47 protein-coding genes are annotated in these 55,015 nt (G+C 58.6%); 40 read left to right on the top strand and 7 right to left on the bottom strand.

Annotation, left to right across the window (positions count from 1 at the left end):
* Positions 1–244 precede the first annotated feature (244 nt).
* Both EQV93_RS22085 and EQV93_RS22080 read left to right on the top strand, forming a co-directional pair.
* Positions 245–889 (top strand): PglD-related sugar-binding protein, encoded by a 645-nt coding sequence (locus EQV93_RS22085; protein WP_240892461.1) that lies wholly within the window; start codon positions 245–247, stop codon positions 887–889.
* Positions 889–4,404: a glycosyltransferase gene (locus tag EQV93_RS22080; protein WP_240892460.1), complete on the top strand. Its 3,516-nt coding sequence runs from the start codon at positions 889–891 to the stop codon at positions 4,402–4,404. Before EQV93_RS22085 ends, EQV93_RS22080 begins: the two co-directional genes overlap by 1 nt.
* A 2,115-nt stretch (positions 4,405–6,519) precedes the next feature.
* On the opposite strand, the gene flgA is transcribed toward EQV93_RS22080, so the two are convergent.
* On the bottom strand, positions 6,520–7,185 hold the full coding sequence (gene flgA, locus EQV93_RS22075) for a flagellar basal body P-ring formation chaperone FlgA (protein WP_240892459.1): 666 nt from the start codon (positions 7,183–7,185) through the stop codon (positions 6,520–6,522).
* A gap of 230 nt (positions 7,186–7,415) precedes the next feature.
* Between flgA and flgB the strand changes: the two genes are divergently transcribed.
* The 30 genes from flgB (at position 7,416) to EQV93_RS21925 (ending at position 40,690) form a co-directional block, all read left to right on the top strand.
* On the top strand, positions 7,416–7,772 hold the full coding sequence (flgB, locus tag EQV93_RS22070) for a flagellar basal body rod protein FlgB (RefSeq protein WP_122785906.1): 357 nt from the start codon (positions 7,416–7,418) through the stop codon (positions 7,770–7,772).
* A 5-nt stretch (positions 7,773–7,777) separates the two neighbouring features.
* Entirely contained in the window at positions 7,778–8,206 is a 429-nt protein-coding gene (flgC, locus tag EQV93_RS22065) for a flagellar basal body rod protein FlgC (protein WP_240892458.1), read from the top strand.
* Positions 8,206–8,937 carry a flagellar hook capping FlgD N-terminal domain-containing protein gene (locus EQV93_RS22060; protein WP_122785904.1) on the top strand — a complete coding sequence of 244 codons (732 nt, stop codon included), beginning with the start codon at positions 8,206–8,208 and terminating at the stop codon, positions 8,935–8,937. The genes flgC and EQV93_RS22060 overlap by 1 nt, the downstream gene beginning before the upstream one ends.
* Positions 8,927–10,114 carry a flagellar hook protein FlgE gene (gene flgE / locus EQV93_RS22055; RefSeq protein ID WP_122785903.1) on the top strand — a complete coding sequence of 396 codons (1,188 nt, stop codon included), beginning with the start codon at positions 8,927–8,929 and terminating at the stop codon, positions 10,112–10,114. Before EQV93_RS22060 ends, flgE begins: the two co-directional genes overlap by 11 nt.
* Positions 10,115–10,123: 9 nt before the next feature.
* Positions 10,124–10,849 carry a flagellar basal body rod protein FlgF gene (locus tag EQV93_RS22050; RefSeq protein WP_240892457.1) on the top strand — a complete coding sequence of 242 codons (726 nt, stop codon included), beginning with the start codon at positions 10,124–10,126 and terminating at the stop codon, positions 10,847–10,849.
* Between the two features lie 19 nt (positions 10,850–10,868).
* On the top strand, positions 10,869–11,654 hold the full coding sequence (gene flgG, locus EQV93_RS22045) for a flagellar basal-body rod protein FlgG (RefSeq protein ID WP_122785901.1): 786 nt from the start codon (positions 10,869–10,871) through the stop codon (positions 11,652–11,654).
* An 8-nt stretch (positions 11,655–11,662) separates the two neighbouring features.
* Positions 11,663–12,325, top strand: coding sequence for a flagellar basal body L-ring protein FlgH (gene flgH, locus EQV93_RS22040; RefSeq protein WP_122785900.1), 663 nt, complete (start codon positions 11,663–11,665; stop codon positions 12,323–12,325).
* Positions 12,326–12,391: 66 nt separating this feature from the next.
* Entirely contained in the window at positions 12,392–13,444 is a 1,053-nt protein-coding gene (locus EQV93_RS22035) for a flagellar basal body P-ring protein FlgI (protein WP_240892462.1), read from the top strand.
* Between the two features lie 12 nt (positions 13,445–13,456).
* The gene (locus EQV93_RS22030; protein ID WP_240892456.1) at positions 13,457–14,503 is read left to right on the top strand and encodes a lytic transglycosylase domain-containing protein; all 1,047 of its coding nucleotides are present in this window, start codon (positions 13,457–13,459) and stop codon (positions 14,501–14,503) included.
* Positions 14,500–15,864 carry a flagellar hook-associated protein FlgK gene (gene flgK, locus EQV93_RS22025; protein WP_240892455.1) on the top strand — a complete coding sequence of 455 codons (1,365 nt, stop codon included), beginning with the start codon at positions 14,500–14,502 and terminating at the stop codon, positions 15,862–15,864. The genes EQV93_RS22030 and flgK overlap by 4 nt, the downstream gene beginning before the upstream one ends.
* Positions 15,865–15,887: 23 nt before the next feature.
* Positions 15,888–16,793, top strand: coding sequence for a flagellar hook-associated protein FlgL (flgL, locus tag EQV93_RS22020; protein ID WP_240892454.1), 906 nt, complete (start codon positions 15,888–15,890; stop codon positions 16,791–16,793).
* 15 nt (positions 16,794–16,808) lie between these two features.
* On the top strand, positions 16,809–17,855 hold the full coding sequence (locus EQV93_RS22015) for a hypothetical protein (protein ID WP_240892453.1): 1,047 nt from the start codon (positions 16,809–16,811) through the stop codon (positions 17,853–17,855).
* Between the two features lie 249 nt (positions 17,856–18,104).
* On the top strand, positions 18,105–18,839 hold the full coding sequence (locus EQV93_RS22010) for an SDR family NAD(P)-dependent oxidoreductase (RefSeq protein ID WP_240892452.1): 735 nt from the start codon (positions 18,105–18,107) through the stop codon (positions 18,837–18,839).
* Positions 18,840–18,866: 27 nt separating this feature from the next.
* On the top strand, positions 18,867–19,640 hold the full coding sequence (locus EQV93_RS22005; RefSeq protein WP_146387218.1) for an SDR family NAD(P)-dependent oxidoreductase: 774 nt from the start codon (positions 18,867–18,869) through the stop codon (positions 19,638–19,640).
* Between the two features lie 40 nt (positions 19,641–19,680).
* Positions 19,681–20,310: a nuclear transport factor 2 family protein gene (locus EQV93_RS22000; RefSeq protein WP_146387216.1), complete on the top strand. Its 630-nt coding sequence runs from the start codon at positions 19,681–19,683 to the stop codon at positions 20,308–20,310.
* A gap of 9 nt (positions 20,311–20,319) precedes the next feature.
* Positions 20,320–21,393 carry an alkene reductase gene (locus EQV93_RS21995; RefSeq protein WP_240892451.1) on the top strand — a complete coding sequence of 358 codons (1,074 nt, stop codon included), beginning with the start codon at positions 20,320–20,322 and terminating at the stop codon, positions 21,391–21,393.
* Positions 21,390–23,252, top strand: a complete 1,863-nt coding sequence (locus EQV93_RS21990) for a long-chain-acyl-CoA synthetase (protein ID WP_240892450.1) — start codon at positions 21,390–21,392, stop codon at positions 23,250–23,252. Before EQV93_RS21995 ends, EQV93_RS21990 begins: the two co-directional genes overlap by 4 nt.
* Positions 23,245–24,330, top strand: coding sequence for an MBL fold metallo-hydrolase (locus EQV93_RS21985; RefSeq protein ID WP_240892449.1), 1,086 nt, complete (start codon positions 23,245–23,247; stop codon positions 24,328–24,330). Before EQV93_RS21990 ends, EQV93_RS21985 begins: the two co-directional genes overlap by 8 nt.
* An 80-nt stretch (positions 24,331–24,410) precedes the next feature.
* Positions 24,411–26,060 (top strand): DUF1302 domain-containing protein, encoded by a 1,650-nt coding sequence (locus EQV93_RS21980; protein WP_122785888.1) that lies wholly within the window; start codon positions 24,411–24,413, stop codon positions 26,058–26,060.
* A gap of 195 nt (positions 26,061–26,255) precedes the next feature.
* On the top strand, positions 26,256–27,467 hold the full coding sequence (locus EQV93_RS21975) for a thiolase family protein (protein WP_240892448.1): 1,212 nt from the start codon (positions 26,256–26,258) through the stop codon (positions 27,465–27,467).
* A gap of 5 nt (positions 27,468–27,472) precedes the next feature.
* Positions 27,473–28,411, top strand: coding sequence for a bifunctional OB-fold nucleic acid binding domain-containing protein/MaoC family dehydratase (locus EQV93_RS21970; protein WP_240892447.1), 939 nt, complete (start codon positions 27,473–27,475; stop codon positions 28,409–28,411).
* Positions 28,412–29,312: 901 nt separating this feature from the next.
* Positions 29,313–30,206, top strand: coding sequence for a VOC family protein (locus EQV93_RS21965; RefSeq protein WP_240892446.1), 894 nt, complete (start codon positions 29,313–29,315; stop codon positions 30,204–30,206).
* A 9-nt stretch (positions 30,207–30,215) separates the two neighbouring features.
* Positions 30,216–31,091 (top strand): CoA transferase subunit A, encoded by an 876-nt coding sequence (locus EQV93_RS21960; protein ID WP_122786533.1) that lies wholly within the window; start codon positions 30,216–30,218, stop codon positions 31,089–31,091.
* A gap of 11 nt (positions 31,092–31,102) precedes the next feature.
* Positions 31,103–31,900 carry a CoA-transferase subunit beta gene (locus tag EQV93_RS21955; RefSeq protein ID WP_122786534.1) on the top strand — a complete coding sequence of 266 codons (798 nt, stop codon included), beginning with the start codon at positions 31,103–31,105 and terminating at the stop codon, positions 31,898–31,900.
* 18 nt (positions 31,901–31,918) lie between these two features.
* Complete coding sequence (locus tag EQV93_RS21950) at positions 31,919–32,824, top strand: enoyl-CoA hydratase (RefSeq protein ID WP_122786535.1); 906 nt, start codon at positions 31,919–31,921, stop codon at positions 32,822–32,824.
* Positions 32,821–33,927 (top strand): NAD(P)H-dependent flavin oxidoreductase, encoded by a 1,107-nt coding sequence (locus EQV93_RS21945; RefSeq protein WP_146387989.1) that lies wholly within the window; start codon positions 32,821–32,823, stop codon positions 33,925–33,927. Before EQV93_RS21950 ends, EQV93_RS21945 begins: the two co-directional genes overlap by 4 nt.
* Before the next feature lie 120 nt (positions 33,928–34,047).
* On the top strand, positions 34,048–37,011 hold the full coding sequence (locus EQV93_RS21940; RefSeq protein WP_240892445.1) for an RHS repeat domain-containing protein: 2,964 nt from the start codon (positions 34,048–34,050) through the stop codon (positions 37,009–37,011).
* A gap of 116 nt (positions 37,012–37,127) precedes the next feature.
* Positions 37,128–37,808: an MgtC/SapB family protein gene (locus EQV93_RS21935; RefSeq protein ID WP_240892444.1), complete on the top strand. Its 681-nt coding sequence runs from the start codon at positions 37,128–37,130 to the stop codon at positions 37,806–37,808.
* 129 nt (positions 37,809–37,937) lie between these two features.
* Positions 37,938–39,149, top strand: a complete 1,212-nt coding sequence (locus tag EQV93_RS21930; RefSeq protein WP_146427306.1) for a M24 family metallopeptidase — start codon at positions 37,938–37,940, stop codon at positions 39,147–39,149.
* A 200-nt stretch (positions 39,150–39,349) separates the two neighbouring features.
* The gene (locus EQV93_RS21925) at positions 39,350–40,690 is read left to right on the top strand and encodes an MFS transporter (protein ID WP_146427308.1); all 1,341 of its coding nucleotides are present in this window, start codon (positions 39,350–39,352) and stop codon (positions 40,688–40,690) included.
* Positions 40,691–40,844: 154 nt separating this feature from the next.
* On the opposite strand, the gene EQV93_RS21920 is transcribed toward EQV93_RS21925, so the two are convergent.
* Together EQV93_RS21920 and tauA are read right to left on the bottom strand one after the other, a co-directional pair.
* Positions 40,845–41,840: a GlxA family transcriptional regulator gene (locus EQV93_RS21920; RefSeq protein WP_240892443.1), complete on the bottom strand. Its 996-nt coding sequence runs from the start codon at positions 41,838–41,840 to the stop codon at positions 40,845–40,847.
* A 122-nt stretch (positions 41,841–41,962) separates the two neighbouring features.
* Complete coding sequence (tauA, locus tag EQV93_RS21915; RefSeq protein ID WP_240892442.1) at positions 41,963–42,937, bottom strand: taurine ABC transporter substrate-binding protein; 975 nt, start codon at positions 42,935–42,937, stop codon at positions 41,963–41,965.
* 212 nt (positions 42,938–43,149) lie between these two features.
* On the opposite strand from tauA, the gene EQV93_RS21910 reads away from it, so the two are divergent.
* The 8 genes from EQV93_RS21910 to catA all read left to right on the top strand — a co-directional run bounded on the left by EQV93_RS21910 (position 43,150) and on the right by catA (position 50,996).
* Positions 43,150–44,589: an FAD/NAD(P)-binding protein gene (locus EQV93_RS21910; RefSeq protein ID WP_240892441.1), complete on the top strand. Its 1,440-nt coding sequence runs from the start codon at positions 43,150–43,152 to the stop codon at positions 44,587–44,589.
* Between the two features lie 258 nt (positions 44,590–44,847).
* Positions 44,848–46,203 carry a benzoate 1,2-dioxygenase large subunit gene (gene benA / locus EQV93_RS21905; RefSeq protein WP_122786542.1) on the top strand — a complete coding sequence of 452 codons (1,356 nt, stop codon included), beginning with the start codon at positions 44,848–44,850 and terminating at the stop codon, positions 46,201–46,203.
* Entirely contained in the window at positions 46,203–46,691 is a 489-nt protein-coding gene (gene benB / locus EQV93_RS21900; protein WP_122786543.1) for a benzoate 1,2-dioxygenase small subunit, read from the top strand. Before benA ends, benB begins: the two co-directional genes overlap by 1 nt.
* Before the next feature lie 69 nt (positions 46,692–46,760).
* Positions 46,761–47,774 (top strand): benzoate 1,2-dioxygenase electron transfer component BenC, encoded by a 1,014-nt coding sequence (gene benC / locus EQV93_RS21895; protein ID WP_240892440.1) that lies wholly within the window; start codon positions 46,761–46,763, stop codon positions 47,772–47,774.
* Positions 47,775–47,796: 22 nt separating this feature from the next.
* Positions 47,797–48,555 carry a 1,6-dihydroxycyclohexa-2,4-diene-1-carboxylate dehydrogenase gene (locus EQV93_RS21890; RefSeq protein WP_240892439.1) on the top strand — a complete coding sequence of 253 codons (759 nt, stop codon included), beginning with the start codon at positions 47,797–47,799 and terminating at the stop codon, positions 48,553–48,555.
* A gap of 29 nt (positions 48,556–48,584) precedes the next feature.
* Complete coding sequence (locus tag EQV93_RS21885; RefSeq protein WP_240892438.1) at positions 48,585–49,706, top strand: muconate cycloisomerase family protein; 1,122 nt, start codon at positions 48,585–48,587, stop codon at positions 49,704–49,706.
* A 33-nt stretch (positions 49,707–49,739) separates the two neighbouring features.
* On the top strand, positions 49,740–50,030 hold the full coding sequence (catC, locus tag EQV93_RS21880) for a muconolactone Delta-isomerase (RefSeq protein ID WP_122786547.1): 291 nt from the start codon (positions 49,740–49,742) through the stop codon (positions 50,028–50,030).
* 42 nt (positions 50,031–50,072) lie between these two features.
* Positions 50,073–50,996 carry a catechol 1,2-dioxygenase gene (gene catA / locus EQV93_RS21875; protein ID WP_122786548.1) on the top strand — a complete coding sequence of 308 codons (924 nt, stop codon included), beginning with the start codon at positions 50,073–50,075 and terminating at the stop codon, positions 50,994–50,996.
* A gap of 1,160 nt (positions 50,997–52,156) precedes the next feature.
* Here the strand turns inward: catA and EQV93_RS21870 are convergent.
* The 4 genes from EQV93_RS21870 to EQV93_RS21855 all read right to left on the bottom strand — a co-directional run.
* Positions 52,157–52,387, bottom strand: coding sequence for a hypothetical protein (locus EQV93_RS21870; RefSeq protein ID WP_240892437.1), 231 nt, complete (start codon positions 52,385–52,387; stop codon positions 52,157–52,159).
* A 221-nt stretch (positions 52,388–52,608) separates the two neighbouring features.
* Complete coding sequence (locus EQV93_RS21865) at positions 52,609–52,878, bottom strand: hypothetical protein (protein WP_240892436.1); 270 nt, start codon at positions 52,876–52,878, stop codon at positions 52,609–52,611.
* A gap of 46 nt (positions 52,879–52,924) precedes the next feature.
* Positions 52,925–53,173, bottom strand: a complete 249-nt coding sequence (locus EQV93_RS21860) for a hypothetical protein (protein WP_240892435.1) — start codon at positions 53,171–53,173, stop codon at positions 52,925–52,927.
* A gap of 10 nt (positions 53,174–53,183) precedes the next feature.
* Positions 53,184–55,015 (bottom strand): RHS repeat domain-containing protein (locus tag EQV93_RS21855; protein WP_240892434.1); only part of this gene is annotated, 1,832 nt, incomplete at its 5' end.

Here is a 55,015-nt window from a genome sequence, read left to right as displayed (position 1 = left end):
ACGCCGCGACGGGCCATCCTTGGCCCGATCGCGGCTGGCTCGGCGTCCTGCCTCGCCACCCCCATAACAGCACCTGCGTTCAGCCTCCTGTGATGGGCCCCAGTGTCGTTCCCACTGTTTCGGTGGCGGCAGTGAGATCGTTTTAAAAGCGAAAAGCGAAAAGCGAAAAGCGAAAAGAAGAATTAACGAAACATCCAACATCGTATCGACGGCTCGGTACTCGGGGGCCCTTTCAGGAGTGAACATGAAGCAACTGATCATCGTGGGCGGCGGCGGGTTAGGGCGTCAGGCCCTGACCCAACTGGTCGCCGACTCCGCCCATGGAACGCAATGGCTCATTGCAGGCTATCTGGACGAACGAGGCCCAGACGCAATAGCCACCAACAGCGATTACCCCTGGCTGGGCTACCCAAACACATTCTGTCCTCAACCACAGCATGTGTTCATCAGCGCGGTAGGCAACCCTGCCAGCCGCCGCATGCAAGTCGAGCCCCTGTTAGCCAAAGGGGCACAGTTCATCTCCATACGCACGCGCTGCCAGCTGGATTTAGGCACCAGCCACGGCGCGACCTTCTTTGGTTATGACGTCAGCTTCGGGGTGGATTGCCGTGTGGGTGAGCATGGCTTTATTGAGCAGCAAACCCTGGTCGGCCACGACGTGACGATCGGCGATTACGTCCACATCAGCCCTCGCTGTGTGATTGCCGGCTACGTCACCATCGGGCATGGCGTGGTGATCCATTCCGGCGCACTGCTGGCACGAAACATCAGCGTCGGCGATGGCGCTGTGATTGGCATGGGCGCCGTAGTACTGCGCGATGTGCCAGCAGGCGCAACCATGGTTGGCAATCCAGCCAACGTTGTGTTTATCAAAAAAGGAACGAACTGATGCCTTGCCGTCCACTCGTCAGTGTTGTGATTCCCGCCTATAAACCGACCTGGTTTGAAACCGCATTGCTCAGTGCCTGCCAGCAAACGTATGAACCCCTGGAAATAATCGTTTGCGACGACAGCGCAAGCCCGTTGATAGCCAGTGTCGTGGAGCGGGTAGCGAAAACAACGGCTATTCCTATTCGCTACCAACGTAACCAGAACGCTTTGTTTGAATTGCATAACACTGTCGAATGCATTCGGTTGGCACGCGGTCATTACGTCAAGTTTCTTCACGACGATGATGTGTTGCATCCCGATTGCGTTGAGCAGTTGGTCGCGGTCATGGGGGCCAACCCAGGCATTTCAATGGCCTCGTCGCGGCGTACCCGTATCGACAGTGACGGGCAGCCCATCCCCGACATTCTGGCCACGACACCGCTGTTCCCGATGGATGTGCAGCTTGACGGTAAAGAGCTGGTCTCATGGTTGGTCGATCACACCCTGAACTTTATTGGCGAACCCAGCTGTGTGTTATGCCGTCGGGAAGATCTGGTGGCGTTCGGTGATCAGTTGATGTCGCTCAATGGTCACGGGATTGAGTGGGTGGGGGACTTGAGTCTTTACGTCAAGCTTTTGCAAATGGGCAATCTTGCCTTGTTGGCCAAACCGCTGTGCATGTTTCGGGTTTCAAGCGAACAATTCAGTCAGCAAGGCCGCGACTTGCCGGGCATTGGTAATCAGGGGCATGACACCTTCCGCGAGCAGATTCGGGCGTTAGGCTGGTACCAGGAAGCCGCCGGTACACGGCGGGTGCGGGTGGCCGAGCTGGGGTGCGCTGACAACGTGGAATCGGTGGACATTTATCAACGACTGATGGAGGTCCGTGGGGGCGTGATCAGTCAGGCGCAGCAGCGTGACTGGAGAGCCGCACGGGTGCCAAGCCCTTTGCAGGCGCGGCTTATCGAAGAGCGATTGGCGCATTACAAGGGCGGGCCGGGCATTGCCGTAGTTGTGTTTGATCGCGCAGGCGATGCGCAAGCGGTAGAGGCGACGCTCAACAGTCTGGCATGCCTGCGTACCCGCTATGGGGCGGCTCAGGGGTATGTGATAAGCCCGCGGATGTGCCGGGAGCCGGTGCACGCGGACGTTGAGTATTTCGAGCGTCAGTTGCCTGATTTTATTGCCCAAATCAATGCGCTCGTCGAGCAGACTCAATGCGCTTGGCTGATGCTGGTGGACGCAGGTGACCTCCTGACACCCTGCGGCCTGCTGATATGCGGTCTGGAACTGCTGGAGGATCCGGATTGCCGGGCCATTTATGGTGATGCGTGGGTGCAGGAAGCTGAAGGTGCGTTGAGTGCAGCATTGCGCCCTGACTTCAATCTGGACTACCTGCTCAGTCTCCCGGGCATTCTGGCGCGTAATTGGCTATTGCGTTGTGAGGCGGTGCGGATTGCGGGTGGCTTTAATCCGGAGTACGCAGGCGCACTCGAGTTTGAACTGATTCTGCGCATGATTGATCAGCGTGGTTTGGTCGGGTTCGGTCATGTAAGCGAGCCATTGGTCATCAACCAGAGCCCTTGTCTGTCCGATGGTCCGCATCTGGCTGCAGCATTGATGACCCACTTGCATGCACGCGGTTATGAGCAGGCAGAGTTGACCACCCCTCGGCAAGGGCATTTCAAAATCAACTATGGTCACCCGCAACAACCCCGGGTATCGATCGTGCTGGTGCTGGCAACGGATCTGCAGGCCATTCAGCGATGCTTGATCAGCCTGCTGGAGTACACCCGATACCCGAATTACGACGTGGTGCTGGTCGACAATGCCTGCGCTCACCCGGATGCAACGCAATGGATGCCGGGCATCAAAGCGTTGATGGGCGATCGTTTGCAGGTGATTGCTGCGCCACGGCCACTGACACATGCAGCGGCCATCAACCTGGCCGCCGGGCACGCCCGGGGCGAATACTTGCTGTTGCTACGGGCAGATACAGTGCTGATGCAAAGGCAATGGCTTGATGAACTGCTCAATCATGGACAACGCCCTGAGGTAGGTATTGTCGGTGCCAAGGCGATATCGACGTCACGCCAAATCACTCACGGCGGGATTATTCTTGGCCTTGAAGGTCACGCCGGCCATGCCTTTGTCGGGCAACCCATGAACTCGCCGGGATACATGAACCGTTTGTGGGTGGACCAAAACTACAGCGCGGTCTCGGATGTCTGCTTATTGATTCGCAAGGCGGTGTTTGACGGCGTAGGCGGGCTGGACGTGCTGGCCTTTGCACAGGGTGGCGCCGATGTGGATCTGTGCTTGCGGGTAGGGCAGTCGGGTTACTTGACCGTATGGACACCACATGCGGCGGTCATCAACGATTTTGCCCAGCCTGCAATCCCGGAGTCTGTGCGCGAAGTCTTTCAACAGCGCTGGGCCGTATTGTTGGCCAGCGATCCTGCCTATAACCAGAACTTGTCATTGAACGATGCCGGCGGTTTCAAGCTGGCCGATGCCCAGTTGTCGTGGCGACCTTTGGCCTGGAGGCCGATGCCGGTGATTCTCGCGCAGCCGTGTGATGTGCACGGGTGCGGTCACTATCGGGTCATTCAGCCCTTGAATGCCCTCAAGCGTGAAGGGGTGGTTGAGGGTGCCTTGACGTATGGCGTGCCGAGTGTGTTGCACCTTGAACGTTATGCGCCGGACACGCTAGTCATGCAGCGTCCTCTCAGGGAGGCCGATCTGGCAGCCGCACGGCAGATCAGTGCATTCAGCCGAGCTTTCAAGGTGTATGAACTGGACGACTATTTACCCAATCTGCCTGTCAAAAGTGTGCACAAGGCGCAAATGCCCAAGGACGTGATGCGTTCACTGCGGCGTGGGTTGTCTTATGTGGATCGTTTCGTCGTATCCACTGAGGCGCTGGCTGAAGCGTTGAGCGGTTTTCATCACGATATTGTGGTGGTTAACAATCGCCTGGACATGGGCTGGTGGGGTGAGTTGCCTGTCAGTGCGCGAAGAACCTCAAACAAGCCGAGGGTCGGCTGGGCAGGCGGTGCGGGGCATACCGGCGACCTGGAAATGATCGTCGACGTGATCAAGGCACTGGCAGATGAGGTGGACTGGGTGTTTATGGGGATGTGTCCTGACAAGCTGCGCCCTTATGTGAGGGAGTTTCACCCTGGCGTACGGATTGACCTGTACCCGGCGGCGCTGGCCCGGCTTAATCTGGACTTGGCCGTGGCCCCGCTGGAAGATAATCTGTTCAACACCTGTAAAAGCAATCTGCGGCTGTTGGAATACGGGATGTGCGGCTATGCGGTGGTGTGCAGTGACAGTGTGACGTATCGCGGGGATTTGCCGGTAACGCGGGTCAGAAACCGCTTTCGCGACTGGGTGGACGCCATTCGCATGCATGTACACGACCTTGATGCGACTGAGCGGGCAGGGGATGCCTTGCGCGACCGGGTGCGCATGGATTGGATGCTTGATGAAATCGGCCGAGAGCAATGGCGCAGAGCCTGGCGGGTATAGCCCTTGTAGCCGCTGACGAGGAAAGAAGGCTGCGTTCGGCGGCGTAGCCGTCGTAAAACCTGACACACCGCGGTGTCCCATTTTGCGCCCGCTGCGCGCTCGATCGCAGCCTTCGGCAGCGGCTACAGGTTAGCGTGTGGCTGCGGGCATGGCGCGTAGCCGTCGTAAAACCTGACACACCGAAGCGTGCCATTTTGCGACCGCTTCGCGCCCGATCGCAGCCTTCGGCAGCGGCTACAGGTTAACGTGTGGCTGCGGGCATGGCGCGTACCCGTCGTAAAACCTGACACACCGCGGTGTCCCATTTTGCGACCGCTGCGCGCTCGATCGCAGCCTTCGGCAGCGGCTACAGGTTTACGTGTGGCTGCGGGCAGGAGCGTAGCCGCTGACGAGGAACGAAGGCTGCGATCGGCGGCGAAGCCGTCGTAAACCCTGACACACCGAGGCGTCCCATCTTGCGACCGCTTCGCGCTCGATCGCAGCCTTCGGCAGCTGCTACAGGTAAACGTGTCGCTGCGAGCATGGCGCGTAGCAGCTGACGAGGAACGAAGGCTGCGATCGGCGGCGCAGCCGTCGTAAAACCTGACACCCCGAGTCGTCCCATCTTGCGACCGCTTCGCGCCCGATCGCAGCCTTCGGCAGCTGCTACAGATCAACGTGTGGCTGCGAGCATGGCGCGTAGCCGCTGACGAGGAACGAAGGCTGCGATCGGCGGCGCAGCCGTCGTAAAACCTGACACACCGCGGTGTCCCATCTTGCGACCGCTGCGCGCTCGATCGCAGCCTTCGGCAGCGGCTACAGGTTAACGTGTGGCTGTGAGCAAGGCGTGTAGCCGTCGTAAAACCTGACACACCGCGGTGTCCCATCTTGCGACCGCTGCGCGCTCGATCGCAGCCTTCGGCAGCGGCTACAGATCAACGTGTCGCTGCGAGCATGGCGCGTAGCCGCTGACGAGGAACGAAGGCTGCGATCGGCGGCGAAGCCGTCGTAAAACCTGACACCCCGAGTCGTCCCATCTTGCGACCGCTTCGCGCCCGATCGCAGCCTTCGGCAGCTGCTACAGATCAACGTGTTGTTGCTCGCAGGTGCGTAGCAGCTGACGAGGAACGAAGGCTGCGTTCGGCGGCGTAGCCGTCGTAAACCCTGACACTCCGTGTCGTCCCAGCTTGCGACCGCTTCGCGCTCGATCGCAGCCTTCGGCAGCGGCTACAGATCAACGTGTGGCTGCGGGCATGGCGCGTAGCCGCTGACGAGGAACGAAGGCTGCGTTCGGCGGCGCAGCCGTCGTAAAACCTGACACCCCTAGGCACCCCATTTTGCGACCGCTTCGCGCTCGATCGCAGCCTTCGGCAGCTGCTACAGGTAAACGTGTGGCTGCGAGCATGGCGCGTAGCAGCTGACGAGGAACGAAGGCTGCGTTCGGCGGCGTAGCCGTCGTAAAACCTGACACACCGCGTTGTCCCATTTTGCGACCGCTGCGCGCTCGATCGCAGCCTTCGGCAGCGGCTACAGGTTAACGTGTGGCTACGAGCATGGCGCGTAGCCGTCGTAAACCCTGACACACCGCGTCGTCCCATCTTGCGACCGCTTTGCGCTCGATCGCAGCCTTCGGCAGCGGCTACAGGTTAACGTGTGGCTGCAGGCAGGAGCGTAGCCGCTGACGAGGAACGAAGGCTGCGTTCGGCGGCGTAGCCGTCGTAAAACCTGACACTCCGAGTCGTCCCATTTTGCGACCGCTCCGCGCTCGATCGCAGCCTTCGGCAGCGGCTACAGGTTAACGTGTGGCTACGAGCATGGCGCGTAGCCGTCGTAAACCCTGACACACCGCGTCGTCCCATCTTGCGACCGCTGCGCGCTCGATCGCAGCCTTCGGCAGCTGCTACAGGTAAACGTGCGCTGGGAGCAGGAGCGAAGCCGCTGACGAGGAACGAAGGCTGCGTTCGGCGGCGTAGCCGTCGTAAACCCTGACACACCGAGGTGTGCCATTTTGCGACCGCTTCGCGCTCGAACGCAGGCTTCGGCAGCGGCTACAGGTTAACGTGTGGCTACGAGCATGGTGTGTAGCCGTCGTAAAACCTGACACACCGAGTCGTCCCATCTTGCGACCAGCGCGGATTAATAGGTGCTGCTCACCACTCCGACGCCTGTCACTTGAGCTTCAATGATCTTGCCGCTGGTTACATTTTTGACCCGAATCACGTCGCCTTTGCGGCCATCAGTCAGTGCTTCGCCTTCTGTGTTCGCCTGGATGGCGCCATGACGGGCCTGCATGGTCACCCGCTGACCACGACGCACCAACCAGGGGGAGGTCAACATCTCCTGAGTCAAAGCCTGATCGGCGCGAATTCGACGCTTGGCACTCAAACCCTCGACCTGATCGATCCGGTTGAAATACGCCTGATCCTGCTTGCCCAGCGAGACTTCGCGCACTGTCAGCATCGCCTCGGAGATGGGCTCTTCACGTTCAAGCACTTGAGTCGCCACTACGGCCCTGATGAATACCGTTGCCTGGGCTGTGACGGTGATGGATGAGGCAGGTTGCCCGGCGCACGTCAGACGGACGCGCTTGCGACCCAGCACCGATGAAGGCTGTTGTTCAGCCTCGACCTGCAACGGTTGCGGGCACTTCAGGCCCGGTAAGTCGGTGGGCAGCGCAAACACTTTTTGCGTGAATCGAAGCCCTTGCCAGCCTTGATCGGCGGCTCTTTCGCTGAGTCGCTGGGTGAAGTATCGACGCACGCCATCGTCAATTTGCGCCCTGTAGGTGTCATCCGCACTCATTGCTCGGGGCACCGGCAACAGGCCAATCAGGCTGGCCACCGCGAAGGCGGAAATTACAGTTCCGCATCGTTGAGCGAGGCGTCGAAAAGGCGGAAGTGATACGGCGTCAGATCGGTCTCGTGATTTCATAAAAAGTCTTTTAAATCAATGGTCTGGAATGGGTTCTGCGACTAGGCACAGTTCCTGCAATTCATGCTTGCGAGCTGAACATTGATGAAAGGTGTCGGGTAATGAGTATACGGATAGAAGACGCGATGGGGGTGCACATGCGCGCACTGGGTTTGCATATGCAACGTAGCGAGATTCTGGCTGCAAACCTGGCCAATGAAGACACGCCCGGGTTTCAGGCGCGGGATCTGGACTTTGCCGCCGAGATGCGCCAGCGCGGATCGTCACCCTCGCTGGCTGAAGGGTTCGGCGCTCAACTGAAGTACCGCGTGCCTGCCCAGCCCTCTCAGGACGGCAACACGGTGGAGTTGAGTGTGGAACAGGCAGCCTTTGCCAAAAGTGCAGCTGATTTCCAAACCAGCCTGACGTTTCTTTCCATGAAATTTCGAGGCCTTAAACAGGCCATCGAAGGACGCTGATCATTATGGCTTTTGACGCTATTTACAAAATTGCCGGCTCTGCGATGAATGCCCAGACCGTGCGACTGAATACGGTCGCCAGCAACCTCGCCAATGCCGACTCTGCAGCGGGCAATGCCCAGGATGTTTACCAGTCGCGCAAACCGGTATTTGCCGCCCTGTATGGCAACGACCAGTTGACGCGCGGTGTCGGCATGGGCGGGGCGCATGTTCAGGTACTGGATGTAGTGGCCTCGGGCCGCGAGCCGCAGAAGCGTTATGAACCTGCCCATCCTCTGGCAGACCGCAGCGGTCATGTGTTCTACCCCGACGTGAACGAAATCGAAGAAATGACCGACATGATGTCGGCCACCCGCAGTTTTGAAACGGGGGTCGAAGTACTCAACCGGATCAAGAGCATGCAGCAAGGGCTGCTCAAACTGGGAGAAGCCTGATGAGCCAGATCCAGAACGACACGCGCAATACGCCGCCACCCGGTGATCAGGTCAACGGCAACTCTGACTCCGATGAAATACAGAACACCTTCATTCAATTGATGGTGGCGCAGATCCGCAATCAGGACCCGACCAAGCCGGTGGACAGCAGTGAATTCCTCAGCCAGTTCGCGGCCATGTCTCAGGTTCAGAGCCTGGAAAAAATGTCGGCATTGACGCAAAACAACATGGTGTTGCTGGAGAACCTGCAATACCTCAGCGCTGCCAGCCTGGTGGGGCAGATGGTCAAGGTTCGGGTGGAAGAACTGGATCTCACCGACCAGAAGGTCGAGGCCCAGATTGAACTGGAACACAACGCCAACGAGTTGGTGGTGACCCTCACCGATGAAAACGGTGTCGAGACTGAAATTCCATTGCCAGCCAGTGCACCGGGGCGGGTGGAGTTCGAAATCGACCCTGTAGCACTGGGGCTCAAGCCCGGCAAGTATGAAATTGAAGTCAAATCCAACACGGACGAGAGCTTTGTTGTGGAGGCAAAGGGCAAGGTCAACAGCGTGCGCCTGAGCACTGACGGGCCGGTGTTGAATATCGCCGGTGTGGGTGACGTGCCGTTCTATGAAATTACTGAATTCAGTGAAGCTTCAATGCTCAGCAACCTGATGCTGCCCGGGCAAAACCCGGGGCAACGCTCCCTCAGCCAATCGATACAAGGCCCGCGCCATGAGTTTTAACATTGCACTTACCGGCTTGAATGCTGTGACCGAACAGCTCAACACCATCAGCCACAATATCGCCAACGTGGGCACCACCGGTTTCAAATCGTCGCGTACCGAGTTCGGCAGTTTGTACTCGGGCACTCAGGCTATGGGGGTCAGTGTCTTGGGCCATACCCAGAGCATGAGCCTGGGCGGCGCGCACGTAGGCACGGGCGACAGCCTCAACCTGGCCATTTCGGGTGGCGGACTGTTTGTCACCCGCAGTGCCAGCGGCGATATCAGCTACACCCGGGCCGGCGCATTTGGCAAAGACAGTGATAACTACCTGGTGGATGCCAGCGGTCAGTATTTGCAAGGTTACACCGTTGATGCGGCGGGCAACTTGCAGGTCGGTACGGTGGGCGATTTGCGTTTGCAGACCGGCAACTTGCCTGCCAAAGCCACCGACGGCATTGAGTTTGTCACCAACCTGGATGCAGGCAAGGACCCGGTCACGGTCACGCCGTTCGATCCGGACAACCTTGACTCCTATACCGACAGCCAGACCACCGCGGTGTATGACTCCCAGGGCAAACAACATTCATTGACCCAATACTTCGTCAAAACCGGGGACAACACCTGGGAAGTCCATTACGCCGTGGATAAAACCATCGTAGGTGGCCCTGAACCGATGGTTTTCGATGAGCGCGGTGGTTTAGTCACGCCGTTGGGCCCGGTGAATATTTCGTTTCCCCTGGCCGGTGTCGAGGCCATGAGCATTGACATCAACTACACCCGCAGCACCCAGAGCGCGTCGGACTTTGTGGTGACGACCAATGACCCAAGCGGTTATGCCGCAGGTGAAAACACCGGTGTGACCGTTGAAAAAGACGGCATGGTTTACGCCACCTACAGCAATGGCGAGCGACTGCTGCAAGGGCAAGTGGTATTGGCCAACTTTGCCAACCCCAACGGCCTGAAAAACGAAGATGCGACTCGCTGGAGTGCCACGGGCGAGTCGGGCAACCCGCTGATCGGTCCTCCGGGCACGGGATTGTTTGGCGAGTTGACAGCCGGTGCGCTGGAAAGCTCCAACGTCGACATGACCCAGCAATTGGTCGGGCTTATGGAAGGTCAGCGCAACTATCAGGCGAACAGCAAAGTGCTGTCCACTGACAAGGAACTGACGCAAGTGCTGTTCAACGCTATCTGAGGCTGACCCATGGACCGCTTGGGCTATACGGCAATGACCGCCGCCAGTCGAACGATGACGGCGCTGAGTGTGCGCTCCAACAATCTGGCCAATGTCAACACACCGGGTTTTCGTGCCGACCTTGAACAGGCCGTGAGTGTGCCGGTTCAAGGGTACGGCTATGAAAGCCGGCATCTGACCAAGGTTCAAGGCAACGGCGTGAACATGGCGCCCGGTGCGCTAATGGCCACAGGCCGTGATCTGGATTTCGCCATCAAGGGTGCAGGTTTGATCGCCGTTCAGGGCGACGAGGGCGAAGCCTATACCCGCCATGGCAGTTTGCAGGTTGATGCCGACATGCAATTGACCATCAACGGCCGCGCGGTGCTGGGCGAGGGTGGTCCGATTCAGTTGCCCGAGTTCGACACGGTGCACATTGCTGCCGATGGCCGAATTTCGGTATTGCCCCGTGGCGAGCCACTGATGGTTGAAGTGGATCAGATCAAACGTGTCGACCTGACGGCCGGCCAATTGCAAAAAAACAGTGCCGGTTTGCTGGTGACACTAGACGGCGCTCCGGCGGCGGCAGATGACAACGTCGTGCTGGCCGCAGGCTTCCTGGAGGCCAGCAACGTCTCGGCGATTGACCAGTTGGTGGGCACCATAAGCCTGAGCCGGCTGTTCGAAACCCAGGTCAAGATGATGAAAGCCGCCGAAGACTTGTCGTCGGCGGGTAATAGCATGATTCGCGTTTGATACTTACAGGACATACCCCATGAGCTCTGCACTCTGGATCAGCAAAACCGGGCTTGCCGCCCAGGACAAGGCCATGTCCACCGTCGCCAATAACCTGGCAAACGTTAATACCACCGGTTTCAAAAGCGATCGCGTGGTGTTTGAAGACTTGTTCTACACCATTGAAGTGCCGCCCGGCGCCCAGGCCGATGCCGTCAATACGGTGCCGTCGGGTATCCAGTTGGGCAGCGGTGTGCGGGTGGTGGGCACGCAAAAAGTCTTCACCGAAGGCAGCACGCAAACCACGGGGCAACCCATGGATCTGGCCATCAGCGGGCCTGGGTTCTTTCAGGTTGAGTCCGCCAATGGCGATATTTACTACACCGAAAGTGGTCAGTTACAGCTCAATGCCGAAGGCATGCTGGTGAACACCCAAGGCCTGCCTTTGTCTCCGGCCATCGAGCTGCCGGTGGGCCATAAAAACTTCAAGGTGGGCACCGACGGCATTGTCACCGCCGAACTGCCGGGCGGTGCCGGCCCGGTGGAAATTGGCCAGATCATGCTGGTCAATTTTGCCAACCCGTCCGGGTTGCAGGCGTTGGGCGGCAACCTGTATCAGGAAACGGTTGCCAGCGGTGAGCCGGTCGAGGGCATCGCCGGTGAGGATGGCCTGGGCGTCATCAAGCAAGGCCAGCTGGAAGGGTCAAATGTTGAAGTGGTAGAGGCCATGGTTTCGATGATGGCCATTCAGCGTGCTTATGAAGCCAACGCCAAGGTGCTGGATGCCTCATCCGGCATGTTGCAGTTCCTTAATCAGACGGTCTGAGCAGTTCAATGCGTAATTTCATCCTGTGTGCGCTGGGGGTGGCCCTTGCCGGTTGCCAAAGCCTGTCGGAGCTGTTGCCCGACGAAGACTCCAGCGCTTATGAGCCTTTGCCTCTGGATTACAGCGTACCGCCTGCCAAGGGTGGCGGGCTTTATCGCCCCGGTTACGCAGGCTCGTTGTATCAGGACAAACGCGCGTTAAGGGTCGGGGACATTCTGACCATCGTCCTTGATGAGTCGACTCAGTCGAGCAAAAGCGCAGGCACCAGTTTTGGCAAATCCTCAAGCATCGGCATTGATACCCCCACCGTGCTGGGTAAAGCCTATTCCGGTCTGGAAACTCAGGTGGATGCCGAGCGCGACTTCAATGGATCGGCCAAGAGTTCGCAGCAAAACACCCTGCGCGGCTCGATTGCCGTGACGGTACACAAAGTGCTGCCCAACGGCACGTTGTTGGTCAAAGGTGAGAAATCATTACGCTTGAACCAGGGCGACGAGTTCATTCGTCTGGCCGGGCTGGTACGTCTCGATGACATCAACCGTTACAACCAGGTGTCGTCGCAGAGCGTGGCCAATGCCCGGATTTCCTATGCAGGGCGGGGTGTACTCAATGACAGTAATTCGGCGGGTTGGTTAACCCGTTTTTTCACCCACCCCATTTTCCCCCTGTGAGTGGAAAGCTTATTTATGCGATGCGCGCTGCTAACCCTGTTGACGTTCTATAGCCTCTTGTCGCACATGCCGGCGTTGGCTACACCCTTGATGGACCTTGTTGATGTTGAGGGGGTTCGCGCCAATCAGGTGATCGGTTACGGCCTGGTCGTGGGCCTGGATGGCAGTGGCGATAAAAGCCAGGTCAAGTTCACCAATCAGTCCGTGGCCAACTTGATCAAACAGTTCGGCATTAACTTGCCGCCCAATGTTGACCCCAAGCTTAAAAACGTCGCGGCGGTCACAGTGACGGCGTCGATCCCGCCGTCTTACAGCCCCGGGCAAACGGTGGATGTCACCGTGTCTTCGCTGGGCGACGCGAAAAGCCTGCGCGGTGGGCAGTTGCTCATGACGCCGTTGCTGGGTGTGGACGGTGAAGTCTATGCACTGGCTCAGGGCGCGTTGGTCGTGGGCGGGGTCAAGGCAGAAGGGCGCAGTGGTTCCAGCGTTGCGATCAATAGTGCCAACACCGGTTTGATCGCCAACGGCGCCACCATCGAACGCATGATTGCCAGTGACTTCAGTGAGCGCAGCGAGGTCATGCTTAACCTGCGCCAACCCAGTTTTCAAACGGCCAGCCACGTGGCTCAAGCCGTCAACCAGCAGTTCGGCCCCGGCACCGCCACCGCCTTGAGCGGGACGCAAGTGTCGGTGCGTGCGCCGTTGCCGAGCAACCAGCGCATCAGCTACATGGCCCTGCTTGAATCCATTGATGTGCAAGAAGGCCGAACGCGCCCCAAGGTGGTGTTCAACAGCCGTACCGGCACCGTGGTGGTTGGTCAGGGCGTACGTGTCAAAGCCGCCGCCGTGAGCCATGGCAACCTGGCCGTGACGATCAGCGAAACCCCGCAAGTCAGTCAGCCCGGCGCATTGTCGGGCGGTCAAACGGCGGTGGTGCCGCGTTCGGATGTCTCCGTCAATCAACAGCGCAACCCGATGTTCGCCTGGCCGGACGGTGCCGATTTACAGAGCATCATCAAGACCGTCAACAGCCTGGGTGCCACTCCGGATGATGTGATGAGCATTCTTCAGGCACTGGAAACCGCCGGTGCCCTGAATGCCGAACTGATCGTGATTTAAGGGCGATAGACCATGAGCATTCTCCCATTCTCACCACAGCGTCAGACCGCGCCCAAGCCAACTCAGGACATTGCCGTCGCGCGTCAGGCTCGTCTCGAAGCCGCTGCCGAGCAGTTCGAAGCGATGTTTTTGCAGCAGATCCTCAAGCAAATGCGCAAGGCGGGTGATGTGTTGTCGGACGGCAGCTCAATGCGTAGCCGCCAAGGCGATACCCTGCGCGAGATGCATGATGAGGCGCTGGCCCAAACCCTGGCGACGCATCGGCAAACGGGCATCGCTGACCTGCTGGTCAAGCAGTTGTCGCGGGGTGAGGCCGTGGTGGCGGACCCTGTGCACGCCGGGCATCGGGACATGCCACCGACGCCTGCCGCGCCCCAGATGGCCGACAGCCTGTTTACCCCGATTGTGAAGACCTGGCAGCGCGGCGTAGACACCGTGACCCGTGGGGCAACCACGCTCATGGCACTGGTTGAGCGCGTGATCGCCCACGAGTCATCCGGGCAGGTGGCCGTCATATCGTCCAAAGGTGCGCGCGGGTTGATGCAGTTGATGCCGGACACCGCCCGGGAAATGGCCCAGGAACTGAAGGTGGAATTCAACGAGCAGCGCCTGATCACCGATGGCGCCTACAACAAGCGCCTGGGCGTCGCCTATCTGGACAAGCTGCTCAAACGCTACGAGGGCGCTACCGTGCTGGCCGTAGCCGCCTATAACGCAGGGCCGGGGCGCGTGGATGAGTGGCTGAAGGTCAACGGCGACCCGCGACAGGGTCAAATCAGCGTCAGCCAATGGGTGGAGCGCATTCCGTTCGCAGAAACGCGTAACTACACCCGTTCGATTCTGGCGGATCTTGAGCGTCCGGCGGTGCCGCTGGCGGAGGCTGTTAGGCCGTCAACCTCCACTGATTCAGCCATTAGCAGAATCGGCCTTAAGCGCATGCCCGATTCAGTCGCTTTAGAAGACCAAGTCGCTACTTCCATTATCAGCACTGCGGGTGCATTCAGTTCTGCGGCGTTTGCCCCGAACATGCGTCTGGTGCGCAAGGAGATTGAATCGTGAGTTTGATGAGCCAGATTGGTTACTCCGGAATGAATGCCGCGCAAATTGCGCTCAACACCTCGGCGCAGAACGTAGCCAACATGTTCACCCCCGGCTACAGCCGGTTGACAGCGCAGATGGGCTCGCTGGCCGGCACCAGCAATCAGCAGGTCGGCGGCGGGGTGGCCGTCACCAACGTGCGGCGCATGAGCGACGACTTCAAAACCCAGCAACTGTGGCGGGCGACCACCGACATGCAGTATTACCAGGCCGGGCAAGACTATCTCAGCTCGCTGGAAGGTGTCATGGGGGGCGAGGGGTCAAACATCAGCACCGGTCTGGATAACTTTTATGCAGCCCTGAGCGCCGCCAGCGACAGCCCCGGCGACATACCGCAGCGTCAGCAGGTATTGAATGAAATGCGCAACCTGAGCCAGCGTTTCAATGGCCTCAACAGCAGCATCAACAGCCAGCTCGATGCACTGCATGCACAGCGCACGGCCATGGGCACCGAGATCAATGGACTGGCCGACAACCTGGCCTTGCTCAACAAAAAAATCGTCGAAGCCGAGTCCACCGGCGGTGACAGTTCGGCGTTGCGCGATCACCGCGACTTGCTGGTAGGCGAACTGAGTAAATTCACCGATGTGCGCGTCAATGAAGCCCGTGATGGCTCACTGACCATTTCCCTCAATAATGGTCAGCCATTGGTATCGGGCAGCACGGCTGGGCAGTTGTCCGTCACCACCAACGCGGCGGGCGAACAGGAAGTCTCGCTGACGTTTGCCGGCAACACGTTCCCGCTCAGGCAGGAGAGCCTGGGCGGCTCGTTTGGCGGGCTGTATGACGTTGAACACAACAACTTGCTGCCTGCCCGCGAAAGCCTTGTGCAAATGGCCGAAGAACTGACCCGGATGGTCAATGACACGCTGGCCACCGGCTACGACCTCAACGGCAATCCCGGTAAACCGCTGCTGACGTTCAACGCGGGCAGCAGCAACCTGCTGCAAATGAATGACGTGACGCCCGAAGAATTGGCGTTTTCCGGGGTGCCCGGTGACAACGGCAACAACCAGGTGCTGCTTGCCCTGATCGAGTTGAAAAACAAGAAAGTCACCATCGGCGGCAGTGAAGTGACCCTCAGCGAAGCTTACAGCGGGATGCTCGGGGACGTGGCCAGTGCCAGCCGGCAAAACCAGGCTGACCTCACATCCGCCACCGCGGTTGCGGTAGAAGCCCAAAGTCAGCGCGATGCGGTCAGTGCCGTCAGTGACACCGAAGAAGCGCAAATGATCATGGAATACAACAAAGCGTTGCAGGCCAACATGAAAGTCGTGCAAACGGCCAATGAGTTATTCGACACCATCCTGGCTTCCGTTTAAACCCGGCCACAAGGCGTACCCCTATGCGAATCAGCAACGCGCAAACCAGTGCGATGATGCACAACAACATGAACCGCAACAGTCAGGCCATTGCCCAGTTGCAAGCCCAGATCGGCAGTGGCTTGCGCATCCAGAAGCCCTCTGACGATCCGATTGCCAGTGCCCGTCTGCTGCGCATCCAGCGTGAGCAATCGAGCCTGGGCCAGTACAACGAAAACATTGGCAAAGTCTCGGACAACCTTAAATTGCAAGAGACCTATGTGCAGTCAGGGTCGGATGCCATGGGCAGCATTCGCGACCTGCTGCTGTGGGCGGGTAACGACAGCAATAGCCCGGAGGATCTGTCTGCCATCGCCACCCAGCTGTCCAGTCTTGAAGACAGTCTGGTCAGTTACTTCAACGCCAAGGACGAAGCCGGGAACTATGTGTTTTCTGGCACGCGCAACGATGTGCCCGCTGTCACCTTTGACCCGGCCACAGGCACCTACAGCATGACGGGCAACGATGAAGAGCGTCAGGCCGTAGTCGGCAATGGCGTGCTGATCGGTGATAACGTCACGGCCCAGCAGATGCTCGGGGCTGATGCGGACTTCCTCAATGACTTGCACAGCCTGGTCGACAGCCTGAAAAACGCGCCCGACGACCCGACCACCCGCCAGCAACTCAAGGACACCCTGGAGCAACTGGATGTGACCCACGGCCACATGATGGGTGCGATAACCGACATGGGCGGTCGCCAAAACACGCTGACCCTGCTTGCCGAAAGCAATGCCGACGTGTCCCTGGCCAATCAGAAAGTGCAGGGCGACCTGTCCCAGCTCGACATGGGCGGCGCCTTCCTGGCGGTGCAGGCTTATGAGCTGTCGATGCAGGCCAGCCAGAAAGTGTATAGCCGCATGGCAACCATTTCTCTGTTTGACCTGATGTAAGCGGGAAGGTCAGTCATGAAAGTTGTCAACGAGCGTTCGACCCTTGCTGCGTATGACCTGGGCATGCGAGCGCAGGCCCAATTGCGTGACACTGCAGCGCCACGCATTAGGCAAGCGGTCACGCAAGGTGCTGCGCCCCGTCAGCCGGGCAAAATGGCTGACCTGAGCCTGCAATTGAACCGCCAGTCCTCGGCCCTGCAATCCGCTCAGCTTTACCTGAGCGAAGTGGCCGAACACATGACCGGGCTGAAACGCGACGTGGGGCGTAGTTTGGCCGCCTCGTCCAAACATGTAGCCCCTGATATTGACGTGATTGGCCGTTCGGTTGCTCGCCTCAATGACTTGCTTGATCAGCGCAGCCGCTTATCGTCGGCCAGTCTGGATGCCGAGTTAAACCTCAGCCTGCAAGCGCCGTTGCGCAGTCGTTTCAGCATCAAGGGGCTTGAATCACTGCACAGCGTACTCGCCTCTGGCAGTGAGGCGTTGTTGTTCAATGCGGGTCGGCATCTGCCGGGCCCCGTTGCTGTGGTACTGGATGACGGCATGAGTGAGCGCCAGTTGCTGCAACGCTTCAACGCCAGCCTGGCTCAGGCGGGTTTGCATGTTGAAGTCATTGATCAGGAGGCACTGCGTTTTTCGGCGGCGGACAGTCAGTGGCAGCGACTCAGGGGCCAGCTGTCCATTCAGGGCGAAGACAAACTCTTCGCCAAGACCGGGTTTACCCGTGTTGACGTCCAGGAACACAACCTTCTGGGCACACCTTTGGTGGTGCCCGTCGCCGCTGAGCGTCGGCCCATGCGCGAGCTGCTCGAAACCGTTGATAAAGGGTTGTCAAAAATCAAGGACGTGCTCGAGCAGCTTAACGCGCGTCAATCCCAGTTGATGGGCCAGCTAGGGCGCCACGAAAGTCAGGAAGAAAAGCGCTGGGCCCATGACTTTACCGCGCGTGTATTCAGCCTCAAGGGCGAGCAGGCCAGTGATTATTCCCGCGTGGCGCAGGTGGTTCGCTGTCAGGCGAATATTTCGCGGCCCACTGTGCATGGGTTGATGAGCGGGGTCTAAACCCCGTTCAAGGGTGTAGCGACGGCCACGTCGCCCCTCGCAGCCCAGGTTCCTCATCAGCTGATAGCCGAGCAAGCGCGTCCGCGAATTTCAATCTGGCATTTCAACTTCAGCCGCACACATATGCCTAGGCAATCCTGTGCTTAGTCTTATCGGACGATGTTCAGCTTTTTCTCGCAGTCAATGATTGCTCCCATACACCGCTCACACCTTAAGAGCGGGGCGCACTCTGGCTAGCGGGAGATTTCTATGAAGTTGCTGAATAAAGTGGCGTTCGTGACAGGGGCCGGGCAAGGCATGGGGCGTGCGATTGTGCGTCATTTCGCCGAGCAGGGCGCACAGGTAGTGGCGGCAGATATCAATCTTGAAGCCGCTCGCCAAACCATCGAAGGGCTGGGCGACAACGCGCTGGCCGTGAGCTGCAACGTGGCCGACAGCGCTTCGGTCGCGGCCGCAATGGCCGCCACCCATGAGTGTTTTGGCAGCCTTGATGTGGTTGTCAACAATGCAGGTATCGGCTCCATCGATGCCTTCGCCGAGACCCCCGACGAGCACTGGCAGCGCGTCATCGGCGTCAACCTGACCGGCACTTTTTTCTGTAGCCGCGAAGCAGTCAAGCTGATGCTCAAGGCCGCCACGCCCGGCGTCATTATCAATATCTCCAGTACTTCTGCCGTCACCGGTGAAGGCCCAAGCCATTACTGCGCCGCCAAGGCCGGGGTCATGGGGCTTACCCGCAGCATGGCCCGTGAACTGGCCAGCAATGGCATTCGCGTTAACACCATTGTGCCTGGTCCGACCAACACGCCAATGATGGCCGACATCCCCGAAGACTGGATGCAAAGCATGCTCAAGGCCATTCCGTTGGGCCGCATGGGTGAAACCGATGAAATCGCTCGCGTTGCGGCCTTTTTGGCCAGTGACGATGCCAGTTTTATCACCGGGCAAAACCTCGCGGTCAATGGCGGCATGGCCTTTATCTAAGCGCAGCAGATGGGTGGGGAGAGCGTCATGGGAACTCGTTTAAACAGCAAAGTAGCGTTTATCACCGGGGCCGGCTCAGGCATCGGCGCGGCCACAGCCTTGCGCTTTGCCGAGGAGGGCGCGCTGGTCGTGCTCTGCGGTCGACGCATCGAGCCACTGGAAGCCGTAGCGGCACAGATTCGTGATGCCGGTGGCCGTGCTGAATGCGCCGTGGCCGATGTCAGTAATGAGGCCGCTTATGTAGCAGCCATCACGGCAGCGGCAGAGCGCAATGGCCGTCTGGATATTTTGGTCAATAATGCGATGGCTTACAGCTGGGGCGCAATTGACAGCACCTCGACGGCTGACTGGCACTCCAACTTCGCCACCACCGTGGATGGCACGTTCTGGGGCACACGCACGGCAATGACGCTGATGCGCGCCCAGGGCAGTGGCTCGATCATCAATATCGCGTCGATCTGCGGCCTGTTCGGCACGCCGTGGATGGCCGGTTACTCAGCCGCCAAAGCGGCCGTGATTAACTTCAGTCGAGCCGCCGCCAGTGAAGGCGCGAGCCACAACATTCGCTGCAATGTGGTGATTCCCGGCGTGGTCGAGACCCCGGCCACCGCAGGCATGTTGACCGATGACAAAACCCGTCTGAATACCGAAAAACTGATCCCGCTCAAACGTGTTGGCCAACCGGTGGAAGTGGCTAACGCCATTCTGTTTCTGGCCAGCGATGAAGCTTCGTACATCACCGGGGCCAGTCTGCCGGTCGATGGCGGCCGTAGCAGCGAGTTGTACACCGTACTCGAGTAATCAGTTCGGGCATTTAAAGACCGCTTTAAGGACACCGCATATGGAACAGAACGCCTTGCTCGCCCGTCTTGACCGGCTGGAGTCGATTGAAGAAATTCGCCAGCTGGCCGGCAAATATTCATTGTCGCTGGACATGCGTGACCTCGATGCCCACGTCAATCTGTTTGCCGAAGACATTCGGGTCGGGCGTGAAAAAACCGGGCGGGCGCACCTTAAAGCCTGGGTCGACAGCACGTTGCGTGACCAGTTTCACGGCACCTCCCATCACCTGGGCCAGCACCTCATCGAGTTCACCGACCCCGATCATGCCGTGGGTGTGGTGTATTCCAAGAACGAGCACGAGACCGGCCCCGAGTGGGTGACCATGCAAATGCTCTATTGGGATGACTATGAGCGCATGCAGGGGCGCTGGTATTTCCGTCGTCGCCTGCCGTGCTACTGGTACGCCAGCGATCTCAACAAGCCGCCGATTGGCACGCAGAAAATGCGCTGGCCGGGGCGCGAACCCTACGCAGGCACCTTTCACGATCTGTTCCCGTCATGGCACGAGTTCTGGGCCAACCGCCCGGACAAGGATCAGTTGCCGCAGGTGGCGACGGCGGCTCCGGTCGAACACTTTCTTGCCACCCTGCGCCGTGGGGCTGGCGCGCCGAAGATCCGCGTGCGCTAAGGAGCCACTATGAGCATTTTGTTTGAACCTGTGCGGTTGGGTGAGCTTGAGCTTGCCAACCGCATTGTCATGGCGCCCATGACCCGCAGCCGCGCCGACGATCGGGGTGTACCGACCGCTGAAATGATCGAGTACTACCGCCAGCGGGCATCGGCCGGCCTGATCGTTGCCGAAGGCACTGCGCCTTCCGCCAGCGGTCTGGGCTATTGCCGCACCCCGGGCATTTACAACGCCGAACAGATAGCCGCCTGGAAGGCGGTGACCGACGCCGTGCATGCTGAGGGTGGGTTGATCGTGTTGCAATTGATGCACGTGGGCCGGGCGGCGAGCGCGCTGAACAAGCCCGCAGGCGCGGCAACGGTGGCCCCTTCGGCCATACGGGCACGCACGCAGCTGTTTACCGACCGCGCAGGAATGGTCGACACCGACGAGCCGCAAGCGTTGTCGATAGAGGATATTGAGGCGGTGGTCGGCGACTATCGCCAGGCCGCCTTGAACGCCCGCGCGGCGGGTTTTGACGGGGTTGAACTGCACTGCACCAGCGGTTATTTGCCTATGCAGTTCATGGCTTCGGGCAGCAACCTTCGCGATGACCGCTACGGTGGCAGCGTGCAGAACCGCATGCGTTTCCCTACTGAGGTGCTGACCGCAATGGCCTCGGCCATAGGTTCAGGCCGTGTGGGCCTGCGGCTGTGTCCCGGTAACCCTTTCAATGACATCGAAGACAGCGACCCACTGGCCACGGCCGAAGCCCTGTGCCGGGCGGCCGAGCCGCTGAATCTGGCGTACGTGCATATCATGCGCTCGCCATTGAGCGAACTGGATGCCTTCGCCTTGGCCCAGCGCAATTGCAGCGCCGGGTTGATTTTGAACGATGGTTTTGATGGCGCTTCTGCACAAGCAGCGTTGCAGGCCGGGCAGGGCGAGGCGGTGTCGTTTGCGCGGCACTTCATCGCCAACCCGGATCTGGTCGAGCGCTTGCGCCACGGCTTGCCCCTGGCCCGTTTCGATCGCAAGACCCTGTACTCGTCCGGCCCCGAAGGCTACAGCGATTACCCACTGGCCGAAGCGGTGGCGTCATGAATGACATGTCCCGTATTGCCTCTTTGGCACAGTACAAACAACAACCCGTGCCGCGCGAACAGACCCAAGCGTTACTCGATCTGCGCTCGGCTGCCAGCGCCCGGATTAAACCGGCTGACCGCTACACCCTGGCGGATCGCCTGGAAGAACAGGCGCAGCAGTTTGCTGAACGTACATTCCTGATTTACGGCGATCAGAGATTCACCTACGCACAGGTCGATGCACAGGCCCATCGCATGGCCCATGTGTTTTATGCCAAAGGCTTGCGCCCCGGTGATGTGTGCGCGATTGCCATGGAGAACCGCCCGCAGTTTTTCTTCTGCTGGTTTGGTCTGGTCAAACTGGGCGTGGTGGTGGCGTTTATCAATACCCAAGTCAGCGGTAAACCGTTGGCTCATGCCTTGCTCACAACGTCGGCCAAGGCGCTGGTGGTGGGCGAGGAGTGCCTGAGCAATATATTGGGCACCGAAGGCTTGCCTGAAGTACCGCTGTGGCTCATTGAAGATGCGCAAAACCCCTATGAAAGCCTGATGCCGTCTCGGGTAGACGTCAGTCTGGCTGCGCAGATAGCCGCCGCGCCTGTTATGCCGTTCCCGAAAGACATTCGTGCCGGTATTACCGCTGAAAGCACGACCTTGCTGATTTTCACTTCCGGCACCACCGGTTTGCCCAAAGCGGCGCGCTACAGCCATATGCGCTGGATGTCGTCCGGGGACGTGATGGAAGTCACCATGGGCGCAACCAGTGATGACGTGTTTTATTGCTGCTTGCCGCTTTACCACGGCGCTGCGGCGACATCGGTGACGTCCACTGCATTGCGTTGCGGCGCTAGCATCGTGGTACGGCGCAAGTTCAGCGTGCGTGAATTCTGGCTGGACGTGCGCCGCCATCAGATCACGGTGTTTCAGTACATCGGCGAAATCTGCCGCTACCTGCTGAACCAGCCCGCCCATGATGGTGAACGCGAGCACAGTTTGCGCTTGATGCTTGGCGCCGGGCTGACACCCGAATCCTGGCAACGCTGGCTGGAGCGCTTCGGCCCGATTCAGGTGTTTGAGGGCTGGGGAGCGACCGAGGCCAACGCCAACGTGATCAATGTCGACAACTACATCGGTTCGTGTGGCCGTGTGCCGGACTGGAACCGCACCAACCTGCGCCTGGTGCGCTATGACGTTGAAAGCGACAGCCATCCACGGGACGAACAGGGTTTTTACCAGCTCTGCAAACCCGGCGAAGTGGGCGAGGCGATGGGCTTTATCATCAATCATCCACACATTGGCGGCGGGCGCTTCGAGGGATATACCAGCGAGGACGCCACCGAAAGCAAGATCCGCCGCAACGTGTTTCAGGAAGGCGATGCGTACTGGAGTTCGGGCGATCTGCTGCGTTACGACGATGATGGCTATTGCTATTTTGTCGACCGTATCGGCGACACCTACCGCTGGAAAAGCGAAAACGTTTCGACCCTTGAAGTGGCAGACACGTTGGGTGATTTACCGGGCCTCGAACTGATCAATGTGTATGGTGTGCAAGTACCGGATCACGAAGGTCGGGCGGGCATGGCAGCGATCCTCATGCAGCCCGGACAGGTGTTTGACCCGCAGGCGTTTTATGAATTGACCGAAGCCCGTTTGCCGCGTTATGCCGCGCCAATGTTTGTACGGGTTTGTGCGGCGGCAGACCTGACCAGCACCTTCAAGCTGCGTAAGGTTGATTTGCAACGTCAGGGCTACGCCCCTGATTTGTTTGCCGACCCTTTGTTCGTGCGCGATGAAAGTACCCGTACTTATCAGCCGTACTCGCTGGACGTGTTGGCGCGCGCCGGTTTGGCGCCCTTTGCAGGCAGTGGCCATGAGTAACCTCGACGTACACGGCCATGAATGGCGTGACGGTCTGCGCTATCCGTGGCCGCAACCGCCTGCCAATGGCCAGGTGCAGGAGGTAGCAGAGGGGGTGTTGTGGCTGCGCATGCCACTGCCGTTTGGCCTGGACCATATCAACCTGTATTTGCTACGCCACGGCGACGGTTGGGTCGCGGTCGATACCGGCCTCAATAGCGATCAGTGCCGCGCAGTCTGGGAGCAGGTATTTGTCGACGTGCTGGGCGGTCTGCCACTCAAGGCAGTGATTTGTACGCATTTTCACAGTGACCACACGGGGGTGGTTGGCTGGTTGGCCGAGCGGTTCCGTTGCCCGGTGCTGATGACCTTGGGTGAGTTCGATGCCTTGCACCACGGCCCGCCTAAATCCCGCGAGCCTGAGTGGGCGTTTCTCGACTTCTATCAAAAAGCGGGGTTCACGGCTGAGCGCGCCGCCGCATTGTTGCCGCTGATTCAGGGTGAGCATTTCAGGCCGCAATTGACCGCCAGTTTCACCCGCATCAGCCACGGCAGTGAGTTGACCATTGGCGGGCGCCGCTGGCAGGTGGTGATGGGCAACGGCCATTCGCCCGAGCATGCCTGCCTGTATGCCGCCGATGACGGCCTGCTGATCTCGGGCGACCAAGTGTTGCCACGTATCACTTCAACCATTTCTGTGTATGTGCCTGAGCCAGAAGCCAATCCGCTGCGGGACTGGCTGGACTCTATCGAGCGCCTGCGGGTGATCCCCGACAGCGTGCTGGTGTTACCGGCGCACGAGCGGCCTTTTTTCAATCTACACCTGCGCCTGGATCAACTGCGCGACCACCATCTCAATCATTTGCAGCAGTTACTGGACGCTTGTGAGCAGCCATTGACCGGGCTGGAGATGATGGCGGTGCTGTTTAAAAAGCTGTCAGGTCGTTTTGACGAGTTGATGGCGGTGGGCGAGACCTTGGCTCACGCCAATTACCTGATGGCCGAGGGGGCGCTCGTCCGTGAGGAACAAGGAGGGTTGCACCGCTATCGGCGGTGCGCGACAGGAGTCGTGAAGTTCGACCCGCTTCAGATGTTTTGAGCCGGGGCTATGCGCCGTGCAATGCAATGACGCTTGAACCCATCGAGGCGGCCATCGGGTCGCTAATCAGGAGAGCCAGTGTGATCAATAAAAACAACAATAAAAGCTTCCAGTTCACCGGCCTGGCAGTTGCCGTGGCGCTGGTATCCAGCCCGGCGTGGGCGGGGGAAACTATTGAGTTCGAGGATGGGACAACCATCGATTGGTCTGTCACCACCAGCTATGGTATCGGCATGCGTCTGGGGGATCCGAGCAATCGCCTGATGGGTATCAACGTCGATGATCCGAACCGCAACTTCGATCAGCACAGCCTGACCACTAACCGGGTAGGCGCCCTGGGCGAGATGATTTTGCGTAAAGACAACTACGGCGCCGTGGTCCGCGCCAGTACCTTCTACGACGATGTCTACCACCGCAAAAACGACAACGACTCACCCAGCACGGTCAACAAAACCGGCGATAACGATGAATTCACCAGCCAAACCCGCTACTTCAGTGGCGGCCGCACGCGCTTGCTCGATGCCTATGTGTTTGGCGGCTGGCGCTTTGACAACGACACCATGCTCGACGTCAAGGCCGGTCGACACATCGAATCCTGGGGCGAGAGTCTGTATTACCCTGGCGTGAATGGCGTACAGAACCCGTCCGATGCGGTGAAAGCGGCGCAGCCGGGGGTTGAGGTCAAGGAAGTGTTGCTGCCGGTGGGCCAGTTCTCGGCGTCCTACCGCATCAACCCGCAGTTCACCTTGGGCGGCTATGTGCAGTATGAGTGGAAGGGCACCGAACTGCCGCCTGTGGGCAGCTACCTGTCAACCTCTGATGTGATTGGGCCGGGCCGTGAGTTTATTCTCGGGGCCAACGGTTCACGCATCAATTACACCGGCACCGATGAACCCCGTGACAGCGGGCAGTGGGGCGCACAAATCCGCTTCCGGCCGATCAGCGACATCGAGCTGTCGCTGTTCCATGTGGTCTACCACGACAAAAACCCGGCCACCGCCCTGGTGGGCTATCAGCCGCTGGCCTTGGGCAATGGCCAGTACGCGTACACCACCAACGGCTATAAGGTGAAGTACTTCGAGGACATCAAGCTGACGGGACTCAGCGCCACCACCAAGATTGGCGAATACCAGTTGGGTGCGGAGTGGTCATACCGTGATGGTGCACCGGTGATGGTCAATACCGGACTGGGCCCTGTGCCCACTCGCGGCAAAGGCCAGCAGCTGCAATTCTCGGGCATGCGTATTCTGGGTGATCGCCCGTGGGCCAGCCAGACCACGCTGACCGGTGAAATCGTCACCGTGCGCGTGGACGATGTGGATGACGTGTCGGGCGCGCCAAATCTGCTGGGGCTGCCGATTGCCCCGCCGTATGCAGGCGCGATCCAGCCGTCGAATGACTACACCTATAAAACCTCGTCAGCGTGGAAAACCCGCTCTTCCAGTGCTTACACCGTGGGTGCTTCCTTCAGTTATCCGGGGGTGTTTCAGGGCTGGGATCTTGAAGTGCCATTCACCTTCTCCAACGTCTTCAGCGGTGCGGCACCGATGTCCGGCACGATTGCCGGGGTGGCCGGTGATCGTCGGCTCAGTGCGGGGACCACGTTCAAATACCTGAGCAACCTGGAAATGTCGTTTAAGTACATCGCGTACCTGGGCTCGCCGGATCCGATTTATCGCCCGTTGGCAGACCGTGACTACGCCACGTTCTCGATGAAATACACGTTCTGACGCGGGGTTTGCATAACCTGTAGCAGCTGACGAGCTTTGCGAGGCTGCGTTCGGCGGCAAAGCCGTCGTGAAACCATTTGCGACGATTGCATCGTCGAACGCAGCCTCGCACGACTCGTCAGCTGCTACGAGCATGACCGCTTCCCTGATCGACCGACTGCAGCGTTATGAATTGACTAGAAGAGAGATAAACCTATGGGTCTTAAAGGTCACGCGGCCATTGTCGGCAGCGCTCAATACAAACCGGAAAAATACGCTACGGCCCCGCGCATGTTCCATCTCGAACAAGTTGCCGACCTGGCTGCACAGGCCTTGCGCGATGCCGGGTTGAATGCCTCGGATCTCGACGGACTGGTTATCAACGGCCCGCATTTTCACGAAGCCTCAGTCTTTGTGCCCGCCATGGCCGCTGAGTACCTGGGCTTGCGCCTTAACTTTGCCGAAGTCGTCGACCTCGGTGGTTGCACCTCTGTGGGCATGGTCTGGCGTGCTGCCGCAGCCATCGAACTGGGCCTGTGTCAGGCCGTGCTCTGCGTGCTGCCCGCGCGCATGGCGCCGCTGGGGCCGGATGAAGACCCGAGCTGGATGGCCCGCGCCATGCGCTTTGGCGGGCACAGCACGGCTTTCGGTGCCCCTGAGGCCGAGTTCGATCTGCCCTACGGCCACATGGGCCAGAACACGGGTTACGCCATGATTGCCCAGCGTTATGCCGCTCAATATGGCTACGACCCGCGTGCGCTGGCCAAAATTGCCGTTGACCAACGCACTAACGCGCAATACAACCCGCAAGCCATGTTTTACGGTCAGCCGTTGACCATCGAACAGGTACTGGCCAGTAAAAAAGTGGCTGACCCGCTGCATGTACTGGAAATCGTCATGCCGGTGGCCGGTGGCGCGGCATTGATCATCGCGTCCAAAGAAGTGGCTGCGCGGGCGCGTAAACGTCCGTCGTACATCACCGGCTTTGGCGAGCATCTGGCCTTTAAGTCACCGTCTTACGCCGAAGACATGGTGAAAACCCCGATAGGGCCGGCTTCGCGTCGGGCATTCGACATGGCCGGGCTCAAGCCTAAAGACGTCGATGCCGCGCAAATCTACGATTGCTACACCATCACGGCCTTGCTGACCCTGGAAGACGCGGGTTTCTGTGCCAAAGGCGAAGGCATGAGTTTTGTCCGCGAGCACGACCTGACCTGGCGCGGTGATTTCCCCATGAACACACACGGTGGCCAGCTCAGCTTCGGTCAGGCGGGCTCGGCGGGGGGCATGTCGCAAGTCATCGAGGCCTTTACACAGATTGCCGGTGAAGCGGGTGAGCGTCAGCTTTCACGTTGCGACACGGTATACGTCTCAGGCACCGGTGGGGTGATGAGTGAGCAGGGCGCTTTGATCCTTCAGGGAGCATAAATCCAATGTCAAACAACAAACCCATGCCGATCCCGACCGAGATTTCTGCACCATTCTGGGAAGGCTTGAAGGCCGAACGCTTACTGATTCAACAATGCGATCACTGCAACCACTGGGTGTTCTACCCGCGTCGGCATTGCCCGTCTTGTCTGGCCCATGCACTGACCTGGCGTGAAGTGAACGGTGCCGCCACGCTGTACAGCTACACCGTGACGCGCATTGCCACACTGCCGGACTTTGCCGACGAAATGCCGCAAATACTGGCGGTGATCGAGTTGGAGCAAGGTGTACGGATCAACAGCAACCTGGTGGGCCTTGACGAAACCGAAGTGAAAATCGGCATGGCGTTGCAGCCAGTGTTTGCCGAGGTGGATGCCAAAGGTACACGGCTGTTGCGCTTCACCGGGCTGGACAAAGACCCGATTGCCTTGCAAGGCGCGCGCAGCCAGCCTGAGCCTGTTGTGAGTGAAAAGAGTACCGTGCGCCAGATCGCCCTCAGCGACACTGCGGCCTTGCAAGCGTTAGTCAGCGACACGTTCAGCGGATGGAGCAATCAAGTGGTAGTCGATCAAGAATTGATCGATGCGTTTGCGCAGTTGTCGGGTGATGATTACTGGATACACACCGACCCTGAGCGAGCGCGCAAGCAAAGCCCGTTTGGCGGCACCATTGCCCACGGTGCGCTGGTGCAGATTCTGCAATCGCGCATGCAATTGAATCTGGGCTATGAAATCACCGGGTTCAGCAACATGGTCAACTACGGTTCGGACCGTTTACGCTTCCCGGCGCCGGTGCCAGCGGGTGCGACCATCCACTCACGAGCGCGGGTCAAGCGTGTCGAGCAGGTTAAAAGCGGAACGCAATTGACCCTTGAACTCAACACCCATGTATTGGGCAGCGAACGTCCGTCAGTGATCAACGAACTGGTGATTTTGTACATGTAATACCGGGGCACAGGCAACGCCAACAATCGCAGTGGCTGACAAGGTACCAAGGCTGCGATTGAAGGCGTTGCTGTACCGAACTCTTTGGATTAATCGAGTGATTGGCGATGGATCTATGAAGTTAGCGCCACCGATCGCAGCCTTCGTTCCTCGACAGCGGCTACAAGAGCGTAAGCGAGCTTTTGATCTGGCTTTTGATCTGGCTTTTGATCTGGCTTTTGATTTGCCGCCCCTTCGGGAGGCCGAAAGGAGGTTTCGCGGAGTGGGTCGACCGGCATGGATGCCGGGAGAGCTGCGATCGGGCCATGGATGGCCCGTCGCAGCGTGCCCACGGAGCGGAACCGGAGAGAGGGACACCTGAGCGAAGCGAGGGCCGTACGCGGGGGCGGAAGCGTTTTGGTTACTTTGCCGCTTTTGCAAAGTGACACGCCGTAAGGGCGTAACCCGTAGAACGTCTTAATACACCTAATGGATATGTACCTAGGCCAATTAAAAGCTACGAGTACATATCCATTGGATGCTTTTAACTGGAAGAAAGGTTTCGCCCTTACGGCGAGGTACTTTTGGCAAACGCCGAGTGTCGGACCATCCCAAAAGTACCCAAAAGGTCTGTGCCCTACCATACGGCCGAGCTCGCCTAGGCTCGCCCGGTGCCTTCTCTCCGGCACTGTTATGGGCCTCAGTGTCGCTCCCACTGTTTCGGTGGCGGCAGGGGCATTGGTTTAGAAGCAACAAGCAACAAGCCAGGCAGTCCTACACGCCGTAACCACTGTAAAAACTACGACTCCCTGCATGACCTGCACGCTGCTCACTTGCGTTAGTCTCAACGGACGATGAGCCCCACCCACAACCTTCCCATACTGCCCCAAGCCAATAAATACAGGCATTGAGGAGCAGGCGCATGATCGACATTCGTGGTTTGAGCTACTTCGTTGCAGAATCCACCGACCCGGTGCAGTGGCAGCGCTATGCCCAAGACGTACTCGGGATGATGGTCAGCGAAGCCCCCGCAGGCGGCATGTACGTCAAAATGGACGAACGCCCCTTTCGCATGCTGGTAGTGCCCGGCAGTGAGTCCCGCTACCTCGCTTCAGGCTGGGAATTGGCCAGCGAACGGGCCTTCAATGCTGCGATTGAAACCCTCGACCAAGCCGATGTCAGCTGGCGTCTCGGCACTGCCGAACAGTGTGATCAGCGCGGCGTCCAGGCCTTGTTGCACGTCACCGATCCCTCGGGCAACCACCATGAGTTGAGCTGGGGCCATCGCTCTGATTGCCAGCCTTTTATCTCGCCCCAAGGGGTGCCGGGCTTTATCACCGGCGACATGGGGCTGGGCCATACCGTGTTACCGGCCCCCAACTTCGATGCCACGCTGGCCTTTGCCAAAGAGGTGCTCGGCTTTGAGTTGTCGGACATTTTCAATTTCCGCCCCGATCCGTCTGCGCCGCCGATCCGCATCCATTTTCTGCATTGCAAAAACAGCCGTCACCACAGCCTGGCATTGGCCGAATACCCCGTGCCGTCCGGTTGCGTGCATGTGATGGTCGAAGTGGAGTCGATGACCGAAGTCGGGCGCGCGTATGACCGCAGCATCGCTCACAACGTGCCGCAGTCGGCCACGCTGGGCCAGCACCTGAACGACCGCATGACCTCGTTCTATATGAAAACACCTTCGGGCTTTGATCTGGAATACGGCTATGGCGGCCTGTTGGTCGATTGGCAAGAACACAGCGCCTTTGAATTCACCCGCGTCAGCCTGTGGGGCCACGATTTCTCCGTCGGCCAGCAAAAGTAAGGAATAGCCATGAACAAGCAAATGACAGCGGCCGATGCGGTCGGCCAATTGCGTGACGGCATGACCATCGGTTTTGGCGGCTGGGGGCCACGGCGCAAGCCGATGGCGATTGTCCGCGAAATCCTCCGCTCGGACGTCAAGGACCTCACCGTGGTGGCCTATGGAGGCCCCGAAGTCGGCATGCTTTGCGCCGCCGGCAAGGTCAAGAAACTGGTGTTCGGTTTTGCCACGCTCGATGCCATTCCGCTGGAAGCGTATTTCCGCAAGGCCCGCGAGGCGGGTGAGCTGGAGCTGATGGAGCTGGACGAGGGGATGTTGCAATGGGGCCTGCGCGCAGCAGGCATGCGGTTGCCGTTTTTACCCACCCGCTGCGGCTTGGCCACTGATGTGACGCGACTCAACCCTGAAATCAAGCTCGTGCAATCACCCTATGACGACGGCGAAGTGCTGCTGGCCATGCCTGCGCTAAACCTGGATATCGCCTTCTTGCACGTCAACGTTGCCGACCGGCTGGGCAACACGCTGGTGACCGGCCCTGATCCGTACTTCGATCATCTTTATGCGCGTGCCGCCAAACAGTGTTTTGTCTCTTGCGAGCGTATTGAAGAACGCTTGAGCCTTGACGCCACCCAAGCGCGTTTCAACACCTTCGAACGCTATCTGGTCAGCGGCGTGGTGCATGCGCCGTTTGGCGCCCATCCCACCTCATGCCCGTCTGATTACGGCTGGGACATGAGTCACCTCAAGCGCTACAGCGCCAGTGCCGCAGAAGAGGGCGGCTGGGAAGGGTATGTCGCCGAGTTTGTAACGCCGGGCGAAAGTGCCTATCAGGCCAGCAATGGCGGTGCCGACCGGCTGAGCGCGCTGCCGCTGCCGGTGTTTTGAGGAGTATGACGATGACTGCAACCTGTGATTTTTCCCTGGCCGAACTGCTGATCGTGGCCGCCTGCGAGGCCTGGCGCGATAACGGTGAAGTGATTGCCTCGGGTCTGGGCGTGATCCCGCGCCTGGGTGCGAGCCTGGCCAAATTGAGCCATAGCCCTGAACTGTTGATGACCGACAGCGAAGCGTTTTTGGTCGAAGAACCCATTCCGTTGGGGCCGCGTGGGGATTATCAGCCACGCTATTCGGGTTACCTGTCATTCGAGCGAGTATTTGAATGCGTATGGGGCGGACGCCGTCACGCGATGATCGGCCCGACTCAGGTTGACCGCTGGGGGCAGACCAACCTTTCATGCATCGGCGATTATCAAAAGCCTAAGGTCGCGATGCTCGGGGTGCGCGGCTTGCCGGGCAACAGCATCAACCATATCAACTCGTTCTTCATACCCAACCACAACACCCGGGCGTTTGTCGCCGGTGAAGTGGACATGGTCTCGGGCGTGGGCTTCAAGACAGAGCGTTGGGATGACGGCATGCGCCGCGACCTGATGGACATTCGCCTGATCGTCACCGATCTGTGTGTGATGGACTTCGGCGGCCCGGACCGGGCGGTGCAAGTGCGTTCGCTGCACCCTGGTGTGAGCTTTGAAGAGGTACAGGAGAAAACCGGCTTCCCCTTGCTCAAGGCACCAGACCTCAAACAAACCGTGGCACCGACCCCGGAGCAGTTGGCCCTGATCCGTCGGCTCGATCCCCATGATTACCGCGCCGCCGCGCTCAAGGGCAACCCGCCCGGCATTCGTCAGGCCTGAAGCCAAGGAACTCCTCTTATGAGTAGCGACAGCGATTTTGTGCAGCGCGTTGATGGTGCTGTGTATGAAACCGAAGAGCCGGTGCTGTATGCAGTAGCGGACGGCATCGCCACGCTGACCCTGAACCGGCCCACGGTCAATAACGCTCAGAACTCGCAGATGACCTATGCGCTGGACGATGCCTTTCGCCGCGCCGTCAATGACGACGCGGTCAAAGTCATTGTGTTGTGCGGCAATGGCAAACACTTTTCGGCCGGGCATGACATCGGCACACCCGGGCGCGACATCAATAAATCGTTTGACCGGGCCAGTTTGTGGTGGGACCACACGAACAAACCCGGGGGTGAATACCTCTATGCCCGTGAGCAGGAAGTCTATTTGGGGATGTGCCGACGCTGGCGCGAATTACCCAAGCCGACGATCGCCATGGTGCAGGGGGCCTGTATTGCAGGGGGGCTGATGCTGGCCTGGGTCTGCGATTTGATCGTGGCCAGTGACGATGCCTTTTTTCAGGACCCGGTGGTGCGCATGGGCATACCGGGGGTGGAGTATTTTGCTCACCCGTATGAGCTCAACCCCAGGATCGCCAAGGAATTCCTGTTCACAGGCGACCGCATGAGTGCCGAGCGTGCTTATCAAATGGGCATGGTTAACCGCCTGTTCAGTCGTGATGAGCTGCATGCCGGCACCTATGCACTGGCGGCGGCCATTGCCAAGCAGCCGCGCATGGGCCTGGCCCTGACCAAACAGGCGATCAATCACGTTGAAGATTTGCAGGGCAAACGCACCGCGATGGATGCTGTATTTGCCTGGCATCATTTTGCCCATAGCCATAACGAGCTGCTTTCCGGTGACAAGCTCGGCGGCTATGACGCCAAGGCGATGATTGAGGCGAACAAGACCGCTGCGGGAGAACGTCGATGAGCGAATATTTGCACACCGCGTTAACCGATGCCCTGGGCTGTCGTTACCCCATCGTACAAACCGCGATGGGCTGGGTGTCGGATGCCAATTTGGTGATCGCCAGCAGCAAGGCCGGCGCCTTTGGCTTTTTGGCCGGCGCGACGATCAATGCAAAGCAACTGGAAGCCGAAATCCAGCGCGTGATCGAGGCCTTGGGCAGCAGTAATTTCGGCCTTAATTTCCATATGTTCCAGGAAAACGCCGCGCAATGTGTGGATCTGGCCATCGAATACCGATTGCGCGCCGTGAGCTATGGCCGCGGCCCGGATCGTCAGACCATTGAGCGCTTTAAAAAAGCCGGGGTGCTGTGTATCCCAACGGTGGGCGCGGTCAAGCATGCAATCAAGGCGGTTGAATTGGGCGCGGACATGATTACCGTGCAGGGCGGCGAGGGCGGCGGGCACACGGGCGGGGTGCCGAGCACGATTTTACTGCCTCAGGTACTGGATGCGGTGCAGGTGCCGGTGATTGCCGCAGGCGGCTACTCCACCGGGCGCGGCCTGGCCGGTGCACTGGCCACCGGCGCTGCGGGTGTGGCGATGGGCACGCGGTTTTTGATGACTAAAGAATCGCCCACGCCTGCGGCGACGCTCGAGCGTTATGTGAAAGTCGCCGACCCGCAAAAAATTCGCGTGACCTTGGCGGTCGACGGCATGCGTCATCGCATGATTGAAAACGCCTTTATTGACCGTCTGGAAAAAGCCGGAGCGTTTGGCCGGCTGCGCATTGCCTTGGGCAGCGCCTGGCATTGGAAACAGCAAACGGGTATGAGCCTGGGGCACATGCTCGGGGTGTTTGCCCAATCAGTGAAAGAAGACCCCGGCGCTTTGTCGCAAACAGTGATGGCGGCTAACCAGCCGGTGTTGCTGCAACGTTCGATGGTGGATGGCGTCCCTGATGAAGGCATTTTGCCCTGTGGGCAAGTGGCGTCCGCGATCGGGGAGTTGAAGAGCTGCCAGCAACTGATTGATGAAATGGTCCTCGAGGCGGAACGTTGCCTGATGGCGATCAATGCACGTTACCAGGCCAAGCGCTGTCAGCCCGCAGTACCCGCAGGCTTCTGAAACGTCTTCAAAGTTTGTAACTGAACTTATCTGGATACAAAACGTGTCCGGACACGCGTCAAAAGTCGGTTTCCTGATCACTACACTTTTTAATCATTGTGCAGCTCAGGAAGCTGACTTATGCCCCAACCCTTGCATCGCCATACTCCGTCTCTGACGTCTTACGACCCGCGCGGATTGACCATTCGCGCGGTGGCCTATCACCGCCGCATAGCCGGCGATGAACCGCAGGCGCGCATCCACCGTCAGGTTTACAGTGCCACAGGCTTGCTTAGCGAACAGTGGGACCCACGGCTCACGGAGCTGCGGGCCAGCGCCGCCAATCAACGTAATCGCTACACGCTGTCGGGGCGTTTGCTGCATACCGACAATGTAGACAGAGGCACGCGCATTCTCTTCTGCGGCGCCGGTGCCGAGTTGCGCTACAGCTGGGATGCCCGTGGCACCCGGCACACTTACCAGTACGATCAGCTCCTGCGCTTAAGCGCGCTGTTTGAACAGGCCGCCGGTGACGACAAACCCCGGTGTGTCGAGCGTCTGAGCTATGCCGACAACACCCCCGAAAATGCACGGCATAACCGTTGTGCCCGGTTGCTGCGTCACGATGACCCGGCAGGCACCCTGTGGTCAGAGGATTTTGACTTGCAGGGGCGTGTGACGAGTGAATCGCGCCGGTTTGTCCATGAGGTCTCTGCCTCTGCGGACTGGCCCTTGGCGCCGGATCAGCGTGACCTGGCGCTTGATCCCGCTGTGTGGCGCAGTCAGTGGCGCTACGATGCGCTGGGCCAGTTGCTGGAACAGATCGACGCCAAACACAACCGTCAACGTTCGCACTATGCCGTGGACGGTTTGCTGACATCACGAGGGGTGGTCCTCAATAACGGCACGCAACATACCGTTGTGCAGCACCGAACCTACAACGCAAGCGGCAACATTGAGACAGAGCGGGCTGGCAATCAGGTGCTGACAGCACTGACCTACGACCTCAGGGATGAGCGCCTGCTGCAACTCAAGAGCTACCGTGGCGGTCAACCTGCTGAAGCCTTGCAAGACCTTTCTTATCGTTATGACCACGTCGGCAATGTGCTGAGCATTGGTGATGCGGCGCAACCGGTGCAGTGGACCGATAACACGCGCGTGCAAGCGCTCAGCACGTTTAGCTACGACACCCTCTATCAGTTGATTCAGGCCAGCGGGCGAGAAAACGCCGCCAATGCCAGCGGTGCGCCCCAGAGCGGCCTTGTCCGTTTCGGTGCAGCTGACGGCCAGCGCCCCCGTCAGTATCGCCAGTCCTATGCCTACGATGCAGGTGGCAACTTGACCCGACTGCAACACAGGACGAGCCGTGGCTCAGGCTATACGCGACACTTCAACGTGTCAGGTCAGAGCAATCACAGTCTTGAGCTCATTGCGGGTCAGGCCCAGCCGGGGTTAGGCAGCGGGTTCGACCCAAACGGAAATCTGCACATGCTGGAACCCGGGCAGACGCTGACCTGGAACCTGCGCAACCAACTGCAACGCGTGACTCAGGTCACGCGTGAAGCCGGCACGGATGACGACGAAGTCTATGTGTACGACAGCGCTGGGGCACGAGCGCTGAAAATCACCAGCGCCAACGGCCCACATCAGCGCCGCCTTCGCGAAGTGTATTACTTGCCGGGGCTGGAAATTCGACGCAACAGCGCGACGGGTGAAGCGTTGAACCTATTGAGGATCGAAGGGGAACTCAACAGTGCGGCGCTTTTGCAATGGGAACAGGGTCGGCCCGAGGGCATCGACAACGAACACCTGCGCTTCAGCCTCTCGGATCATTTGGGCAGCAGCACGCTGGAGCTGGATCAAAAAGCCCGATTACTGAGTCAGGAAAGCTACTACCCCTATGGTGCAACGGCGTGGTGGGCAGGCAAGAATGCACTCGAAGCCAGCTACAAATTCGTCCGTTATTCGGGCAAGGAACGCGATGCCAGCGGCCTTTACTACTATGGCTACCGTTATTACGCACCTTGGCTGGCCCGCTGGATCAGTGCTGACCCGGCTGATGATATAGACGGTCTTAATTTGTATGCCATGACCCGGGCCAACCCGATCAGCAGGGTTGAAAACCAAGGGTTGCAAAGCATCGACAGTATGGATCGACCGGGTCGACTGGCCATTTTGCACCGCGTGGTCACAGACATGGCCAATCGGGTCAGGCCAAGGGTGCAGGCGTCGAGTGCGGCTGCAATCCGTGATGGCCTTGCCACTTTTATCAGCAATGCCGTCGGGGCAGGTGTGGACATCGCCCTGTTTGAAGGCCGTCAACCGTCACAGGGTTTGAACTCTGCTTTACGCAGTACTGTTGCGGCGCTGGATGCTTTAAGCGTCATGCACATGAGCACCGGGCTGTTTGGCCATGTGACTCGTTGGAGCCCTCTGATCGGCTTTTTTGCTGCCACAGCGGCTAATCGTGGATTCGAGGCGCGCGGTGCCAGTGAAGGTGCTGGCGCTGAAGACGCGTGGGACCCGGTGGCCCGGCTCAGGCTGGCCGGGCATGTGCGAGCCTTTACCCGGGAAGTCTTGCAGCAGATGGTGAGCGGGCTCGGCGAAAGCGTGTCGTGGGGGCAGACCCCGGTGCGTGCCAGAATCCCGCGAACCTTGGCGGCCGCAGGCGCCTATAGCTTGGCCACAGTGCCGAATGCCGTGTTTGGTCAGTATGTGCCGGGGCCACTGATCCCTAATGTCGGGCCGTTGATCGAGGCATACGATGGGGCGGCAGGGACGGCCATTCGTGCGGGGCATGCGACGGCGCGCTTTGACCGCCACGTCAGCACGTTGCAGGTGCCAGGGGCGATGAATACGGTTCATGGGGGGCTGAGCCGGATGTTTAATCAGACCTGGACTTATTGGGCTGGGGTCGGCATCGAGGCGGTTGCGCAGTGGGTCACGGGGCAGCCTGTTGAAGCGCAAAGTGGCAGGGCAAGGGCGTGGGTGGGTGCTGCCAAAGGCGTGGTGTCTGCGTTGACAGAAGTACGCGGGGCGCTGTTGCAAACGGCCAGGGGCGGGTTTGGTAGCCTGTTCAAGCGCTGGCGGACGGTCAAAAGCTGACCCGCCAGACAGTGTGCAGCGCAGTGAATCAAAGTCGCTGCGCCTGCACTTCATTCTGCGCAACCTTGACTATGCTATCGGCACCGCCTGCATGTGCAGGCCGTCAAAGTCGAGGGATGAAAATGATTTCAGAGTGGGAAATGTTGGCGCGTCTGCTACTGGCGGCTGTACTGGGCAGCATGATTGGTCTGCAACGCGAACACTTGTTTTGGACCGCAGGCTTGCGCACGCACATGCTGGTCGCGACCGGCGCGTGCCTGTTCATGATCGTCTCGGCCTTTGGGTTTGAACAGGCATTGACCCAGGCGGGCACACGGCTTGACCCGTCACGGATCGCTGCACAGATTGTCACCGGTATTGGTTTTCTCGGCGCGGGTTCGATCATGATGCGCGGTGAGGTGATCAAGGGCCTGACCACGGCGGCAAGCCTGTGGGCCGTGGCCGCTATCGGCATGACCATCGGGGGCGGTTTGTATGGGCTGGGGGTATCGGCGACGGTGTTGATACTGATCATTTTGATTGCTATCGCGCCGATTGAGCATCGCTACCGCGACTGGATCAAAGTGCATGTCATCAAACTGGTTGCGCCGATTGGCGTATTGAACCGTCAGAGCCTTACGGATTTACTCGGTGAAGAAGCAAACCGGCTCAAGCAGGTGATTGTTGAGCAAGGCCCTGACATGGGTACCGAAACCGTGACGGTTGAGTTCAAAAAGACCAGCCGCCTTGAAACGGTAGAGCTGTTAAAACGGATTTTGACCATTCCGGACGTCAGGGAGGAACAAGCGCCGCATTGATGCAGCGGTTCTGATCAACTACAGGTCGGATTCACACAAAAACGGCATCCTTGCATCTGGTCGAATGATCCTCAACGGCCCGCCCAAACAGCGGCTTTTGAAGTTCGATCATCGACCAGGGTAAATGACATGCAGATGCCGAAAACCATACAGATCAAGAACGGCGAAAAAGTCACTCCGACGTTCTCGGCCCAGGAATATGCCAACCGCCAGGCCAAACTGCGTGCGTACATGGCGCAGAACGACATTGATGCCGCCGTGTTCACCTCGTACCACAACCTCAACTATTACAGCGATTTCCTGTACTGCTCATTTGGCCGTAATTACGCGCTGGTGGTCACGCAGGACAGCGCCGTTACCATCACCGCCAATATCGACGGTGGCCAGCCTTGGCGTCGCACCATGGGCACCGACAACATTGTCTACACCGACTGGCAGCGTGATAACTTCTTTGTCGGCATCCAGCAGGCGTTGCCCAAGGCGGGGCGCATCGGGATCGAATACGACCACATCAACCTGCTCAACCGTGACAAGCTCGCCAGCCGTTACCCGCAGGCTGAACTGGTGGATATTGGTGCGCCGTGCATGCGCATGCGCATGATCAAATCCGCCGAAGAGCACGCGATTATTCGCCATGGTGCACGCATAGCCGACATCGGCGGTGCAGCCATCGTTGAAGCCCTGCGCGATCAGGTGCCGGAATACGAAGTGGCACTGCACGCCACTCAAGCCATGGTGCGCGAGATTGCCCGTACCTTCCCGAACTCTGAGCTGATGGACACCTGGACCTGGTTCCAGTCCGGTATCAACACCGACGGTGCCCACAACCCGGTGACCACCCGCAAGGTCAACAAGGGCGACATCCTGAGCCTCAACTGTTTCCCGATGATTGCCGGGTACTACACAGCGCTGGAGCGCACCCTGTTTCTGGATCACTGTAGCGACGAGCACCTGCGCCTTTGGGAAGTCAACGTCAAGGTGCATGAGGCCGGGCTCAAACTGATCAAACCCGGCATGCGTTGTTCAGACATTGCCTTGCAACTCAACGAAATCTTCCTTGAACACGATCTGCTGCAATACCGCACTTTTGGCTACGGCCATTCATTTGGCACCTTGAGCCATTACTACGGCCGCGAAGCCGGGCTGGAGCTGCGTGAAGACATTGACACCGTGCTGGAGCCAGGGATGGTGGTGTCCATCGAGCCGATGATCATGATCCCCGAAGGACGGCCAGGGGCGGGCGGTTATCGCGAGCACGACATCCTGATCGTCAATGAACAGGGCGGTGAAAACATCACACATTTCCCGTATGGTCCGCAGCACAACATCATCAAGCGATAACTTCAGCGCAAGGTGCTGGCGCGTTGACCGCGCCTGCCGCCTTCTGCCGTCCAAGACCCACGCATGCGCCCCCAGAGAGCGCAGCGTTTTTGACCCTTTACCCCTGCCAAAAAGAACACAATGAGGGTATTTGTCATGTCCCATGTCCTGACGTTGCTTGGCTTTTTTCCATCCTCCACTCGCCCCTGTGGAGGTGCTCAATGAGTATTCCCAGCCTGGCCTTGCCCCTGACGATAGAACAACAGAGCGAACGCCTGAGTGAACGCAAAGCCTTGCGCCGCGCAGCCACCGCCAGCTTTATGGGTAACTTTGTCGAGTGGTTCGATTACGCCGCTTACGGTTATCTGGCTACCGTGATTGCATTGACCTTCTTCCCGCAAACGGATGCTGCCACAGGCTTGATGGCCACATTCGCCGTGTTTGCCCTGTCGTTTATCGTGCGCCCGATGGGTGGATTGATCTGGGGCCATTTTGGCGACAAATACGGGCGGCGCAGCGCCTTGTCCTGGTCGATCCTGATCATGACCGTCTCGACCTTTTGCATCGGTATCCTGCCGGGTTACAACCTGATTGGTCTGTGGGCTCCGGCGCTTTTGCTGTTGATCCGAATGGTGCAAGGCTTCTCGGCCTCGGGTGAATACGCTGGCGCTTCGGCGTTTCTGGCCGAATACGCGCCTGATGGTAAACGCGGTTTTTACACCAGTATCGTGCCCGCGAGCACGGCAGCCGGGTTGCTGTTTGGCGCGCTGTTTGTGGCCTGCATGCACGCCTTGATGACCAGCGAAAACCTTCACGACTGGGGCTGGCGCCTGCCGTTTCTGCTGGCTGCGCCCTTCGGCCTGGTGGGGCGATACATCCGCATGAGCTTGCAGGACTCCCCTAAGTTCCTTGAGATGGAAAAACGTCTGGAAGCCAAGGAGTGCGCCACCCACGCCCCGGTTCGTGAGTTGCTCACCGTGCATCGGCGCGCCGTTACCATCGGCATTGGCGTCACTTGCTTGAATGCAGTGGCCTTTTACCTGCTGCTCAGCTACATGCCCACCTACCTGTCGACCGAAATGGGCATGAGTGAGGGTGATTCGTTTATCGCCTCCACTGTGTCATTGGCGACCTACATCGGTCTGATCTTTATGATGGGCAAGCTGTCCGACCGCTATGGTCGCAAGACCATGCTAGTGACGGCTTCTGTGCTGTTTTTGCTGCTGACCTTCCCGCTGTTCGGCATGCTCGGCAACCCGTCGCTGGTTGTCATCTTGATGATCCAGATTGCCTTTGGCGCGATTCTGGCGATGAACGACGGCACCTTGCCGTGTTTTCTGGCCGAGATATTCCCCACGCGCGTGCGGTTCAGCGGCTTTGCCTTCAGCTTCAACGTTGCCAATGCTGTTTTTGGCGGCACCGCGCCGTTTATAGCTACCTGGTTGATCCATATGACCGGCAATAAAATGGCCCCGGCCTGGTATTTGCTGGCCGCCGCAGCCGTCGCGTTGGTCGCCATGCTGGCCAGTCGCGAAACCGCGCATAAAGCCTTACAGGATTGACTGAGTGGCTGTAGCCGCTGCCGAAGGCTGCGATCGAGCGCTAAGCGGTCGCACAATGGGACACCTCGGTGTGTCAGGTTTTACGACGGCCTTGCCGCCGATCGCAGCCTTCATTCCTCGTCAGCGACAACAACTGCTCCACACCTGCATTGCCTCAATGCAACGCCACCTGTTTACGCTCACCAATCGGCGAAACCCCGAACAACCGGCTGTAGCATTTGGAAAAATGCGCCGCCGACACAAAACCGCAGGCGAGGGCGATGTCACGCACTTGAGATTCGCTGCGCAGCAACAGACTGCGGGCACGGGCCAGACGCAGTTCCAGGTAATACTGGCTCGGCGTACGCTGCAGGTGCTTGTGAAACAGACGCTCAAGCTGACGCACCGACACCTCGTTCAAGCGCGCCAGATCTTCCAGACTGACCGGTTCTTCAAGGTTGGCCTCCATAATGGCCACCACCTGACTGAGCTTGGGTTGTGACGTGCCGAGCTTCTGGCGCAAGGGCACGCGCTGTTGCTCCTGAGCACTGCGCGGGCGATCACACAGCAGCAGCTCGGCAGCATGCGCGGCAATCTCCCGGCCGCCGGGTTCACGGGCGATCAATTGCAAGGTCATGTCCATCGACGCGACCCCGCCTGAACAGGTGTAACGGTCGCGGTCCAGTTCAAACAACTGGTTGGAAATAATGATCCCGGGGAAGTGGTCTTTGAGGGTTTCAATATCTTCCCAGTGAATGGTGCAGCGATAGCCCTTGAGCAGCCCGGCGCGGGCCAGCCAATAACTGCCGGTGCAAATGCCGCCCAGTGCGACCTGTTCGTGGGCGAGTTTGCGTAACCAGTTAAGGGTAGGGCGGCTGCTGAGGTGTGAAACGATCGGGTTTGAACCCACGATCAATAAAATGTCCAGTTTTGGTGCATCACCCACCGCGTAATCGGGCAGGATGCGCATGCCATTACTGGCGGTGACCGGATTGAGGTCCGGGCCGATGATGACGGTACGAAACATCTCCCGGCGCGCCGCCATATTGGCCATACGCAGGGTCTCGATGGCCGAGGCAAAGCCAATAGTGGTGAAGTTTGGTATCACCAGAAAGCCCACCGTTTTAACGATGGGGTCTTTGCACGATGCCGCTGTAACCGGTGTAGCCATCCTTACAGTCCTCTTTACGGTCCTGGACGCTTCTGGCGTCGGGTTCGCGCAGGGTTGGAGTGGCCAGCACCCGCGCGATGGGCCGTAAAGAAGCATTTGTTGTGCCACCGGTCCAAGGGGGCTTATTCAGGTAAATAACGGTCGCTGACATAGCCTGAGTAATCGGGCAAAACGCTTTCGATTTTGCCTTGGTCTTTTAAAAATAAAGCCGTTTGAGCGATATCTTTCGCAGTGCCACCGCCTAACAGTGCCGGTGTTTTTTGTTCGGCAGCAGAAGGAAAGTGTGCGCCCTGCAGCAACTCAGGAATATCGGCGGCATTGGCGCCCGTGAGAGCGGCGATCTTTTTCACCTGCACCGAGTCGGCGGTCCAATCGGCCTGATGGGCGTTGTAATCGGCGATGGCCTCAAGACTGACCCGGGTAAAAGCCTTGAGAGCCTCTGGGTATTGCTCGGCAAAGTCTTTGCGCGCGACCCAGACTTCAAAAGTTGGTGCGCCCCATTCACTGACCTGGCCTGCGTCAGTGAGGACTGTGCCGGTTTTACGGATTTCGCCCAACGCCGGTGACCAGGTAAACGCCCCGTCAATATCGCCACGCTTCCAGGCCGCAGTGATTTGCGCGGGGCTGAGGTTAACCACCTTGACCTGTTGCGGGGTGAGGTTCCAATGCTTCAAGGCACCCAGCAAGCTGTAGTGCGAGGTCGACACAAATGGCGTGGCAATGGTTTTGCCAATCAGGTCTTCAGGTGTGTCGATGCCGCTGCCGTTGCGCACCACCAGCGCTTCGGAACCCTTGATTTGTGCCGTGACGATAAAGGTTACCAAGGGCACGTTGCGCGACGTGGCAGCAGCCAGAGGGCTAGAACCCAGATTACCGATTTGCAGATCGCCGGAGGCCAGCGCTGCGACAACCGCTGGGCCGGAATCAAAGCGGCGCCAGTCAATCTTCTCGCCTATCGCTTCTTCGTATCGACCTTCTGCTTGAGCCAGCTTGGTCGGGTCGATGCCCGTGATATAGCCGATGGTCAGATCAGACGCCTGAGCGGCAAGACTGAAACCGGTGATTGAAAGGGCAATAAACAATGAGCGAACGGACATGGGCTGGACCTTGTTAAAAGAGAGGAAGGCAGTCCGGTGATCCGGTGCAGACGAATCTAAGTGCTTTAAATAAAAGGGGAAATACTGTTTTGGAACTAGCTTAAGCAATCTGCAACGTGCCAGAGACTGGACAGCGCGGAGGAAATCATCGCAGGCTGGCGTCCCAGAAACTGCGCCGTGCGCGACATAATTTCAAAAATGAGTGAGCAACCATGAGCGAGCCACACACCGGACAGTCCCCAGCGGTAGCCCGCGAGGCCGATATTTTGATCATTGGCGGGGGGCTGAGCGGCACCCTGTTGGCCATGCAACTGCTGCGCCTGCCGGGTGCCCGGCGCATCGTTGTGGTTGAGCCAAGAGCCGAGTTGGGACGCGGCGAGGCGTACAGTGCCACTGAGCTGGGGCATACCCTGAACGGCAATGCTGCACGCATGAGCATCGAACCGGATGACGCGGATGATCTGACCCGCTGGCTACAGGCACACATTGCTGCCGGTGGTTGGCCCGAGTCAGCTAAACAGTCGGTGCCGGTCGCCGAACTGTTTGCGCCCCGTGGATTGTTTGGGCTGTATGCCCAGCAACGACTGGCCGAGGCACGGGTAATCGGCGAAAGCGCAGGGTCAACGTTGACCCATGTGCGCGATGAAGTGATTGACCTGCACACCCATGAGCAGGGCGTTGATGTGACGCTCAAGGCGGGCAGCGAATGGCGAGCGGCATCAGTGGTGTTGGCCACGGGCATGTTTGCAGCAGCGCGTACCGCGCAGCGGCAGTCCAGTGGGCTGAATGCGGCGGCCCTTGACCCGTGGAATGTCGAGGCGCTGCGGGCGCTGCCGGTCGACGCCCGGGTGCTGATCATCGGTTCCGGGCTGACCATGGTCGATGCACTGGAATCGCTGAATCAGGCCGGTCATCGCGGCCCGATTGACGTGTATTCCCGCCACGGCCTGTTGCCTCACGTGCGCCGTCAGCCTCCAGCATGGGAGGACTTTCTGACCTTGGCCCCGCAGCTACGCAGCCCCTTGCACTTGCTACGTGAATTGCGCCGCCAATGTGGTTTGGCGCAAGCGCAGGGCGTTGATTGGCAGGCACCACTGGACACCGTACGCGTACATATCGCCAGGCTCTGGAGTCAGGCCAGTGACACACAGCGCCGTCAGTTCGTGCGCCATGTGCGGCCCTGGTGGGAGAGCCATCATCACCGTTCACCGCCTCAAGGGGATGCGCTACTGCAGCGACTGCTCAAGGAAGGGCGGCTGACCATTCGTGCGGCGTCCTTGCAAGCCGTCGACAGCAGCGGCGCCCAGCCGCGTATTCGTCTGCGTCCCCGTGGCGAGGCGCAAACCCTGTGGGTGCAGGGCGACGGGTTGATCAACTCCACCGGCATCGAGTACGACTGGCGCCGGGTGGACAAGCCGTTGCCCCGGCAATTGTTACAACGCGGGCTGATCCAGCCCGGGAACCTGGGGTTAGGGATTGCTGCGAACCCCGATGGCGCGGTACTGAACGCCGAGGGCGTGCCAGCCCAGCGACTGTTTGCCATGGGCCCACCGTTACGCGGCCAGTGGTGGGAAAGCACCGCCGTGACCGATGTTGCGTCACAGGCCAAAGCGCTGGCACAGCGGTTAAAAACCTTGCGAAATAACCCGTAGCAGTTGCCGAAGGCTACGTCCGGCGACGTAGTCGTCGTAAACCGGGGAGGTTAGTTTTAACTGAAACACCGAGAGCCCCAGAATACGACGGCTACGCCGCCGATCGCAGCCTCGCATTACTCGTCAGCTGCTACGAGATTCTCGCAGTTGATTAGCCCCCGCAGTAATCGGATAGCGATCCGCAGTAAACGGATAGTTGCTTCCCTGTTCATTCCTTACGCTGACGTTGCCTGAATAATAACAACGGAGGCCCTGGCCATGTCCCTGGGAATCGACTACTTGAATGCCATGCTTGAGGAAGACAAGGAGAAGGGCGTCCACCGCTGCAAGCGGGAGATGTTCACCGATCCGCGTCTTTTTGAACTCGAAATGACCCATATTTTCGAGGGTAACTGGATCTATCTCGCACACGAGAGTCAGCTCCCCAACGTCAATGATTTTTTGACCACCACCATGGGCCGTCAGCCCATCTTTATCGCGCGCAACAAGGCCGGTGAACTCAACGCGTTTCTCAACGCCTGTAGCCACCGCGGCGCCATGATCTGCCGCCACAAGACCGGCAACCGCGCAAGCTATACCTGCCCGTTCCACGGCTGGACCTTCAACAACAGCGGCAAACTGCTCAAGGTCAAAGACCCGAGCGAGGCCGGCTACCCCGAAGGTTTCAACTGTGAAGGCTCCCACGACCTGACTAAAGTGGCGCGCTTCGAGTCCTATCGCGGCTTTTTGTTCGGTAGCCTCAACCCCGACGTCAGCTCGCTGGCTGAACACCTGGGCGAGTCGGCCAAGATCATCGACATGATCGTTGACCAATCCCCTGAAGGGCTGGAAGTGCTGCGCGGTTCAAGCTCGTATGTCTACGAAGGCAACTGGAAACTTACCGCCGAAAACGGTGCCGATGGCTATCACGTCAGTTCCGTGCACTGGAATTACGCCGCCACGCAAAACCAGCGCACCCTGCGCGAAGCCGGCGAAGAAATCAAAACCATGAGCGCTGGTAGCTGGGCAAAAAGTGGCGGTGGTTTCTACTCGTTTGACAATGGTCACCTGCTGCTCTGGACGCGCTGGGCCAACCCGCAAGACCGCCCGGCCTACGAGCGCCGTGATGAACTGGCGCGCGACTTCGGCAAGGCCCGCGCCGACTGGATGATCGAGAACTCACGCAACCTGTGCCTGTACCCCAACGTCTACCTGATGGACCAGTTCAGCTCGCAGATACGCATCGCCCGGCCGATCTCGGTTAACAAAACCGAAATCACCATTTACTGCATTGCCCCCAAAGGCGAGAGCAGTGAAGCGCGGACCAAGCGCATTCGCCAATACGAAGACTTCTTCAACGTCAGCGGCATGGCCACCCCGGACGATCTCGAAGAGTTCCGCTCGTGCCAGACCGGTTATGGCGCTGGCCGTGGCTGGAACGACATGTCACGCGGCGCAGAACACTGGATCGAAGGCGCCGATGCGGCCGCTGAAGAAATCGACCTGAAACCGCTGCTCTCCGGCGTTCGCACTGAAGACGAAGGGCTGTTTGTGCTGCAACACAAGTATTGGCAGGAGACCATGCTCAAAGCCGTCGCTGCCGAGCCGACCCTGATCCCTGTGGAGGCCGTGTAATGACCGACACTTACAGCATCGTGCGGGACTTTCTGTACCGCGAAGCGCGCCATCTGGATGACGGGCAATGGGATCAATGGCTGGAACTGTACAGCGCCGACGCCAGCTTCTGGATGCCCGCCTGGGATGACAACGACACCCTGACCGAAGACCCGCAAAGTGAAATCTCGCTGATCTGGTACGGCAACCGGGGCGGCCTTGAAGACCGCGTGTTCCGTATCAAGACCGAGCGCTCCAGCGCCACGATGCCCGACACTCGCACCTCGCATAATTTAAGCAACATCGAGATCGTCGAGCAGACCGAAGGGCTGTGCCATGTGCGTTTCAATTGGCACACCCTGAGCTTTCGCTACAAGACCACTGACAGCTACTTCGGCACCAGCTTCTACACCCTCGACATGCGTGGCTCGCAGCCACTGATCAAGGCCAAGAAAGTGGTGCTGAAAAACGACTACGTGCGTCAAGTCATCGACATCTATCACATCTGACCAACGCGCGGCGAGTGACGCTGGGCGCCTGCGGGTGCTGCGGGCTTGGCCGTGCGTGCGAGGTACATCATGAGTTTTCAGATCGCACTCAATTTTGAAGACGGGGTCACCCGTTTTATCGAAGCCACTGGCCAGGAAACCGTCGCCGACGCGGCGTACCGCCAAGGCATCAATATCCCGCTAGACTGCCGTGATGGTGCTTGCGGCACCTGCAAATGCTTCGCTGAGGCCGGGCAATATGACCTGGGCGATGAATTTATAGAAGACGCCCTCAGTGATGACGAAGTGCAGCAGGGCTACGTCCTGACCTGCCAGATGCGCGCCGCCAGCGATTGCGTGTTGCATGTGCCAGCCTCATCGGCGCTGTGCAAAACCCAACAGGCCAGCTTCGAAGCCACCATCAGCGACTTGCGCCAACTTTCCGAAAGCACCATTGCGCTGTCAATCAAGGGCGAGTCCCTGAGCCGTCTGGCGTTCTTGCCCGGTCAGTACGTCAACCTGCACGTGCCGGGTAGCGAGCAGACCCGCGCTTACTCCTTCAGCACCCTGCAAAAAGAGGGCGAAGTCAGCTTCTTGATCCGCAACGTACCGGGCGGGTTGATGAGCAGCTTTCTGACGGGCCTGGCCAAAACAGGCGACAGCATGACCCTTGCCGGGCCGCTGGGCAGTTTCTACTTGCGTGCGATACAGCGCCCGCTCTTGCTGCTGGCGGGCGGCACCGGCCTGGCTCCGTTTACCGCCATGCTCGAAAAAATCGCCGAACAAGGCAGCGATCACCCGGTGCACCTGATCTACGGCGTGACCAACGACCTGGATTTGGTCGAACTCGATCGCCTGCAAGCCCTGAGTGCGCGTATCGCCAACTTCAGCTTCAGCGCCTGCGTGGCCAACCCGCAAAGCCAACATCCGCTCAAGGGCTATGTGACCCAGCATATCGAGCCTCAGCACCTCAACGAGGGCGATGTCGACGTCTACCTGTGCGGCCCGCCGCCGATGGTTGAAGCCGTCAGCCAGTACATCCGCGAGCAAGGCATCACACCTGCCAACTTCTACTACGAGAAATTCGCGGCTGCCGCGGCCTGATCCCTGATTAAGCGAGGTTGTAATGAACCGATTCGACAACAAAGTCGCGCTGGTCACCGGCGCCGCTCAAGGCATCGGCCGCCGTGTCTGCGAGCGCCTGTTGGGCGAGGGCGCACAGGTGGTTGCGGTCGACCGCTCTGAACTGGTGCATGAATTGAAAGGGCCGGGCGTGCTGACCTTGACAGCAGACCTGGAGCTTTACGCTGACTGCGCCCGCGTCATGGCCTCGGCAGTGTCCACCTTTGGCCGTATCGACATCCTGATCAACAACGTCGGCGGCACAATTTGGGCCAAGCCGTTTGAGCATTATCAGGTCGAAGAAATCGAAGCTGAAGTGCGTCGCTCCCTGTTCCCGACCCTGTGGTGCTGCCACGCGGCGTTGCCCTACATGCTTGATCAGGGCCAGGGCGCCATAGTGAATGTTTCTTCAATCGCTACCCGCAGCGTCAACCGCGTACCGTACGGCGCGGCCAAGGGTGGCGTGAATGCCCTGACCGCGTGCCTCGCGTTCGAGAACGCCGAGCGCGGGATTCGCGTCAACGCCACCGCACCGGGCGGCACGCAAGCACCGCCGCGACGCATCCCGCGCAATGGCGCCGAGCAAAGCACGGACGAAGCCACCTGGTATCAGCAAATTGTCGACCAGACCTTGGACAGCAGCCTGATGAAACGCTACGGCACTCTGGACGAACAAGTCGGTGCGATCCTGTTTCTGGCCAGCGACGACGCTTCCTATATCACCGGCGTGACCCTGCCTGTGGGCGGCGGCGACCTCGGCTGAGCCGTACAAAAATCACTGGAGAACACGCCATGACCCACGCCCTGATTGAAAGCCTGACCACGATCATCGTCGACTTGCCCACCATCCGCCCGCACAAACTGGCGATGCACACCATGCAAAAACAGACTTTGGTGATTTTGCGCCTGCGCTGCAGTGACGGCATTGAAGGCATCGGTGAAGCCACCACCATTGGCGGGCTTGCCTACGGCTATGAAAGCCCGGAAAGCATCAAGGCCAACATCGACGCGCACCTGGCACCGATGCTGGTGGGCATGGCTGCGGACAACATCAACGCGGCCATGCAGACACTCGACAAAATTGCCAAGGGCAATACCTTCGCCAAATCCGGTATCGAAAGCGCACTGCTCGACGCCCAGGGCAAACGACTCGGCTTGCCAGTCAGCGAACTGTTAGGCGGGCGCGTGCGTGACAGTCTGGAAGTGGCCTGGACCCTGGCCAGCGGCGACACCGCCCGCGACATCGCCGAAGCCGAACAGATGCTTGACGTGCGCCGTCACCGTATCTTCAAACTGAAAATCGGTGCCAACCCGCTGGAGCAAGACCTCAAGCACGTGATCGCGATCAAAAAGGCCCTGGGCGACCGTGCCAGCGTGCGCGTTGACGTCAACCAGTATTGGGACGAGTCCCAAGCCATCCGTGGCTGTCAGGTCTTGGGCGACAACGGCATAGACCTCATTGAGCAACCGATCTCACGGGTTAACCGCTCGGGGCAAGTGCGCCTTAACCAACGCAGCCCGGCGCCGATCATGGCTGACGAATCCATCGAAAGCGTTGAAGACGCGTTCAGTTTGGCCGCCGACGGCGCAGCCAGTGTATTTGCCCTCAAAATCGCCAAAAACGGCGGCCCGCGTGCCGTACTGCGCACCGCACACATCGCCGAAGCAGCGGGCATTGCCCTGTACGGCGGCACCATGCTTGAAGGTTCGGTCGGCACTTTGGCGTCGGCCCATGCCTTTCTAACCCTTAAGCAACTGACCTGGGGCACCGAGCTGTTCGGCCCGTTGCTGCTGACCGCCGACATCATCACCGAGGCGCCGCAGTACCGTGATTTTGAACTGCACATCCCGCGCACACCGGGCCTTGGCCTGTGCATCGACGAAGAACGCCTGACGTACTATCGCCGCCACTGATCCCACTCGCCATTGACCCTCAAGGAGACCCGCATGCTCTTCCACGTAAAAATGACCGTCAACCTGCCGATTGACATGGACCCGACTAAAGCCGCGGCCCTCAAGGCCGACGAAAAAGAACTGGCCCAGCGCCTGCAACGCGAAGGCACCTGGCGCCACCTGTGGCGTATCGCCGGGCATTACGCCAACTACAGCGTATTCGACGTCGCCAGCGTCGAAGCCCTGCACGACACCCTGATGCAACTGCCGTTATTCCCCTACATGGACATCGAGATCAACGGGCTGTGCCGTCACCCATCCTCGGTCCACAGCGACGACCGGTAAAACGAACAGTTCCTTGCATAAAAACAAGATGAGGTGAACAGCATGACCGTGAAAATTTCCCACACCGATGCCATCCAGAGCTTCTTCAAAGAAGCCGCCGGCTTTGCCAATGACAGCGGCAGCACGCGCCTGAAAACCATCGTGTTGCGCGTACTGCAAGACACCGCAAAAATCATCGAAGACCTCGACATCAGTGAAAACGAGTTCTGGAAAACGGTGGACTACCTCAACCGTCTGGGCAGTCGATCAGAAGCGGGCTTACTGGTGGCGGGGCTGGGCATCGAACACTTCCTCGACCTCTTGCAGGACGCCAAAGACCAGCAGATCGGCTTGACCGGCGGCACCCCGCGCACCATCGAAGGCCCGCTGTACGTAGCTGGCGCACCGCTGAGCGCAGGCGAAGCGCGCATGGACGACGGCAGCGAAGACGGCGTCGGTACGGTCATGTTCCTAGAGGGGCAAGTGTTCGACAGCCATGGCCAACCCCTGCCTGGGGCCACCGTCGACCTGTGGCAAGCCAACACCCGAGGCACTTACTCCTTCTTTGACCCAAGCCAGAGCGATTACAACCTGCGCCGCCGCATCATCACCGACGCGCAAGGTCGATACCGTGCGCGCAGCATCGTGCCCTCCGGCTATGGCTGTGACCCTCAAGGCCCGACCCAGGAATGCCTGGACCAACTCGGCCGTCACGGCCAGCGCCCGGCCCACGTTCACTTCTTTATCAGTGCGCCGGGGCAGCGCCACCTCACCACCCAAATCAACCTGTCGGGCGAGAAATACCTGTGGGACGACTTCGCCTACGCCACCCGTGATGGCTTGGTGGGCGAAGTCATCTTCCGCGAAGACGGTGCACGAGGAATAGAAGGGCGCTATGCCGAAATGAAATTCGACTTTCAACTGCAACAAGCGGCGGACAGTGCGGCAGAGAACAGAAGCGACCGGCCGCGGGCGATGCAGGTGTAAAACGTGACACACGGAGGCGCCTGAAACCTTAAGACTTTGCGCAGAACTACGTAGCAGCTGACGAGCTCCGCGAGGCTGCGATCGGCGGCGAAGCCGTCGTAAACCAGTCAATCCGATACATCAAGCCCCCCCGGATTGTCGTGCTTGAGCGCACTGCGACGATTGCATCGTCGAACGTAGCCTCGCACTACTCGTCAACTGCTACGGGCGACAAAATCCCTGTAGCAGCTGACGAGCTCCGCGAGGCTGCGATCGGCGGCGAAGCCGTCGTAAACCAGTCAACCCGATAGACCAGGCCCCCCCTCATCGTCGTGGTTGAGTGCACTGCGACGATTGCATCGTCGAACGTAGCCTCGCACCACTCGTCAACTGCTACGGGCGACAAAATCCCTGTAGCAGCTGCCGAAGGCTGCGATCGGCGGCGCAGCCGTCGTAAACCAGTCAACCCGATAGACCAGGCCCCCCTCATCGTCGTGCTTGAGTGCACTGCGACGATTGCATCGTCGAACGTAGCCTCGCACCACTCGTCAACTGCTACGGGCGGACAAAATCCCTGTAGCAGCTGCCGAAGGCTGCGATCGGCGGCGCAGCCGTCGTAAACCAGTCAACCCGATAGACCAGGCCCCCCCTCATCGTCGTGGTTGAGTGCACTGCGACGATTGCATCGTCGAACGTAGCCTCGCACCACTCGTCAACTGCTACGGGCGGACAAAATCCCTGTAGCAGCTGACGAGCTCCGCGAGGCTGCGATCGGCGGCGCAGCCGTCGTAAAACCATTCATGGCGGTACATCAGGGCGATCACAATGGCGGGGGGGGGGGTGAGCTCCAGATGAATCGCAGTTATTGAACTTACGACGAGTGCATCTTTGAACGAGGGTCGTTTTCTTGTCGCCTTGCCAGAGAAAAAGGGTGGTTTTGCCGTCGATGTCTTTGGCGAAGCGTCGGCCGAAGGCGGGTATTAGCAAGTGCCCAGCTCCACTTACTCAGCACCGGCACTCTAAGTTTCGTTTAAATTATTCAGTAATTAATTGTCAAGGATTGTGCTTTATTAGTGGCATCTCCCAATAGATGCTGCACTTCCAAGTGCATTCATCAGTTAGTGGGTCTCTATTTTCGTACATTAATTAATGCTTCGTCACTTCGTAGTCCATAGTTTTTTTCAAATGAGTCTTGTCAGAAATTCAATTTTTGCGTCTTCGAATTTTTTGAATTCCTTGAGATCTGTCATTTGCCCTCTCTCGGAATAATATACTAGCCATTTTTTGCCATCGTTTAGTATGCATGTCCGTTCATTTTTATTGATCCCAATGGAATAGTGATTATCAGGAGTCTCTAGGGTTTTTAACTCGTCGGCCAATTTACTCAGGCTTGTAGTCTTGAGGTTTTCCACGAAATAACTCCTTTAAATATGGTTCGTTGTCTTGTGTAAGAGTTGTCGGAGAACGGCGAATATTATTAATTATATCTAGCCTATATTGAATGCCTCCACCGGTTTAACCAAGTCAGGGTAGAATCTTTCCAGCTTTCAAAGTCAATGGTTTTTTACATTGTATACATAATAGTCCTCTTTGAGTGTGCTTGGTTTTAGAAATTGATAAGAGTATGCTGTTCCTATAGAGAGAAGGAAGCTTCCTTAGGCTGCCCAAATCGGTAAATTTGTGTACCCGGTAATAAAGTGTAATCTGCTTCTAACTGATCAATTGGACTTGGGTGTGGAGAGCACTCTTGGATAGTTAAACCATTTTTCGGATTGTTAAAATTTGAAGATGCGTTTGCCTTTTTATTTTTATCTACATTTGACTTTATATTAGTACGAACACTTTCATCAGGACAATCTATTAAGGTGTTATTGGTTGTTATTACTATCGCTTGTAAATTCATATTTGTTAGTTTTCGCCTGCCGAATTAATGAAAATTTTATTGGCTATTATAATTTATCTGTAGCTTGCAGGTTTGTAGTGTAGGGGTCTACTCCACTTTCAATTAAGTGTCTTTGTAGTTTTAATAGTATGTCGTTGGCTTCTTGAGGCCCTTTTAGAGCATGCAAAGCATCGCCCTCAGATATTTCATCTTCACGTATCACTATTTGATGGGCACCAGCATCGTAGCGTACAAAAAAATGGCCATTTCGTTTCCATATTTCAAAGTCGGCAAGTTCGTATATTTTTATATCCATTTTATTAAACCTAGTCGATAATTGGCTTTGTAGTGTATTCATTGATTTTCACTGGATCAATAACCGCTTCTGGAAGTCCACCAGGACTGGTGAAACCTCCCGGCCTCCAAAAAGTGTTTGCGCCAAACTCATTGCCCGAAGGTATTCGATATTTATGTGGCTTGGGAATTAATACGAGCATAGGTTGGTGTCCCAGATATCCCTTGTCCAGTCCTAAGTAGTTCTCTAGCTTTGAAATATTACCTGCCGCCTTATCTATAGCCAACTCGGCAACACTTTTAGGTAATACCCACGTCTCTGTCCGTCCAATAACTCCGGTTGGGGCCGTAGGCTGAATTCGTGCAGCTCCATTTTTGAACATATTAGCATGTGCATCCCGGTAAGACTGGGAGAGGTAAAGTTCAGGTTCGGGGCGACTTCCTTTTTCAAATGATAAAACTGCATCAATTGTAGATTGATCCAATGTGTCAGCATTTATGGTTTCTGTTACACCCGGACAATCCCCCTCAACACTCATCAACCCCAACGGATCCACCCACCCCGTGGGGTTGGGCACGTACTGGTAGCTGTTGAGTCCACCCGCCAGTTTGATCGGGTCGGGGGTCAGGTAGCGGCCGGTGTTGGGATTGTAGTAGCGATGGCGGTTGTAGTGTAGTCCGCTTTCTTCGTCGTAATACTGGCCCTGAAAACGCAGCGGGTTGCTGATTTCGTTGATGTCGAATTTGATGATGTTGCCGTACGCCCGGTAATACGCCGACCAGACGATTTTCCCACTTACGTCGGTGAGTTCTTGCGGGGTGCCCAGGTGGTCGAGCTGGTAGTAATAAACCTCGTTGGTCGTGCCGTGGCCTTTTAGCAGGGCCATCGGTTTGAAGGTGCCGGGTTCGTAGACGTAGCTGCGGTAAAGCGGCCAGCCCTTAACACCTTTTTGGTAGATGTTTTCGGCGATCAGCCGGTCGCCTTGCCAGATAAATTGGGTGGTTTTGCCGTCCATGTCTTTGGCGATGCGTCGGCCGAAGGCATCGTAACGGTAGGCGACGTCGCTGCCGTCGGGCAGGGTGATGCCGATCAGGCGGTGCTGGCTGTCGTAGCGGTAGTGGCGCACCAGGCGCTGGCCGGCGCCGCGTCGTTCGCGCAGGAGGTTGCCGTAGGCGTCGTAGTCGAAGTGGCAGTCGCCTTGCATCAGCAGGCGGTTGCCTTTGATTTTGCCGTAGCTGCGGCCTTGGCCGTTGTAGCTTTGGGCGAGGAGGTTGCCCGCCGGGTCGTGGGCGAAGTGTTCGACGTTGTTGGCGTTGCCGACCACTTCGGTGAGGCGGTCAAGCGGGTCGTAGGCGTAGCTTTTTTGGCCTTTTCGGCTGTCGGTGAGCAGCCTCAGGTTGCTGTTGGCGTCGTATTGGTAGCTGCGCCGGTAGTGGTACTGGCCGCTGACTTCGCCGTTGCGGTCGAGAGGGTAGACGCGGTGTTCCTTGAGGCGCTGTTGTTCGTCGTAGTGGTATTCGCTGAGTACCGAGCCTTGTTGGCGCATGATCTCGCGCCCGTGTTCAAAGCGGTGGCCGGTGAGGCGCTGGCCGTTGAGGTTGATGGCTTTGAGCGCGCCGCCGGGGTGGTAGAGGTAGTCAAGGCCGTTGCCATCGGGCAGTGTGCAGTGGCTGAGTTGGCCGAGGGCGTCGTAGCGGTAGCGCAGGGTGGCCCAGCCCTGATGCTCGGTGATGAGGCGGTCTTGCAGGTCGTATTCGTAGGCGAGTGGCCACTTGCCGTCGTCGACTTCGGTGAGGCGGCCGAGGCTGTCGTAGGTGTAGGTGATTTCACTGCCGTCGGGCAGGGTTTTGACCAGCAGGCGTC

The organism is Pseudomonas sp. TMW22091 (genome assembly GCF_022496705.1).
In the GTDB taxonomy this organism is placed as follows: Bacteria; Pseudomonadota; Gammaproteobacteria; order Pseudomonadales; family Pseudomonadaceae; genus Aquipseudomonas; species Aquipseudomonas saxonica.
The sequence above is the reverse complement of the archived record's forward strand: the minus strand, read 5'-3'. Positions and strand labels throughout refer to the sequence as shown.

What these genes read in the sequence shown, in the direction of transcription:
- EQV93_RS22085 (WP_240892461.1), top strand. Translation starts at nt 245, where the DNA reads ATGAAGCAACTGATCATCGTGGGCGGCGGCGGGTTAGGGCGTCAGGCC.
- EQV93_RS22080 (WP_240892460.1), top strand. Translation starts at nt 889, where the DNA reads ATGCCTTGCCGTCCACTCGTCAGTGTTGTGATTCCCGCCTATAAACCG.
- flgA (WP_240892459.1), bottom strand. Translation starts at nt 7,185, where the DNA reads ATGAGTGCGGATGACACCTACAGGGCGCAAATTGACGATGGCGTGCGT.
- flgB (WP_122785906.1), top strand. Translation starts at nt 7,416, where the DNA reads ATGAGTATACGGATAGAAGACGCGATGGGGGTGCACATGCGCGCACTG.
- flgC (WP_240892458.1), top strand. Translation starts at nt 7,778, where the DNA reads ATGGCTTTTGACGCTATTTACAAAATTGCCGGCTCTGCGATGAATGCC.
- EQV93_RS22060 (WP_122785904.1), top strand. Translation starts at nt 8,206, where the DNA reads ATGAGCCAGATCCAGAACGACACGCGCAATACGCCGCCACCCGGTGAT.
- flgE (WP_122785903.1), top strand. Translation starts at nt 8,927, where the DNA reads ATGAGTTTTAACATTGCACTTACCGGCTTGAATGCTGTGACCGAACAG.
- EQV93_RS22050 (WP_240892457.1), top strand. Translation starts at nt 10,124, where the DNA reads ATGGACCGCTTGGGCTATACGGCAATGACCGCCGCCAGTCGAACGATG.
- flgG (WP_122785901.1), top strand. Translation starts at nt 10,869, where the DNA reads ATGAGCTCTGCACTCTGGATCAGCAAAACCGGGCTTGCCGCCCAGGAC.
- flgH (WP_122785900.1), top strand. Translation starts at nt 11,663, where the DNA reads ATGCGTAATTTCATCCTGTGTGCGCTGGGGGTGGCCCTTGCCGGTTGC.
- EQV93_RS22035 (WP_240892462.1), top strand. Translation starts at nt 12,392, where the DNA reads ATGCCGGCGTTGGCTACACCCTTGATGGACCTTGTTGATGTTGAGGGG.
- EQV93_RS22030 (WP_240892456.1), top strand. Translation starts at nt 13,457, where the DNA reads ATGAGCATTCTCCCATTCTCACCACAGCGTCAGACCGCGCCCAAGCCA.
- flgL (WP_240892454.1), top strand. Translation starts at nt 15,888, where the DNA reads ATGCGAATCAGCAACGCGCAAACCAGTGCGATGATGCACAACAACATG.
- EQV93_RS22015 (WP_240892453.1), top strand. Translation starts at nt 16,809, where the DNA reads ATGAAAGTTGTCAACGAGCGTTCGACCCTTGCTGCGTATGACCTGGGC.
- EQV93_RS22010 (WP_240892452.1), top strand. Translation starts at nt 18,105, where the DNA reads ATGAAGTTGCTGAATAAAGTGGCGTTCGTGACAGGGGCCGGGCAAGGC.
- EQV93_RS22005 (WP_146387218.1), top strand. Translation starts at nt 18,867, where the DNA reads ATGGGAACTCGTTTAAACAGCAAAGTAGCGTTTATCACCGGGGCCGGC.
- EQV93_RS22000 (WP_146387216.1), top strand. Translation starts at nt 19,681, where the DNA reads ATGGAACAGAACGCCTTGCTCGCCCGTCTTGACCGGCTGGAGTCGATT.
- EQV93_RS21995 (WP_240892451.1), top strand. Translation starts at nt 20,320, where the DNA reads ATGAGCATTTTGTTTGAACCTGTGCGGTTGGGTGAGCTTGAGCTTGCC.
- EQV93_RS21990 (WP_240892450.1), top strand. Translation starts at nt 21,390, where the DNA reads ATGAATGACATGTCCCGTATTGCCTCTTTGGCACAGTACAAACAACAA.
- EQV93_RS21985 (WP_240892449.1), top strand. Translation starts at nt 23,245, where the DNA reads ATGAGTAACCTCGACGTACACGGCCATGAATGGCGTGACGGTCTGCGC.
- EQV93_RS21975 (WP_240892448.1), top strand. Translation starts at nt 26,256, where the DNA reads ATGGGTCTTAAAGGTCACGCGGCCATTGTCGGCAGCGCTCAATACAAA.
- EQV93_RS21970 (WP_240892447.1), top strand. Translation starts at nt 27,473, where the DNA reads ATGTCAAACAACAAACCCATGCCGATCCCGACCGAGATTTCTGCACCA.
- EQV93_RS21965 (WP_240892446.1), top strand. Translation starts at nt 29,313, where the DNA reads ATGATCGACATTCGTGGTTTGAGCTACTTCGTTGCAGAATCCACCGAC.
- EQV93_RS21960 (WP_122786533.1), top strand. Translation starts at nt 30,216, where the DNA reads ATGAACAAGCAAATGACAGCGGCCGATGCGGTCGGCCAATTGCGTGAC.
- EQV93_RS21955 (WP_122786534.1), top strand. Translation starts at nt 31,103, where the DNA reads ATGACTGCAACCTGTGATTTTTCCCTGGCCGAACTGCTGATCGTGGCC.
- EQV93_RS21950 (WP_122786535.1), top strand. Translation starts at nt 31,919, where the DNA reads ATGAGTAGCGACAGCGATTTTGTGCAGCGCGTTGATGGTGCTGTGTAT.
- EQV93_RS21945 (WP_146387989.1), top strand. Translation starts at nt 32,821, where the DNA reads ATGAGCGAATATTTGCACACCGCGTTAACCGATGCCCTGGGCTGTCGT.
- EQV93_RS21940 (WP_240892445.1), top strand. Translation starts at nt 34,048, where the DNA reads ATGCCCCAACCCTTGCATCGCCATACTCCGTCTCTGACGTCTTACGAC.
- EQV93_RS21935 (WP_240892444.1), top strand. Translation starts at nt 37,128, where the DNA reads ATGAAAATGATTTCAGAGTGGGAAATGTTGGCGCGTCTGCTACTGGCG.
- EQV93_RS21930 (WP_146427306.1), top strand. Translation starts at nt 37,938, where the DNA reads ATGCAGATGCCGAAAACCATACAGATCAAGAACGGCGAAAAAGTCACT.
- EQV93_RS21925 (WP_146427308.1), top strand. Translation starts at nt 39,350, where the DNA reads ATGAGTATTCCCAGCCTGGCCTTGCCCCTGACGATAGAACAACAGAGC.
- EQV93_RS21920 (WP_240892443.1), bottom strand. Translation starts at nt 41,840, where the DNA reads ATGGCTACACCGGTTACAGCGGCATCGTGCAAAGACCCCATCGTTAAA.
- tauA (WP_240892442.1), bottom strand. Translation starts at nt 42,937, where the DNA reads ATGTCCGTTCGCTCATTGTTTATTGCCCTTTCAATCACCGGTTTCAGT.
- EQV93_RS21910 (WP_240892441.1), top strand. Translation starts at nt 43,150, where the DNA reads ATGAGCGAGCCACACACCGGACAGTCCCCAGCGGTAGCCCGCGAGGCC.
- benA (WP_122786542.1), top strand. Translation starts at nt 44,848, where the DNA reads ATGTCCCTGGGAATCGACTACTTGAATGCCATGCTTGAGGAAGACAAG.
- benB (WP_122786543.1), top strand. Translation starts at nt 46,203, where the DNA reads ATGACCGACACTTACAGCATCGTGCGGGACTTTCTGTACCGCGAAGCG.
- benC (WP_240892440.1), top strand. Translation starts at nt 46,761, where the DNA reads ATGAGTTTTCAGATCGCACTCAATTTTGAAGACGGGGTCACCCGTTTT.
- EQV93_RS21890 (WP_240892439.1), top strand. Translation starts at nt 47,797, where the DNA reads ATGAACCGATTCGACAACAAAGTCGCGCTGGTCACCGGCGCCGCTCAA.
- EQV93_RS21885 (WP_240892438.1), top strand. Translation starts at nt 48,585, where the DNA reads ATGACCCACGCCCTGATTGAAAGCCTGACCACGATCATCGTCGACTTG.
- catC (WP_122786547.1), top strand. Translation starts at nt 49,740, where the DNA reads ATGCTCTTCCACGTAAAAATGACCGTCAACCTGCCGATTGACATGGAC.
- catA (WP_122786548.1), top strand. Translation starts at nt 50,073, where the DNA reads ATGACCGTGAAAATTTCCCACACCGATGCCATCCAGAGCTTCTTCAAA.
- EQV93_RS21865 (WP_240892436.1), bottom strand. Translation starts at nt 52,878, where the DNA reads ATGAATTTACAAGCGATAGTAATAACAACCAATAACACCTTAATAGAT.
- EQV93_RS21860 (WP_240892435.1), bottom strand. Translation starts at nt 53,173, where the DNA reads ATGGATATAAAAATATACGAACTTGCCGACTTTGAAATATGGAAACGA.